Source organism: Lactococcus petauri (assembly GCF_002154895.1).
Classification (GTDB): domain Bacteria; phylum Bacillota; class Bacilli; order Lactobacillales; family Streptococcaceae; genus Lactococcus; species Lactococcus petauri.
The window spans coordinates 1-57,671 of the sequence record NZ_MUIZ01000003.1; the positions used below are offsets into that span (position 1 = coordinate 1).

Genomic DNA, 57,671 nt, shown 5'->3' on the forward strand with positions numbered 1-57,671 from the left:
AAGGTTGTCCTGAACTATCTTTAAATTGATCCACAAGTTGAGCGGTAACTCGCCAATTTCTCTTACTTAATCGTGTATCTTCGACAATGATTTTCCAATTTGGATCTTGTCTTGAGATGGTTTCTGTCTTGGAGGATATTTTAGTTTCATTGAAACTCAGTTCACTTGGAACATCATAGAATCTTAAGATAGCTGAAGTATAGATATAAATAACTGTTTGTTCTTCATTAGAAAACAAACCAGAAGCATTACTTGGTGTTTCCTTTAATTTCCAATTTTTAATATCTTTGGGCTTCGAGTTATAAGGTAAGCCTACTTTCCCATTTAATATCTCAGAAGGAGCCAAATCGTTGCCTTTGCTGTCTTGATACTTTACCGTAACTGGTGCAGCATCTGATTGAATAATTAAATCATTATTTTCTATATCAATTTTCTTAGGAGTGGTTTCAAATCCAAGATCATCATAACTCATGGTTGTTTTTATCGGAGATATACGTTGATTCCCACTATCCTTTACCCCCTTCAACGGAATCGTAATTTTTTGAGGGACATTAGGAGTTATTTCATCTTCTATCAATTCTCCTTTCAACACACCATTTTCAAAAGTAATATTGGTGAGGCCATCAATTACTGTACCCGGTACATACGTCACACTATCTGGTAGAGTTACAGTAACATCTTTAACTACAGCCTTCAACCCACCCGAGTTATTCATCGTGAAGCTATAATCAAAATTTTCATTTTCATTAATTATATTGTTTTCAACTGAATGATCTGTCGTAATAGCATTTTCTAATGTTAAAACTGATGGTGTACCAAATTGAATGTCATCCAGTAAATTACCTGCCGTTACTGTAGCATTACCTGCAGATATTGCTTTAAAGCCAAAACGTGTTACCGTTTGTCCTGCCGGAATTGTATACTCTCCACTATATATCTTCCATTCAGTATTAGGACTAGTCATTGTTGCTATTTTTACTAATCCTGCCTCCGGATTTGAGCTATTCGGTTTACCAAACCATACTTCTGCTGTATCTGTCCCCCATAAACCTCTGTGCGCAACTCTCCACTTGACAGTAACACCAGGTGTCGTATCAACATCTTGGTAAAGCATTGTTTTATCCTCTGCTACTAGTTCTGCATGTTGTTTACCGTTAAATGATTTAGGACCTTTCTTATCTTGTCCCCAACTATTATTCGCGTTATGATAATTATCCCCATGAAATTCGACATAAGGTGTTCTATTTCCAGAAACCGGAGCTGAGCGCCATGTATATTTCCCATTTACTTTTAGCTCATCATCAGTATAATATTTCCAGTCTTTATTTTTGTCCCCAGGAGAACTACTAGGTGTAGAGAACATAACTGGATCCTCAAAATCTCCGTTAATTAATTGGATTGGGCCAGAAGCTTTAGAGCTCCTGTTTTCAGTAGAACTTATATCATTACCTTGCTTATCTGTATTTGAATCTTTAGTTTCTTCTTCTGAAGTCTCTATTTCTTGAGTTGGATCTGATATTTCTTTTTTACCTGTATCCTCATTAGATAGCGTAGGAGGCGTACTGCTATCAGATGCTTCTAAAGAAGATTCTTTGGTTCCTTCATCAGAATCCGATCTAGTATCTTGACTCTGGATAGCAACCGAACATGGTGAAGAAGTAACCGGATTCCCTTCACGTACAGTACGTGCTGTGAAATCATAACTCCCCTCTTCCTTAGCTTCAAGTTGTAACGTGACTTGTTTCTCTTGTCCCTCTACCCAGTCAATAACCAACTGATTATTGACTGTATCCTGTGTCACACCAATACTCGGATTGGAATTCGACTGATAAGTGACACCTTCTGGAAGAGGAACAACTATTTTGGTATCCTCTTGATTGCTGTCTGTCACTGTTAAAGCGATTGACTCATCCTCTGCCTCTGCTTGAAGAACAAGATCAGAGACAACCGTATCCCCTGCCATAATTTTAGGAATAACAATACTCGATAATGTGATAAGAAGTCCTAAAATCGTGAGGACACTCAAAACAGTAAAGCTTCTTTTTCTCTTCCTAAGCCATCGTTTTAAATCCATTTTCATTTTATTAACACTCTTCCTTTCACTTCTTTTTGATCCACAAAGCCATAATTACGGCTATCTGTGGAGTGAGAACGATTATCACCCAACACAAATAGTTTCCCTTCAGGTACTGTTTCTCTTCCACTTATTTCTTTCAAGGTAAAGTCCTCCGTGACTGGTTCTGTATAATTCGTAGACGATAAACGATTATTCACATAAAGCTTCCCTTGCGTCGCATATACTGTATCACCTGGTAAGGCAATGATTCTTTTCACAAACTCTTTATTGGCCATCTGAGGGACATTAAATGCAATAATATCTTGGCGTTTTAATGTACTGGGATGTTTCTCTAAAACAATAATTGCCTTGTCATTTAATAGAGGTTTCATTGAATCCCCTTCTATCGTACGTATGCCATAAAATTGCAAAAGAACAAATAAAAGAAGAACAATAAAAGTGACTATCCCACCAGCTAAGCACATTATTTTTAACCGAGAGCTTCTCTTTTTTTCTTTTCTTTTTTCGTGTTTATTTTGATTCTTTTTATCCGAATGCTGTTCTTTATCTTGAACTGATGCTTGCTCACTACTCGTCTTTTTTACTTTTTCTTGTAGGCTCCTCAAGCGTTGTAAAATAATATCTGTATCTTTTTCTTTTATGTCAGATTCATGCAGTTCATCTTCTTCATTTTTTTTTACTTGTTTTTCAAAAGAAGGATAAAATTCATATGAACGGTTTCTCTCATGTTTAGTGAACACCTCTTCAACTTTCATACGAAAAGTTGGAATGAGATTGGAAGCATGATAGCCCATCTCTTCCAAACAATCTGCCAAAACCCCATCTTCCTCTCCTTGCCTACGGTTGTAAAAAGAAACGGGAATGAACTCAACTTTATAACGATGAAGCGGGTCCTGCATTATTTTCGTCCAAATAATTTGAGGAAAAATATGTTCAAGTTCTTCTAAAAAATTTAATACAGGGAAGGTAGAAAAGTTTGGGGTTAAGTCTGAGTTTTGAAGCGTGAAGTAATATTTTTTATTTAAAAGAGAAACATCAAAATCATCATACACTCTGCCTTGCTTTTTCATTAATTCTTGCAGGACTTGTGAGGGTCCAAAAGAATCTAACATAAACAGACATATTTCCTCTGCTTCTTTACGACTTTCTCCTCTATAAAGTTTAATCATTTCCTCTTACCTCATGAGCAAAAGATCGAATACAGTGAATATTATTGTTCAGAACTTCCAATAAGTACCTCTAAACTTTCAATCCATTGGTTAAGATCTTGATCAGCTTTCATTTTAAAATTCACAATATCTTCTCGTAAAAGTTGCCCTTCTTGTCTCATACTATTCAGTGCAGCCTGTTTTTGATGTTCGAAAGCCTTGACTTCTTCCTTCGCTTTTTGAACAATATCATTAGCTACACGTTTAGCATCAAGCATCACCTCTGCCAAATCTTTTTCAGAAAGCCCAATTGGAGTCTGTTTCTCTAATTCTTGAATTTTCAATGTATTTTGTTTTAAGGTATTGATATAGTTGATTTCATTTTTTTCTAAATTCGCGTTCTTTAAACGCAATTGTTCGTTTTCTTTTTCCAAAAATTCAAGCTTCTTTTTATTTTCTTCTACTTCTTGAATAATTCCACTCAATTCCGTTTCAAAATTACTCAGATCCCTTTGATTGATTTCGCTATAGTTTTCCATGATTTCTCCTACTTTATATGATGTGACGTTGTAACAATAAACTTTCCAAAAAATTGAAGTTTTTATAAAATAACTCCCTTTTTAAGGGTATTGATTATAAAAAATCAAGGATTAGATAACTAACTTTGTAATAATCAAACACATAGTTTCTTCATTTTATTTAAATATAAGGTTGAAAAAAATTTTTTTTTATTATATAATAAAAAAAAGCTTGTTTTTTATACAGTTTAAATCATATTGTTTAAAACATTAGTTAATATAACTTCAATTTTATTGACAAACGTTTGTTTTATTTAATTTAATTGAATTTTTATTTTTAATAACAAAAACACAGAAGAAATGTAGGTTTCTTCTGTGTTTTTGTTATTATTTTCACCAGATATTTCTTGATGAACTTGACCTATCAGAAGCTATCAAAAAAACTCCCAGTCATAAAACTAGGAGCTAAATACTTCAAATGTATTTTATAGGGTAATTTAATTATAACAAATTTATATGTCCTATCAACTCATCCAATCAATTAAAAAGCCACGTTGGCAAAGCATGACTTAGTGTAGCAGAAAAATATTTCTTCTATTTGTTTTTTATTGCCAACTCTATTATATCAGAATAAACGCCTACAAAAAGTAGACGCTTTAATAAATACTCATGGTATAAATATTATACACAAAATAAGTGCAAGCCTCCTCTTGTGATACAAAATATATACTAACTTAGAAGGTGCGAGGAGGACTCGGAATTGTGTACACTCATTGTAACAAAATGTAAGCGTATTATGCAATAAAAGAGCTAAAATAATTATCATGAATAAAATTTCACAAAGTAAAAAGCTACTTATCCTTGTATTATACAGTAGCCCTTTACTTTATAAATTTTAAAATACACACATTGTCATTGCTTGGTTAGTTTTTTGGTTAGTTCTTATTTTTAAAAAACTATGATCGCTTATTTATTAAGGCTAACCAACCTTTAAATTCATTTTACCATAATGCTTTATATTACCATATTTTGCTGTGAGAGCCGAAATTGTCATGGTATTTAGCAGGTGCAAGGGTTAACGTCTCGCGATCAACCACCCGTACATCATGATCTTCAAGCTCTACAATGATAATATTTTTAAATTTATCAGTATCTGCTGTAACTACTGTTGCTTTTTGTCCGTTTGATAATTTAATGATATCTCCTTTTTGCATCTTATTTATCCTTTCTGAAGTACTCTTTTTGAGTAAAAAATCCTTTAATGAAATAGTAAACCTACTTGCTACAAATTTTCCAATCAATACTTGAAATTAAAGTTATTCACAATAATTTAAATACTTATAGTAGCCGTACATATTCACATAGGTTTGCTTTTTATATCTAGAATCAAATATGTATTCTTTAAAATTTATGTTTTTCCTCATCGTTGCTAATTCATAATTTACTAAACTCAATGGTTTTTCAAATATTACTGATATCTGCTGTTTAGTTCTTGCTATTCCCAAATACCTCCTCCTTTCATTCCTCGTCTATTTTACATTTATGTATTTTATCAGCCATTCTGTATTCTTCGTAAGTTATATATTCTAAATATATAACAAATTATTATTTCATATCCAAACTAATATAAAAATCCCCGACGAAGCAGGGAAATCATCTTCATATTGCGGGAGCAGGATTTGAACCTACGACCTTCGGGTTATGAGCCCGACGAGCTACCTAGCTGCTCCATCCCGCGTTAATAAATAAAAGCTAACAAACTCCACAAAGTAACATTGATCTATATAAGTCCATTACCTTAATGGATGTTATTCAAATACTATCCTCATTGTAGCACACTTAACTAAATTAACCTAATTTCCCAATAAACGTATTACTTTAAATTCATAAACTTACTTCGAATGATATTATTCTCTACTTCCAATCGTTTCACTTTTTTGAGTAATTTATTATTAATCCCTCTCAGCTGTTTATTTTCAACTTTAACTTTTTCTTCACATCTCTTCAGTATAAAATTTCTTAACATTTTTCTCCTTTTATAATTCTATTCTCTATTGCCTTAATCATTATTTCTTCTCATGTCTAGTTTTCTATTAATACTTGGGATAAACTGACGTATTTCGCTTCCATTGAAACCTGCAAAGAGTTGATTTTTATCAACAATAATTGGAGTTTGTAGTATTTCCACGTGATCCACGAGGTAATCTATAGCTTCTTCAAATGACATTGCGTCTAATGTTTTTATGGTTGCTTTTGTTCTCCCCTTCATTGTACGCCTATTTTTCAAAATATCATCAAATCCACCATCCGTTAATAATAATAGTTTTATCAATTCATTATGAGTTATTTTTGTAATTTCGATACATTCTATTGCAATTCTATGAGTTTCAAACCATAAAAGTGCCTGCTTACTAGAAACACAATTTTTTCGCCAATATATTTTAAGACTAATAGTACTCTCCCTTGTGCTTTGGTTAAAAAAAGCACTCCAAAGAGTGCCTTACCATTAAGCTTTATTAATATTTGTAGCTTGTGGTCCACGTTGACCTTCGCCCATATCAAATGTAACTTTTTCGCCTTCTTCAAGTTTTTTGAAGCCGTTACTTTGAATTTCTGAGAAATGTGCAAACACATCTGCTCCATCTTCAGCTGTAATGAAGCCAAATCCCTTAGCATCATTAAACCATTTTACTGTTCCTTTTGTCATAGTATATATATTTCCTTTCAACTAGATTGTAAATCATTATGGTTAAAGAAAACATTTAAAATATATAACTTTGACTAAACTTACTTAATACATAGTATCATGCTTATTTGTTTTTGTCAAATTGACATAAAAAATCTTCGTTCATGAATGAAATGCCAATAATCAGAAACTCAACTGACTTTTGAAATATTTTTAATATATTTAAAGTGATATAAACCTTATAGATTAAAATATTTGTATAATGCCTAATCATACAGAAAAGAGACATCCGATATGTGAGAGATGCCTCTTTTCTGATAAATAATCTAGCTATAGATTACGCTCTATAGCTAGATATTTTATAAGTTGTAGGAAAGTACAAATTTTTGAAATAAGCACTGACCTACAACTAGCTTAGTATAACACTAATATCTCCGATAACATAATGATATAAAAAGTGAGACTTAATTTTATACTTTTATCAATTTTTATTCTGCCCACTTTTTGCCCACTAAATTATTTTTTTATTATTGCATCTTACTACTAAAGAGGTCGTCGTATATCACTACATATTTGAAGTAAATATAGCTCAATCTTCCAAAATGGTTTAGATTTATTCTATAAAATTGAGAGTATCAGTCACTCTATAAACTTTTAAATTAGTACTATATAGGATACTTAAAAATTTGCAAAGTAAAAAGCTACTGAAAAGTCTTAATCAGCAGCTCTTTATTTTTAAAATTTTATTACACACATTTTAATTGCTTGGTTAGTTTTTTGGTTAGTTTTTATTTAATAATACTCTAAACCCAATAATAATAATCAAAAAACAAATATTTTGCTATAATTACATTATACAATAGAAGTAACAATTTAATATATGGAAAAACACACATGCTAAAATATCCTCAAGGATTAAATAAACAAAGAAAAAATTTTTCAGGAAAACAAACAGAGAAAAAAGTGGTGCATAACGCTGCGAAAAGTACTCCGAATATGGTAAAATCTAAATCGGCAGTAAAATTTGGTAAACGTGGTATGAACTTTGAAGCAGAGATCAATGCGACTAATGATTATTATCTTGCACATGATATCGCTGTGATTCATAAAAAACCCACTCCTATCCAAATTGTAAAGGTTGACTATCCCCAACGTAGCCGTGCTAAAATTACCGAAGCCTACTTTAGACAGGCTTCAACTACAGATTATTCTGGCGTCTATCAGGGAAGATATATTGATTTTGAAGCTAAGGAAACCCATCAGAAGACAAGTTTTCCTCTGAAAAATTTTCATGAGCATCAAATCGTCCATATGTCCAAAGTCCTTGAACAAAAAGGCATTGCCTTTGTGCTCTTACACTTTGCCTCTTTGGACGAAACTTACTACTTGCCATCTGAGAATTTGATTCGTTTTTATCAAGAAAAAAAAGGCTTAAAGTCTATTCCTCTTGATTATATTAAGCAACATGCTTATCAAATCCCATCAAATCAGATTCCTAGAATCCCTTACTTGGATATCGTTAATCAACTTTGCGAGGTGAATTAAAATTCCTACTAACAAACGAAAAAAATCAAAAATGAATCGAAATAAAAACACTGCAGTTAAAAGATCTCTCATTTCAACATTGAAATGGGCTTTAATTCTGATTTTTTCAACAATTATTCTGACTTTTGTTGCTGCTGGTGCGCTCTTTATTTATTACGCAAAAGATGCACCAAAATTAGATATGAGCAAATTGGAGTCACCCCCATCAACGGTCGTTTATGACAAGGATGAGAAGGTAATTGCTACTCTTGGTGCGGAACAACGTGATTTAGTACAGACTGATAATATACCTGTCATGCTTGTTAATGCTGTAACCTCGATTGAGGACCGCCGCTTTTTCAATACACGTGGTGTTGACCCAATACGTATTGCTGGTTCTTTAGTCAATAACTTACGCGGTGGACATATGCAAGGTGGTTCTACCTTAGATATGCAGTTGATTAAACTGTCTTTCTTCTCTACTGACTCAGCTGACCAAAACATGAAAGTCAAAATTCAAGAAGCTTGGCTTGCCTTACAGCTGGACCAAAAATGGTCAAAAGAGCAAATCTTTACTGCTTATGTCAATAAAGTCAATATGGCGAATGGTTATTACGGTATGGGGACAGCTTCTCAAGCTTACTATAATAAACCGTTAACAGACTTGTCTATCGCACAGTTAGCCCTACTTGCGGGTATGCCACAAGCACCAAATACTTATAATCCTTATAAAAACCCAGAAGCTGCGAAATATCGTCGCGATTTGGTAATCAATGCGATGTACCGCAATGGTAAAATCACGGAGAAACAAAGAGATGAAGCCATCAATACACCAATCGATGACGGTCTTCAAGACTTGAAGAGCGGTGTGAGCATTCCTGAATATGCCAATGACTTCATCACCGAAGCCATCAAGCAAGCCAATCAAGAAACAGGAACAGATGCGCCAAATGCTGGCTTAAAGATTTATACTACGCTTGACAGTAAAGCGCAGCAAGATCTGTTCAATATTGTCAATACCAATGATTCTGTACCATTCACTGATGACGAACTTCAAGTTGCTTCAACTTTGATTGATACACAGACAGGTGGCGTTGCGGCCCAAATCGGCGGACGTAAGCAAGAAATCGCGGTGTTTGGTTCAAATCCTGCAACAGAATCTACTCGTGACTGGGGCTCAACGATGAAGCCACTCATCGACTACGCACCTGCCTTTGAAAATGGTATTTATACAAGCACTGCCCAAACCATTTCCGACTCAGGTCCTTACTTCTATCCCGATGCTCAAAATATTCAACTGAACAACTGGGACAATCAGTATCTAGGAAATATCTCCGTACGACAAGCTTTAGCCCTTTCACGTAATATCCCGGCTATTAAAACTTTGGATGCTGTCGGACTGGACAATGCGACTGCTTTTGCCAACAAACTCGGATTTAAGTATCCTGTAGAAACAGGAAAATATGATGACAAAGGTGACCCTATTTTTGAACCAGGAACTATGACTTTCGCTAATGGGATTTCAAGCAACTCAAGAAGCAGGGATTCTCAATATGGTGCAAGTTCTGAACGTATGGCTGCTGCCTATGCTGCTTTTTCGAACGATGGTATCTACACAAAACCTTACTATGTTTCGAAAATTGTAATGCCTGACGGCTCGACAAAAACTTATGAGCCAGAGCGTACGCGTGCGATGAAGTCTTCAACTGCTTATCTTATTACTGATATCCTCAAAGATGTTATCAAAGGAAATGACGGCACAATACCTGCTCTTTCTACAGGTCTTTATGCACAAACTCCTGGCCTTCCTGAAGCAGGGAAAACAGGAACTTCCAACTACGATGATGCTGAATATCCTAAAGCTCTTGAAACAGCTGGAATCACGCAAGCTCAGCTCCAAGGTGGTTCAATGGCACCAGACGAAAACTTTGTTGGTTACACACCACAGTATTCTATGGCTGTATGGACCGGTTATAAAAATAGACTACAACCTGTCTATGGCGAAAATATGTATATCGCTGCTAAAGTTTTCAAAGCAATGATGACAGATTTATATCCTGATCCAACATCTGTTGCAGACTGGCAAATGCCAAGCGATGTCGTAAAACAAGGTTCTGACCTTAGTGTAACAGGAAATTAATTTATGAAAATCGAGAAAATCGTTAGTGAAATTGCTCAGGAAAATGCTTATATCCTGAGCAATTCTGCTTTTAGTATACTTATTGATCCTGGCAGTCAACCAGAAAAAATTATTGCAAAACTTCAAGAGATTGACAAGCCTTTAACTGCTATTCTCTTGACTCATGCACATTTTGACCATATCATGGGGCTTGATACCCTCAAGCAAGCCTATCCTAATGCTCAAGTTTATCTACATGAAAATGAAAAAGAGTGGCTCAAAAACCCCGAGCTTAATGCTTCAGCTTTAATGCTCCCCTTTCCTGTCACTTGTAAGACTAATATAGATGAATATTATGTCTGTGATACACCTTATAATCTCTCTGGGCTAAAATTCCACGTACGCCACACACCCGGACATTCTATTGGAGGAATTAGTCTTGTTTTCGAAGAAGAGGAGCTTATTTTTTCCGGTGATGCACTTTTTGCTGGTGCGATTGGAAGAACAGATCTTCCAAGTGGGAATCACACACAATTACTACAGTCCATTGAGGCAGAACTTTTTAGCCTTCCCGACGATTATAAGGTTTATCCAGGGCACGGTCCAAGCACAACGATTGGAAAAGAAAAGCTTTATAATCCATTTTTCTAATATAAAAAGCCCCATGGGCTTTTTTATATTCAGCTTAGTAAGCTTTCAGAAATTTCCCTCAAAAAAACATCTCTATATTAATATAGAGATGTTTTTTATTATACAGATAATGTTTGGCCAGGATAGATATTTCCTGTAATACCGTTCATTGCGGCAAGTTCATCTGCTGTTCTTCCATAAACAGAGGCAATTGATGTTAAAGTATCACCTGATTGAACAGTATAAGAACTAGAAACGGTGCTTGTTGCCATCGTTGAAGCACTTGTAGTTGAAGTTGTCGTCGTTGCACTAGTCCCAGCTGTTGGTATCTGGAGAACTTGACCTTGCATGATGTGATCTGTAGCTGAGAGACCATTTTGGGAAAGAATTGCATCCATTGATACACCATAGTGTGCTGCAATATCATAGACTGTATCACCTTCTTGAACAGTATAAGTTTGTGTACCGTATGAACTTGTATCTGTAGAAGTTGTAGTTGTCACATAGCTTGTTGTTGAAGTTGTAGCGACTTCTCCGCCATCATAAGCTGTTAAACCATATTGCGCGATAACAGCATTTAATTTTGAGGCATAATTTGGATCTGTAGCATAGCGTCCTTGCAACCAAGCGGTTGCATCTTGATAAGAGCTTGTATTTTCACGCCAAACACCTGAATACAAGAAAGAGCCACGTAATAAACGTGCTTGTGCAGCACAAGCCTCTGCAACTGAAGCATAAGCTTGGAAAGGTTCCACGACATTATGCATTTGTCCGTCAAGAAATTCTTGTGTAGGCAAATAAACTGGATTTCCTGAAGTGTATTTCACACCGAAAATATTATTATAATTTACAGCTAGTGCACTTTGTCCAGCACTGCTTTCCAAAATACCTTGGGCAATCATAACAGAGGGGTAAAGACCATATTCGTTTGCGACTGGAGTTGCTGCTTCAGCCAACTCTTGTACTGACATTGCTTGTGCTTTCACAGCCCCAAGACTTGTAAGGGCTACAGCAGCTGCGCCAAATAAAAATTTGTGTTTTGTATTCATCTTATAAAAACTCCATAAATAAAATATTCATTATTTCTAAGTATATACTATTTATTATCTAATGTAAAACTATATAATCCTTGATATTATATTTTTATAGCGCTTATTCGCTTTTTTTATGTAAAACTGATAAAGTAGGTTTTATAATAAGAAGCAGGATCATCAAAGATAAAAGGAGAACTCTATGTCTAAAATTTATGAAAACATTACTGAACTCATTGGGCAAACACCCATTATCAAGCTTCGCAATCTTCCTGAAGACAGTGCTGAGGTTTACGTTAAACTTGAGGCATTTAATCCTGGAGGATCAGTAAAAGACCGTATTGCCCTCAATATGATTCGGCAAGCAGAGCGGGATGGACTACTAAAAGAAGGTGGGACTATTATTGAACCAACTTCTGGAAATACTGGAATCGGACTTGCTTTTGTCGGAGCTGCTTTAGGCTACAAAGTTGTGATTGTCATGCCTGAAACCTTCTCACTTGAACGCCGTAAATTAATTCAAGCTTACGGTGCTGAACTTATTTTAACTCCAGCTGCTGGAGGAATGAATGAAGCTATTGCTACAGCAGAGCATCTTGCAGAAGAAAAAGGATGGTTCCTTCCACTTCAATTTGACAACCCGGCTAACCCAGCTGCTCACGAAGCCACAACAGCTGTAGAAATACTGGACGTTTTTGGTGAAACAGGTTTGGATGCTTTTGTGGCTGGTGCGGGAACCGGTGGAACTATTTCTGGGGTTTCCCATGTACTGAAAAAAGCAAATCCTAAGCTCAAAAGTTATGCGGTAGAACCTGCAAGTTCTCCTGTCTTAACAGGCGGGCAACCACAGCCCCATAAACTTCAAGGGATTGGTGTTCCTTTTATCCCTAAAGCTTTGGACACTTCTTCTTATGATGAAGTAATTGATGTCCCTGTGGAAGAAGCTTTTACTACTGCTCGCGAAATTGGTTTTAGCCAGGGCTTCCTTGTAGGGATTTCAAGTGGTGCAGCAATTTGGGCTGCTCTTGAAGTTGCGAAAAAATTAGGTAAAGGAAAGAAAGTATTGACCTTGTCTGCCGACAATGGCGAGCGCTACCTCTCTACAGAACTCTATGATTTTTAATTCTTAAACTCTTAACTTAAGAGAAACATCAATAGTTGTAATTTAGCCACGTCTTTACTTAAACAACAGATAAAAAAGCTCCGACACTTAATCGGGGCTTTTATTCTTTTATCAATTCGCTACTTTAAGCATTTCTTGATAAATATTGCGGAAGATTGTAAGAAAGGCTTCAATCTCTAACATATTATTTGTATGGTCCAGACTAACACGTACAGCGCTGGTTGCAAGATCAGGTTTGACATGCATAGCCATAAGTGTGCCGGCAGCAGCATTTTTCTTCGAAGAACATGCAGATGTTGTTGAGATGAAAATCTCATGTTTTTCAAAAGCATGAACAACAACTTCTCCTCTAACTCCACGAATTCCAAAGGTCAATATATTGGGAGCAAAGTCATCCATTTCTGAAAAAAGGATAATTTTTTCTTGCTTAGAGAGTTCCTCAAAGATGATTGCTTTCATTTGACGAATTTTCTCAACTTTATGATCAAAATCAGATAGTGCAAGACGAAGAGCCTTAGCTGTAGCAGCGATACCAGCAACATTTTCAGTCGTCGAACGCTTGTTATTTTCCTGACCACCGCCATGTAAAAGAGGGGCTAAGCGTTTCCCTGATTTAATATAAAGAAAACCGACACCACGTGGCCCGTGGAATTTGTGCGCTGAAAATGTTGCAAAGTCCACACGTTCCAACATAAAGTCCTCAACAGCTATTTTACCAATGGCTTGGACAGCATCGATGTGGAAAGAAATGGTAGGACGATTTTCCAAGAGTTTAGCGATTTCTTTGATCGGTTGAATAGAGCCTATCTCGTTATTTACGGCCATGACAGATACCAAAATTGTATCTTCGCGGATTAATGCCTCAAGCTCTGAAACTTTAACAAATCCCCGTTCATCAACAGGTGCTTCATCAATTTCAAATCCTTGCGTAGCTAACCATGCTGCAGTATTTTTAACTGCAGGGTGTTCTATGGCTGAGATAATGATGTGCTTACCAAATCTTTCTTTTTCATATGCCACACCTTTTAAGACCCAGTTATCGCCTTCTGTTCCACCACTCGTGAAGAAAATTTCCTCTGCATTAACATGAAGTAGATCCGAGATTTGACGGCGTGAAGCCTCCAAAAGACGTGTTGCAGTTGTTCCTAAACTGTGCAAGCTCGAGGGATTTCCCATGATTTTATTGGCTACATCTGTATATGTGCGTAAAACTTCTGGATTTATAGCGGTAGTGGCTGAATTATCAAAGTAAATGATTTTAGTTTCCCCATTTCTGAATAACATTTAGCAGCTTCCTTAGCTTAAGCAGCGGAAGCATTTTTTCATCCTTACATTCTATCACTTTTTTCTCGCTTTTTACAGCTTGAAAATCATTATGTACTCAACTGTTATCTTCATTCTGTTTTACTGTAAGTAAACATGCAAGAGCTACAAATTTTTGTAATCAAAGACAATAAAAAATACCATGGTTAACCACGGTATCAGTATTTCTACGCTAGATTATTTAACAGCGTCTTTCAAAGCTTTACCAGCTTTAAATGCAGGAACTGTAGTTGCTGCGATTTGGATAGCTGCACCAGTTTGTGGGTTGCGTCCTTCGCGAGCTGCACGTTCACGAGTTTCGAAAGTACCGAAACCGATAAGTTGAACTTTTTCTCCTTTTGCGAGGAATTCAGTTACTGATTCACCGAAAGCGTTAACTGCTTTTTCAGCATCTTTTTTTGTCAATCCAGCTTTTGCTGCAACTTCAGCAATAAGATCTTGTTTGTTAGCCATTTTAAAAATGTCCTCCATATTTTGTTTTACCTGTTCTTATTAGGCACTTTTCATTTTATCAAATGTTGTGAACCTTTGCAAGCCTAAACAGCGTTTTTCTGCGGTTTTTAGCTGATTTTAAGGTTGAATCATCAAATTAAAAGTAAAGTTTCCACTGACTAAATCTAACTGATTTGCTTTTAAATATAAATTATCTGCTAAAGTAAGTTGTGGTAGATGTAATATGACTTGATCCTTCGTCGGTAAGACTTCTACAAAGGCTGGAAGCTTAATGCTTGACTTCACATAAGCAAGAACAGCACTTGTTGGTAAGTTCAATGATCCTGCCGAAACATTCTTCACCTGAAGTGCAACAGAACCATCATTTAAAGCCAAAGGCTCAAAGTAAATATAGAGTGGAATTTTTTGGCCAAAAAGTTGGTAAGAAGCTTCTAAAACAGCTTGACTATTTGATAGATAGAATTTATAACTCATGTCTGAAGTCTGAAAATCTTGCAGATAAGTATTGATAAGCTGGTTTAACTGGTCCCGATTAGTCGTTATTTTAGCGACTTCTGTCGTCTCTTTAGGCTTACTTACTTGCCCCAAAGATTGTTGGTCCCGCACATTAAATACACGGCTCGAAATAAAAGCAAAAGTTCCAAGATTAATTGCTAATAGAGCAAGAAAGAGCCATTTCCAGATTGTTTTTTTATTTTTCATTGATCACCTGATATTCTTTAAATACTGCATCAGCCATGATTTGATAGCCAATATTGTTGGGGTGGAAACTATCTGCTGTATAAAGGAGATCATTGATTTGAGACTGACTTTCAGAAATCCCTTTCTCCCCTCCGATTCCTTTGTAAAGCAAATCGTTGATGGCAATAAAACTCGTATTTTTTTCTTCTTTTACCGTTTCCTCTGTTGCGATATTCCAATTATTAATGATTGTTTGTAAGGCTGTTATATTAGGAAAATTCATATAGAAAGGATTATAAATCCCTAAAACATAGACATGAGCCTTAGGATTATTTAGCCGAATAGTCTCAAAGATTTTTTTCAGCTCATTTTGATAATTACGCGCAGGTTGTTCAAAGTCTTTTTCTTTAAGTTTTGAAAGATGAGCAACATTATCTCGGATAACTTTCATAACATCATTCCCACCAACAGTCAAAGTGATAAAATCTGCATTTTTTATAGCAGTTTGGATTTCTCTGTCCTGCATTTTTTCATAGATTTGGGTACTTGTATCACCTGCATGACCAAAGTTTTGTGACTCTACTTTTCCTGTGGTTTGGTTTTCTACCTCTTTTGCTAAAAGAGGGACGAAACCACCTTGGCCTGTTGCATCACCAACCCCTTCTGTTAATGAGTCTCCCAATGCCACGTAATTCACGATTTTATCTTGATCCTGTACTTCTTCTTTTAAACGGTTGCCAGCTGGAGTACTCATCAAAGAAAGCAAACAGAATACAAGTAAACTTGCTAGTAAAAAGCCAGCAAGTTCAAGAATAATTTTCAGTTTTTTATTCATAATCAATCATTACAGCCCAAGCACCCGGTCCTGTATGAGTAGCAATAGTAGAGTTAGTATCGAGGATAGAAATTGGTTTTTCAACAAATTTTTGCAAAGCTTCCTTCGCTTTATTAGAAAAATCAAGTCCTTCTACATGTGAAATGCCAATCTCACGAATTTTACGTCCAGAGTTTGCGATGTGTTCTACCGTTTCATCTAGCCATTTGGTAAATGTCTTATTCCCACGTCCACGTGTCATTACACCTAGCTCACGGTTTTTTAGTTCCATCACGATACGTACATGCAAGAGACTTCCCACGATTCCGGTTGTACGACTGATACGTCCGCCTTTAACCAGGTTTTCGAGCGTCGAAATCCCAATAAACAGTTCTGTATTTTCACGTACATGATTAATTCTCTTCAAGATTTCTTCTTTTCCAAGACCTTCTTTAGCCAATCGTGCGGCTTCCACTACTTGGAATTTCAAACCTTGGTCCGTAAAATCACTATCAAGAACTGTTACATCACGGCCAGATAGCATTGCCCCTTGACGCGCTGCTTGTACTGTACCGCTTAAACTTTCAGTGATGTGAATGGAAATAATCGCATCTTCTTCACTGGCAATTTCTTCATATTTTTCTGCAAAGACCCCTACAGGAGGTTGGCTTGTTTTAGGCAATGCCTTAGAAGCCTTCATTTTTTCCATAAATGAGTCCAAGGGTAAGTCTGAATCAAGGTAAGTTGTCCCGTCAATAGTTACCGACAATGGAACTACAGTAATATCAAGTTCTTCTACTAATTCTGGTTCAATAGTTATTGATGAATCTGTCACAATTTTAATTGTCATATTTTCTCCAAATCAAAATAAAAAGACTTCGATTTCTTTTCTAAACAATCTATGTTAATATATATTAATATTATACCAAATGAACTGCAATTTCGCTAATCCTCTTTTTCAAATTTATAAATATTTTGATTTTAGAAAGCGAAATTATTATGGAAAGAAGGAGATCAATGGAAAAGCCAGCTTCTCGCGCTTATCAAATTGTTGACCAGGTCTTTAATGCCATCACACACGGAGTCGGCACTGGTCTTGCTATTACAGGACTTGTTTTACTCATACTTAAAGGAGTAGCCAATCATTCACCGATACAGATTGTTGCTTTCTCAATTTATGGAGCCTCTCTTGTACTACTTTTTCTCTTTTCAACTTTGGCACACAGCCTACACTTTACACGCGCTCAAAAAGTTTTTCAAGTTTTTGATCATAGCGGTATCTTTTTACTCATCGCAGGAACTTATACCCCTTATTGCCTCGTTACATTAGGAAATTGGCTAGGCTGGGGAATGTTAGCACTTGTTTGGCTTTGTGCGATCTTGGGAATAGTCGTTACAGCTATCTACCTTCCACGATGGAATACCGTGCCTAGAGGTTCAACTGTCCTTTATATTGTTATGGGATGGGTCATCCTCTTTGCCATTTACCCTCTCTGGCAGCTTCTGCCTGCCTATGGCTTCTGGTTTCTCGTTGGAGGAGGTGTAATTTACTCTGTCGGTGCAATTATATACCGTTATAAATTCCCTTTCGCTCACGTGGTCTGGCATCTTTTTGTTCTTGGTGCTGCAATGCTGATGTGGTTCTCCATCTATGGTTATGTGGGATCATAAGAAAAAACGCTATTTATAAACAGCGTTTAAGACATAGGTTTTCAACTTGTTCAAAAGTAAATCATTTTCTTCCACATAGACTTGAGTCTGTGTGGTTTTTTTTGTGTCAGCAAAATGCAAAATGACTTGTATTCCTCCAGGAAACTCCCGTAAAATTCGAGAAATATGCGTATTATGACTTGCATCTTCAAGATTCAACCAAAGTTTACGGTCTGTCTCTTCTACTTCGATGACACGATCAGCTAGCATCTGTAAAGCATCATTCCTTTCAGAAACTTTGCCAGAAATTAAATAAAATTTTCCTTTTTCGAGATTTGCCATAAACCGCCGATAATTTTCTGGGAAAAGTGTAATATCAAAATTTTCTTTACTGTCAGTTGTGGATAGGAAAGCCATTGTCTCTCCTGTCTTTGTACGATGGGTACGCACAGCAAGTAGCTCGACTAAAACAGTCGCTCGCTTATTTTTTTGCAAATCAGTCAGTGCTGTAAAATTTGTTTTCAGTTTAAGTGCTAAAGTTTGCAAGGGGTGTGGCGTAATCCCTACACCTAAAAACTGCTTTTCATACTCGTATTTCTCGGATTGCAGATAATCTTCTGCATCTTGAAAAGAGAATTTTAAGGCAGATGCACCGAAGAGATCCAGTTGAATATTTTGACTATAATCAATGAGAGTTGATAAGTTTTGAGCCAGCTTCCGTCTGTTCATGTCTTGGTCATCAAAAGCTCCAATCTGTACAAGTGGTAGCAAATAATCTTCTTTCTGGAAATTTTGAGGTAAACTTTTCACCAAATCTGCTAAATCACTAAAGGGCCTATGTTCAACAATCCAAAATGCCATATCTCGTGGAATGCTCCGTACATTTGCTAAGCCCAAGGCGATTTTACCATTTTCTACTCTGTCATGATAAGGCATCCGATTGATGGAAGGTTGCTCCATTTGAAAATCATTATCCAAAGCATCTTGAATCATGCTCTCTCTTTTACGGTCTCGAAGCTGAACCTCATAAAATTCATCGGGATAATTCGCCTTGAAATAAGCGATTTGAAAAGCTAGAGCAGCATAAGCATAGGCATGAGAACGATTAAAACCATAATTAGCAAAACGTTCAATCAGACGATATATCTCCATCGCTTGTGCTTCAGTGTGCCCCAACTTTAAGCTTCCTGCTAAAAATTCGGCTTGGAGTTCTTCAAATTCTTTTCCTTTTTTCTTTGAGATTGCACGGCGGAGCAAGTCAGCCTTACCCAAAGAGAAACCGGCAAAGCGTTGTGCAACTTGCATGATCTGTTCCTGATAAATCATAATGCCATAGGTTGGCGCTAATATTTCTGTCAGTGTCTCGTCAATGACTTCTACTTTTTCCTGTCCATGTCGGCGGGCAACGAATTGGGGAATAAACTGTGAAGGGCCTGGACGGAAAATAGATGTCGCATCAACAATATCCTCAAACTTTGTTGGAGCTAAATTACGCAAAAAACGTCTCATCTGTGGATTCTCAAATTGAAAAATACCTAGAGTATTTCCAGCACGGAAAAGTGCTAACGTTTTGTCATCTTCTAAATCTATGTGCAAAGGATCGATGTGAACATTTTTTCGTTTTTGTACTAATTCACATAATCGCTCAATTATCGTTAAATTTCGTAAACCCAAAAAGTCGATTTTCAACAGACCAATTGCTTCAACATCCGGTGCCTCATATTGTGTCAAGGCCAAATCATCGGATGGTTTTAGAGGCACGTAATTGACCAAGGATTCTTGGCTTAACACCACGCCCGAAGCGTGTGTCGATGTTTGACGCGGTAAGCCTTCAATACGAGTAGCTATCTCATACACCTTCTGCAATCGACTGTCGCGTAAAATTTCAGCCTTAAGTTTAGGATTTTCCTCGTACTCATCACGAAGCGAACCAAACCGTTGTCTCAACATGCGTGTGAGAGAAGAAAGCTCAGCTTCGTTCATCCCAAAAGCCTTTCCGACATCACGTAAAGCTTGTCGTTTACCTAAGGTCGAGAAAGTCACGATCTGCGCCACATGGTCGCTACCATAACGCCGCTTCATATAAGCAAGCAACTCGGACCGTTTGGTATCAGGCATATCAATATCGATATCGGGCATTGCTACACGTTCCGGATTAAGGAAACGTTCAAAGAAGAGATTATTTGCCACCGGATCAACATGAGTGATACCTAAGGTATAAGCCACCAATGACCCAGCAGCAGAGCCACGCCCCATGCCGCAATAGATGTCGTTTTCACTTGCATAGCGTAATAAGTCGGCAACGATAAGGAAATAGTCATCGAAGCCCATTTGATGGATGACCGATAGTTCATGATTGAGACGTGCACGATAGTCTTCTCCTGCAGGCAGATTGACTTCTGCTCTTTCACGAAGAAGCTCCGCTGCAATTCTTTGTTTATCAAACTGAGGCAAGCCTAACTTCTCACTAAAGTCATACGCAATATTTGCAACTAAGTTTTCAAGATTATCTAAGGCTTGAGGATAATTCTTAGCATATAATTTTTCGTAAATTTCTGGTCTCTGCAAAAGTTGGTCATTTGACAAAGTCAACTCTTGATTGTAAGGTATTAAATCACGAATCGCATGTAGAACTTCAAGGCTTTCATTATCGACCTGTGACAAGTAGCGCACAGGCTGAAAAGGAAGGTACGGAAACTGAAGCGAAGTTCCTCCAGCACCTGTAGGCAAGATGCCAATATATACTTCTGCTTGAATCTGTGAAAGGGCTGAGAGATTCGCATAAGACTCTGGTACCACTAAAACGACATCATTTAAAAAACTCTCAATATCAGAAAAACGGTGACGACCGTAATTATGACTGGAAGAGATTTTTAAAAGATTTTTATACCCCTCAGTATTTTTAGCAATAAAACTAAAGGATACAGGTAAACTGTCCAGCTCAAAAACAAGCTCAACCCCAATAATGGGCTGTATGTTTCTCTTTTGTGCTTCAATCGCAAAGTGATAAGCACCATGTAAATTTCCGACATCACAAATGCCGAGCTGTTTATAGCCCATTTTTTCTGCCATATTCAGATAATCATCTACTCGGACAACACTATCTAAAAAACTGTACTCTGTTTTGGTGTTGAGTTGTGCAAACATTTGGCCCCTTTCTCCTTTGTTTTTATACTTTTTTCGCATAATTCTTGAATTTTAGCTCTAATAGTATTATACTTTATTTTGAAGAAAAATCGAAAGAAGAATTATTATGAAAGTACTTGTAACTCTTTTCTGGTCAGCCGTTATCGGCGAAGTTGTAGGTTACATCATGACCGCACTCGCTGGGGTAGCTGACAAGCCGTTTAGCACTTTGGTTGTCTCACTGGTATTCGGACTTTTTGTTTTACTCATTAGTAAAGTCGGAGTTGTGGAACCAAAGCATTAATCTCTCTTTCAAAGACCGATCAAAAAAAGCAGGTTTTTAATCTGCTTTTTTTGTGTCATAATAATCCTTTTCTTGTAGCTCCCAATACTCTTGATCTGTCTCACTAATTTCTCTTAAAATACGTGCCGGATTTCCCACAGCGATGACATGTGCGGGCAGATTTTTAGTAACTACTGCTCCTGCCCCTACAATCGTTCCTTCGCCAATACTAACACCTGGATTCACAATAACACCTGCACCGAGCCATACACGATCGCCAATAGTGATTGGTTTTGCATATTCAAGCCCTCGAACCCGAACAGCTGCATCGATAGGATGCAATGGTGTAATCAGGCTTACGCGAGGTCCAAACATTACATCGTCTCCAATAGTGATTGGTGCAACATCCAAAAAAATACAATCCACATTGGCATAAAAATTTTCACCAATGTGTGTGTTAAAACCATAATCGACTTGAAGTGGCGGATTCACATAAATAGATTTTCCTGTACTCCCAAACAATTGTTTCTCTAAAGCAATAATTTCTTTTTGATCCATTAGGCTGGTTTGATTTATCTTTTGCGCAAGTACTCTTCCTGGTTGTGGATCATACTCTTTTTCAATCTTAGATGCTCTATAAAGTTGTCCTGAAATCATACGTTGATACTCTGACATGGCTTCTCCTCTCAATATTGCATCCAGTATATCAAATTATGATAGGAAAAAATATTAAAAAGTAAGCACTAAAAAAATCCCCACCTTAAGTAGGGATTTTTATTTTCACATATTTTCCACTGCAGCTTTAACAAAGGCTTGATAAAGCTCTTCTGGACGGTTTGGACGTGATTGTAATTCTGGGTGATATTGACAAGCAACGAAGAATTTTTTATCGGTTAACTCAACGATTTCGACCAAACGGTTGTCTGGGGAAACACCAGAGAATGTAAAGCCTGCCGCTTCAAATTGTTCACGATATTTATTGTTAAATTCATAGCGGTGACGGTGACGACGTTGAACGACATCCGCATCATTGTAAGCCGCACGTGCTTTAGTGTTTGCTTTTAGTTTTGATGGGTAGAGTCCTAAGCGCAAGGTTCCTCCCATGTCTTCAACATCAACTTGGTCACGCATGATATCGATAATTGGATATGGTGTTTCTGGGTTTAATTCGTAAGAATGTGCCCCTTCCATGCCGAGAACATTGCGCGCAAACTCCACGCATGTCATTTGCATACCCAGACAGATCCCCAACATTGGAACGTCGTTTTCACGTGCATAACGGATAGCCGAAATTTTACCTTCTGATCCACGTTCACCAAACCCGCCAGGAACGATAATACCATGTGCATCTTTCAAACGTGCAGCAGCATTGCTATCGTCCAAGTCATTGGCATTTACCCAGTCCAATTCGATATCGCTGTCTGCTGGGTATCCGGCATGTTTCAATGCTTCTGTCACTGAGATATATGCATCTGGTAATTCTACGTATTTCCCAACCAAGGCAATCTTGACTTTTTTCTTGAGGTTCATCACATGGTCAACCATTGCTGCCCACTCTGTCATATCAGCTGCAGGTGCATCAAGTTTCAAGTGATCACAAACGATTTGATCCATGTTTTGCTCTTGCAAGTTTAACGGAATTTGGTAAAGATGTTCCACATCTAGAGACTGGATAACTGCTTCAGGATCAACGTCACAGTACATAGCTACTTTATCACGCATTTCACGTGTGATTGGAACTTCTGTACGAAGCACCAACATATTCGCTTGGATACCATACTCACGTAATGTTTTTGTTGCATTTTGTGCAATTTTTGTTTTCAACTCCCCAGCTGCACGCAAGTGGAGGATTGGCACAGTGTGAATGTACATCACATTATCTGAACCAACTTCGGCTTTCATTTGACGTAGAGCCTCAATAAATGGAAGGGATTCCATATCACCTACTGTACCACCCACCTCAGTGATGATAACATCCGCATCAGTCATAGTTGCTGCACGCTTAATTTTTTCTTTTAATGTATCCGTAACGTGAGGTACCATTTGAACTGTGGCTCCAAGGTACTCCCCTTTACGCTCTTTGCGTAAAATTTCAGAGTAAACTTTACCTGAAGTTACATTTGAGTATTTATTAAGATTGATATCAATAAAACGCTCGTAGTGTCCAAGGTCAAGGTCTGTTTCAGCACCATCGTCTGTAACAAAAACCTCACCGTGTTGATAAGGACTCATTGTCCCTGGGTCAATATTAAGATACGGATCAAATTTTTGTACAGTTACTTTAAGGCCACGGTTTTTGAGCAAACGTCCCAAAGACGCTGCAACAATACCCTTACCCATTGATGATGTACCACCACCTGTGACGAAAATATACTTAGTTGCCAATGCGAAATCTCCTCTGTTTTCTATATTAAGCCTGGGAAAATATAATGGAAAAATAGTTGTTTTTATTTTTCCTAATGAGGCGCTTAGGCAAAGCTCCGTAGAGCTTGCCATCCAGCATTTAGTGGCTTTAGCCACAAATGATGGTAGCGAAACAAAAAAATAAGCTCCCTCTTGTAAGGGAGCTTCTGACTTTACCGCAAAAAGCGGTGCCCGAATATTATTCTATATGATTTTGATTTTTTTGTCAAGGTCCTAGATTTTATCTGGAGTAAAAAAGAGGATAAGACCATCTATCCTCCTTTTAGAAATTAGTGAATATCAGTAGGACTCGCGAGCAACTGGTTTCCCTCTGAGGTCATCTACTTCGACTTTGAATGTCATCTGCACCTCCCTCTTTATTGTTAAATACATTTTCTCACACTTTGCCTTCATTACCAACTCATATGCAAAATTTCCAGTGAGGTACTTATCCAGACTTTTACTTACTCATAACTTGCACGTTCCCCACCAATAAGCTTAGGACGTGATTTGAGAGCTGTGACATGCGCTCCGCCAAGTTCTTTCAAGACAGGTCGCACAGGGATTTGGACATGCTTTACGTGCATTCCAATAGCTGTATCGCCAATATCGAGTCCAGCATATGCCGTGATATGCTCAACTTCTACTGGTGCCTTAAATAGCTTATAAGCTGCGACTTGTCCACTCCCTCCTGCATGAAGCTGTGGAACAACAGAAACGATTTCCAAATCTTTTTTGTCCGCCAATTCTTGCTCTACAAGTAAAGCACGGTTAAGGTGTTCACAAGCCTGGACAGCTAAATAAATATCCCGCGCCTTGAGTGCTTCGTAAATCGTTCCGACAATCACTTCGCCGATCTCAGCTGAGGAGTTCTTACCAATTGTACCGCCATTGACTTCGGAACTAGATAGGCCCAAGACAAAAATCTGTCCAGCTTTTATCTCTGTTTTTGCAATAACATCTTCAATAATTGTTTTTGTTTCTTCTTTAATTTGTTTTAAGTCCATGAAGAGCACCTGATTTCTTAAGAATTTCTGTAAGAAGCAAAGCAACGACAAAACCGACACTGGTTTGCACGGCATTGATTGCCATGTCTGGTAATGCCACGGCTAAACTTCCAACAATAAACATATCTGCTATAAAATAACCGCCGACCATAACCACAGTAGCCAACACGTAATTAAGTGCTTTATTTTTTGTTATAACACCTAAATAACCTTGGAGTCCATGAATGACTAAGGTAAAGAACATGTATGCCGCATATCCTGCAATAAAATCATTGAGAAATCCTGCTAGTGCACCAACAATTAGACCTTCACGTTTTCCAAGAAGCATTGCTGTCGTGAAAATACCCGCATCAAGCAAGGTAAAATAACCACCAGGAATAGGTATTTTTGTGAAATAGCCTAAGACAAATGTCAAGGCAGCTAACAAAGCCAACAGGGTTAATTTTTTAGTTGAATACTTCATTGCTCCTGCTTTCTTTTACTTTTCAAAGTTTGCTCGAATTCTACTCCATAACGTTTGTCAGCAGACTTTGGTGTATTTTTTATTGATTTAACTACAAAGTCAACAGCTTCTCGTGTTGCTGCGGCTAAAGTTTTACCATTAGTTAACTCTGCAGATAAAACAGAACCGAAGATATCTCCAGTGCCATGATAAGCTCCTGGCAATTTTTCTGCCAAAACATAGTCAATCTGTCCGGTACTTCTTGCAGCCGCGGCTCCAATATATTTTTCATCAAGCATAACACCCGTCAAAACAACATTTTTTGCTCCACGTGCTTGTAATTTTTCAATGAGCATTTCAATAAATGCTTCTGACTGCACACCTTCTTGGTAAGGTGTTCCTGTTAAAAGGCACGCTTCTGTGATATTAGGCAAAAGAACATCTGCATAAGGCAAAAGTTCACCCATTTTTTCTACAAAGTGTATATCGAAAACACTATATAGTTCCCCATGATCAGCCATGACTGGATCAATTATAGCCAGATTATTCGCATCTTTATATATGTCAATCAAGTCTTTGAGCACGTCAATTTGTTCCGCAGAAGCCATAAAGCCACTATAAATTCCATCCATATGGAGATTTAATTCTTGCCAGGCTTGAATAATGTTGCACATTTCATCTGTAAGGTCAAGATAAGTAAAGTTGGTAAAACCACCTGTATGTGTTGATAAAAGCGCTGTGGGCAATAGTCGACACTCTATGCCATAAGCACTAATAATCGGAAGCGCCACTGTTGAGGAACAACGACCTACGCAAGAAATGTCATGTACAGCAACAATATTTTTAGTCAAAATAAATTACCTCCTTGAGATAGAGCCCTTCTGGGGCAGCAGTCGGACCTGCTAGGTCGCGATTTTTACTTTCTAAAATCTTTTTAATTTGCGAGACAGGCATCCGCCCATTTCCTATTTTAATCACAGTTCCCATCATATTACGAACTTGTTTATAAAGAAACCCATTGCCCCGAAAAATAAATTTATAGTTTTCATCGTCTAGTTTTACAAGCTCAGCTTGAGTTATCGTTCGTATCTTATCTTCAACTGTAGCACCAGCTGCTGTAAAGCCAGTAAAGTCATGTGTACCAACCAAATCTGCTAGAGCTTGTCGCATCAAATCTTCATCAAGTTGATAGCGAAAATGTGCACGATACAAACGGTGAAAAGGACTCCGAACTTTACTGTTCTCCAGAAAATACTCATAAATCTTTTCATGCTTGTTAAAGCGAACATGAAAATCCTCTTCAACTTGTATGACTTCACGAAAGGCAATATCTGATGGGGTTTGCGTGTCCAAAGCGAAACGTAAACGTTCCTCATCTCGCTGCCCTTGTAAGTCAAAATGAATACGTTGAGCATGCGCATGCACTCCCGAATCTGTACGTCCTGAGCCATGCAATATCACAGTCTGGTGAGAATTTAATTTTGTCAAAACTTTTTCAATCTCTTCTTGTACAGTCCGCTGATTATTTTGGGTTTGAAAACCTGCAAAATTTGTGCCATCATAAGCAATCGTTGCCATATATCTAGTCATGTTTATATTATAGCAAAATCAAGTATAGATTTGTCTAACCTAATTTAGAGTTTCCCTTATTCTGCAAACTTTCTACTCTATTTTGAAAACCCTTTAATGCGACTAACCTTGCATTATTTAGGTTAGAAGCTCTTTTACACAACTATGTTATATGTCAATATAGAAGCCAGAAATGCCCACATACGTTTTGGAGTCACCCAAAGGAACCTTTTGCTAAGAAAGCCAGATGTTCTCATCATTACCATCATCAAAGCTATACCAATGCAAAGTATTGTCTGAAAAAGACTGGCCCCTACTTCTTGCTTTGCGTTCTTTACTAACTTTTGAATAGACATTTTCTAGATTAGTATCAAAACGCGCTGCAAGTTCACTGGCTGTTCCACAATCTAAAAATGCTTCTCCTCTATAAACCGCATATAACTTTTTCATCGTCTTTCTCCTTAATTATTTTGATGCAAGTTGGCAAGCATTTTTTCTCTTTGCATCTTACGCCGCATTCTACGTTTCTCCTTACTTTCATGCTTGCGTCGCTCTATTTCTAGCTTGAGCAGTTCCTCCTCAAAGACTAATTCTTCCTGCTTGCTTTTCCTTTGCGATATTTTAACTCTTTCTTTAGCCCTAGAAACTTTTGTCTGGATTATTGTCATATCTTCTTCCTTTCTATACCTTTTTTCAACTCACATCTTTTATAGAACTTTTGTCTATCTCAATTTGACTTTTGTATACTAATAAGCTACAATTAATGTAGAATGAAAAACCTATTGATTGGTGTGTATATTCTTATTCACACATACCTTATAGGACTTCTTTATAAAAGTTGCAAATCTTCTTTACAAGAAATATTATAGCATATTGGTATAAAATGTCAAGTGAAGAATATACTAATATGCTACAAACAGATAAAGCTATTCTGAAAGGTTAATAAATTTGGATTTATACGAAAAAATAAAAGAGTTAGCGGCCCAAAAGCATGTATCCATCAGACAAATTGAAGAACATCTGGGCTATGGTAATGGAACAATACGCCGCTGGAGTAAACAAACACCTGGTGTTGATAAAGTAACAGCAGTCGCCAAATACTTTAATGTCAGTGTTGATTATCTCCTTGGTCACCAAGAAAAAAGCAATCATCAAGAACCTATCGACCTTGCTCCTTTAGTAGACGAGAGTAAGGTTGACTGGGACGAATGGGTGTCTTTTGATGGCAAACCACTTACTGATGAAGTCAAAACGGCATTAAAACTTATTTTAGGTAAGCGTCTTGAAGACTAAGTGGGGGCTCTATGAACGAACAGGAACTAATAGAGCGTATAATCCTTGAGATAGAAAAATATGGAATTGAAGTTATCGGGGACAACTATTTTCCATTGGATGCTGTCACACATAACAGAAAAAAGATTACTATTTTTAATCCGAAAACGGTCAAGGCCTTTAAGTTGTGCCATGAGTTAATGCACATTAAGAATAATGATCGCTATCGTCTTGGAGAATGTGATACAACCAGCCCTCAGGAGAAACGAACAAATAAAGAAGCTATCCTCTTCCTCTGGGATATCTTTGTGTCCGAAGGCGGAAATTTTGAACTCTTCCAAAAATTTATCGAAATTTCTGGTTGTCCATGTGACACTTCTTTTGCGCTACTCTGTAAAGTGAACGAGGAAGTGATACACGCATTAAACAAATCAGACAGCCGAACGAAAGATTTTAGCACGATGTCGCTCAAAGAATGTGTGATTGACTACATCTCACACTTTGATGTTGTTGAGCAAATCAATACTTATCAATTTCTTGAAGCCTATAATTTGCCTTATGAGGATTATGATGCTGCCGTCGAAATTTTTAAAAAGATTTTAAAGTTGGATTACGCGTGCTAACTTTGAACTAATGCGGAGTACGCCTTTCGATATATAGTATAAAATAAAGCACTTCCCATGAAGTGCTTTATTTTTTTAATTTAAAAAGCCATCTTTTAAGCTTTACTTTTAGAACAAAAAATGCCCCGCCACGAAGGCGGAGCGAGGTTTGGCACCATGATCCGAGGGGGATTCGAACCCTCGACCGTTCGCTTAGAAGGCGAATGCTCTATCCAGCTGAGCTATCGGACCAAAATAGACAAGTAGATTTTTACACTACTTGTCTAGTCTATCATATTTTTCTAATTGAAGCAATTATTGTCCTGTATAAGGATCAACATAAGTGGTTGTACCATCTGCACTCGCACCTCCCATTCCTGGGTCAGTCGTTCCATATGCTGCGCCATCGTCTACAGAAGCCCCATAAGGATCTGGGGTAGTTGCATCAGCCTGACTTTCTTCAGAAGATTTTGTTTTATCCGATGAAGTTGGCTTATCACTTGTCGCTGCGCTACCATCTGTCGCAACATAGGTAGCAGAATTGCTGCTGTCAAGATTTACAAAAGAACCATTGACATCAATACCATAAACAGTTGACTTGCCATTTTCTGTTACTGTTGCTGAAGGCATGAAATAGGCATCAGGTATATTACCAGTTAATGTTTCGTATGTAATTAAATTATTACTTAAACTATTGCCTGTCTCTTTTTTCAGAGAGTTTCGTAAAGCGTTTTGAACGGCTAAAGTCGTATTTGTAGACAACAGCTGATAAGAACCACCATCTCCTGGATTCATATAATCAATCCCTTGATATTGAATCGAAACTACTTTATTAAAACAATCTCTATAACCTAATAAAGAAGTTAAAGTTGAGCCATTGATTGGAATATTTGTTTTGATGTCTTCACTAATATCGTCCAAGAATTTTTGATATTGAGTGATATTGTTCAATGCCAAGAGCTTCGTCACAACTGCTGAAATAACTTCACGCTGGTGTGCTGCACGACCATAGTCTCCATTAGGTAAGTGATGGCGATCACGCGAATAAACCAGCGCTTGGTCTCCATTAATGTGTTGTTTACCTGGTGGAACTTTCGCAGTGTACTCCGGCTCTGTGTCAGAGATATAAAGAGTCTGCCCAGTTGTATTGTCAATATCAATACCACCCACATCATTGACCAAGTTAACCAAGCCATCAAAGTTAATCATGAGGAAGTTATCAACATTAATACCAGCCTGTTCTCCGATTGTCTTCATGGCATATTGGACACCTGTTTCCAGCCCTCCTGCATTATACCCCATCGGATAAGCGGCATTCATCTTCTGTGTCGAAACAGTATTACCCTTATTATCCAAAATGTTTGACATGACATCTCGCTCAAGAGAAACCATCGTTGTTGTGTTCGTTTTGGGATTAAGGGTCATAACGATCTGTGAGTCAGAGTTACCATCCCAGCTGGTTGATCCTCCGCGGTCAGCTCCTCCAGTATCGACACCCATGAGTAAAATTGTTAATGGCTCAGTCGCTTTGATAATTTTTCCCGCATCTGTGCTTCCAACTTCCGCATAGGTTTTCGAAAATGCTTTTGTTGTGCTATCTAAAACTGTCGAAACATAGACAGTGGCTGCTCCAGCCGTTAAGGCGATGATCCCAACGATCATCAACAGCGATTTTTTCCAAAGTTTCATAGTAAAATTATATCAAATTTCTACAAATAAACAACAGGAAATGAAAAAAGCAACCAGATAGGCTTCTTTTTTCCTATCTGATCACTCTTATTTCACTTAGAAAAATTTGACCATTTGATACACATCTATCAATTGTCCATGTTCATCGCGTGCGCCATATTTTTGGACTGTTTCAAGCTCAAAACCAAACTTTTCATATAAATGGATAGCTGCTTTGTTGCGTTTTTGAACAGTTAATTCAAGTCGCTTTATCACGTCCATCTCCTCAATCCATTCAAGGGCATCCTCAAATAAAAAAGAAGCAATACCATAACCTTGAAATTTTGAACTTACAGCAATAAAAATATCCCCAATATGGCGTATGCGATAGTGAAAATCTGCCGTAATATGTAGAACGCCAGCAATTTCTTGACCAATAAAGGCTAGAAAATAAGCGTTATTGTCCTTCGTAAGAATCTGTGTCAAGTAATCTTGCATCTGCGTGGGCGACATAAGAATCCCCGCCTCATCTAAAGTCAGAAAATGACTTTCTTTTCCTACCTGATTAAGAAAAGCAATAAGCTTTATGCTATCTTCAGGAGTTGCTTCACAAATCAGTAACTCTGTGCTCATAATTCTCCTAGTAGTGCCTCATAGCGTTGTCCATGTGGAAGAAGTTCTAAGACACGTTCAGCATCCGTTGCAAAGCCGTCTGCGTATTTATCAAATTTCACTTCTAAGTAGGCTTCAGGTAGACTTTCTCCCAGTAGCTCGCCCCATTCAATAACAGAAACGCCTTCACCAAAAAGATAATCGTCAAGGTCAAAGCTGTCAGGATCATCTCCTGCACGATATACATCCATATGATATAAAGGGAGCTTTCCTTCTTCGTATTCTCGTACAATGGTGTAAGTTGGGCTCTTGATCATCTGCGAAATTCCTAAGCCCACAGCTAAACCCTTCACAAAGGTTGTTTTACCTGCACCAAGTTCTCCTGTCAAAACAACAATATCTTGTGCCTGAAGAAGGCCACCTAAACGCTCTGCAAATGTGAGCATCTTTTCTTCATTAACTTTTAATTTCATAGCCTTATTATAGCACAACTCAACACGTGAATTTTAGTAATTAAATCCCGGAAAACGGAAGTGATTGTTTTTCACTAAGGTCTTGTGTGACTCTAGCAAAGTCTAAAGGAGTCTTTTCTTTGGCCATTGACTACTTCCCTCTTTCATGCAGTATGTCTGGGAACAAAAAAAGATTCCTTACGAATCTTTTTCTTTTATAGTTTTACGCCAATTTCTTCTTTGACTACGTCAACTATTGTGTCAACAACTTCATTTACTTCTTCATCTGTTGGTGCTTCAGCCATAACACGGAGAAGGGGTTCTGTTCCACTTGGGCGGACAAGGATGCGGCCTTTGCCGTTCATTTTTTCTTCCATGGCCGTAATAACTTCACGTATAGCTGGAATATCCATTGCCCCTTCTTTAGCAGCGTTATTTGCTACACGAACATTTACAAGTTTTTGAGGATAAATTGTGACTTCAGCTGCTAGTTCTGATAATTTTTTACCTGTTTCACGCATGACTTTTACAAGTTGGATAGCTGAGAGTTGTCCATCACCGGTCGTATTGTAGTCCAAGAAGACCATATGACCTGACTGTTCACCACCAAAATTGTAATTATTTTTACGCATTTCTTCCACAACATAGCGGTCACCTACAGCCGTTACTACGGAATTCATACCTGCTTCTTCCAATGCTAAATGAAAACCAAGATTAGACATTACAGTTGTAACTACGGTATCTTTTGCTAATTTCCCTTGCTCAAGGAGATACTTCCCAACGATGAACATAATTTTGTCACCATCAACGATATTACCATTTTCATCTACTGCGATAAGACGATCCGCATCACCATCAAAAGCCAGACCAATGTCGCTTCCAGTTTCTACAACCGTATCTGCTGTTTTCTCTGGGTGTGTTGAACCAACACCGTCATTAATATTAAGTCCATTTGGATTTTCACCAATCACTGTGAGTTCGGCATTTAAATCAGCAAACACAGCACGCGCAGATGTATATGAAGCACCATTGGCTGTATCGAGTACAATTTTGTAACCTTCAAAATCGCCTTCAGCTGTTGTTTTCAAAAATGCTTGATATTTACGTACAGCTTCATTATAATCGTGTAAAATTCCCAAACCTTCAGCAGAAGGTCGTGGTAATTTATCTTCTTCAGCATCAATCAAAGCTTCGATTTCTAACTCTTTATCATCGTCAAGTTTAAAACCATCTGCTCCGAAGAACTTAATTCCGTTATCCAAGGCTGGATTATGGCTGGCAGAAATCATAACCCCTGCAGAGGCTTCTTCTTTACGGACCAAATAAGCCACTCCTGGTGTAGCAATAACACCCAAATCATAAACCTCAATCCCTACTGATAACAGACCTGAAATAAGGCTTGTTGAAAGCATCTGACCCGAAATACGTGGATCACGTGCTACATACACTTTTGGTGTTCCGATTTCATGTTGGCTAAGAACATAGCCACCAAAGCGCCCAAGTTTAAAGGCCATTTCTGGCGTTAACTCTACATTTGCCTCTCCACGAACGCCATCTGTTCCAAAATATTTACCCATTTTTTTCTTCTCTTTTCTTTTTTTACTTATTTATTTTTTTACTGGAGTCATTGTTACTTCTACTTGACTAGGTTTCACACTTGCTCCATCTGCCTGTATATCGACATTTACAGTCTCTTTTTCCGTAATATTAGATATATTTACCGTCGCATCAACACTATTAATCTTATCTAGAGCACTTTGTTCTCCTGAAATGGTGACTGTCTTCTGAGAGAGAGACGTCTTCATGTCTGAAAGACTTTGGTCAAGTGTTCCCGTTTTCTTCACATTAACTGGGACTGTTTTTGACGGCTTTTCCACGCTCACTTTCATTTGCACTGTCGCCGGACTGATTTGTGCGGGAAGTAATTTTCCGTCAGCATCAACTGCATGCAAGGTAACCGTACCAGAGTAATCATCATTTAAGTATGCATCACTTGGTAAGGCCGCTTGGATGGCATGGATTTGTTTGATGCTTGTTTCACCTGCTGTTACTTTGACTTTTTCTTGACTCAGCTTGATGTCATTAACTTTGAAACCATCTGGTAGCTGCGCTTGTTCAATCAAGGGTGTTACATTAAATTCAGCACTGGCTTTCTTTTCTAAGCGAACGGTCAAGGTTGTAGGTTCAATTTGTGCATTTATGCCATTAGGAAGTTGTTGGATACGTACGGGCATCGTCACTGTTCCTTCTTTTGCATTGGATAAATCCACCACAAGATAAAAGTTCCGAGAATCCGGGTTTTCTTCTGTATTAATCTGAACACGATTGTAACTTGTCAGGTAGACATTAGCAGTATTATTATAACCACTGGCAAAATATTCATCTGAATTATACTTAATTTCAATTGGTACATTGGAAATAGTTGTCGTATAAACTTCTCCAGTTGTTGAGTTACCTTGATTTCTCAACGCAGCAGAGCTTGCATTAAAGAATAAAATTACTGCAAAGAAAATGGAAGCTAAGATTGTAAAAAGTTTTGAAGCGAAAAAATTATTTCTCATTATTTTTTGCCTCCTGTTTCTTCTGGTCCCAAAATAGCGATAAGTTTTTCATGGAACACTTCTTTTGAAATATCCGCGTACAACTCACCATTATAAGCGATAGATATTCCTCCTGTTTCTTCCGAAACAACAAGAACTAAAGCATCTGAAGATTCTGATAAACCTATAGCTGCACGATGTCGTGTCCCAAACTCTTTGGATATTCCCGTTTTCTCAGTTAAAGGAAGGTAGGCACTGGTTACAGCAATTTTATCATCTTGAATAATCACTGCCCCATCATGTAAAGGCGTATTCGGGATAAAGATATTGATGATTAATTCACTGGAGATATCTGCATCTAACCTTATCCCTGTGGAAGCATACTCACTCAGAGTTTGTGTTCGCTCAATAGCAATGAGTGCTCCAATTTTACGCTCAGACATATAGGCAAAAGATTTTTCATATGCCTCAATATAGCTATTGATAGACCGGTTGCGTCCACCGGATAACCGATTGGTCGTCCGACCTAATCCTTCCAAAGCTCTACGTATTTCTGGTTGAAAGATAATAACACCGGCAATCGCACCATAGGTAATTACTTGATTGAGTAGCCACTCTAAAGTGGTCAAACCGATCAAACCAGCAACTATTCTTATGAGAACAAAAATAATAACACCACGTACTAAGCTGACCAGCTTTGTGCCTTGTACAAAACGCATAGCTAAATAAAGAAAAAAGCTTACAATAGCGATATCGATGATTGAAATGAACACACGCCAAGGCGATTGGTTTAACTCCAATATTTTTTGCCAGAAGTCAAGATTAAAAATTTGACTAAAATCACTCACATACTGCCCTCCTCACTGACTTATTCTTTACTATTATACCAAAAATACATTTCTTTATGTTATCTCCCACATAAAGAAAAAACGACTTACACTAAGTTGCCGCTTTTCTCTTTTTTATTTTGCTTGACGTGCAGCTTTTCGTGCAGCTCGTCTTGCCTCACGCTCAGGATCTACTGGGCGTTCTTTTCTTTCTCTTTTTTCACGAACTGGCTGCGCAGCTTTTTTATCCGAAGCTTTTGCTTCACGAGCAATAAATTTTTCGTAATCCCCTGACATTCGGGCATACCGTAAGAATTTTTTCTTCGCATCTGCCGCAGCTTTTGCATAAAGCAATTCTGCTTGCTCTGCATTGACCTTCATAAGATTGGCAAAGCGAGACTGTTTCACCAACAATTCTCTGACTTGTCCAAAATCTGGACGTTTAAAATCTAATGTCAGAGGATTTTTTCCAACTTCTTCAAGTGCTGGATTGTAGCGGTAAAGTTGCCAATAGCCACTGTTTACTGCAGCTTTTGCTTCATCAAGCACCTTGCTCATTCCCTCATAGTTTCCATGTGTAATACATGGTGTATAGGCAATAATTAGAGAAGGGCCCTTATGTTTTTCCGCTTCATCAAAGGCTTTGATTGTTTGCATCATGTTTGCACCACTTGCGATTTGAGCGACATAAACATTGCCGTAAGTCATAGCCATAAAGCCAAGATCTTTCTTCGCAGCAACCTTTCCGCCAGAAGCAAACTGCGCAATCGCACTTGCCGGTGTACCTTTGGAAACCTGTCCACCTGTATTGGCATAAACTTCGTTATCCATAACGAGGATATTTACATCTGCACCGCTGGCAATAACGTGATCCAATCCACCAAATCCAATATCATAGGCCCAGCCATCGCCACCAAAAATCCACTGTGTAGGTTTTACAAATTGGTCTTTTTCATTATATATTTCTTGTAGCAGAGCTGAATTTTCTTTTTCCTCTTTAAGCACGGCTTTGAACTTTTCAGCACGTGCTCTTGTACCTTCAGAATCTTCCAGGTGCTCCAGCCAATCCTCAGCTAACTGTGCTAAGGTATCCGACATTTCAGGTAGAGCTACCTTAACCTGTGCTGCAAGTTTTTGCCGTCTTGTTTGACTCGCAAACCACATACCATAACCGTATTCAGCATTATCTTCAAAGAGCGAATTTGACCATGCTGGACCTTGCCCAACATTATTTGTGGCATAAGGGGCAGCCTGTGTCCCCCCATAAATAGAAGAACATCCTGTGGCATTGGAGATCATCATACGATCACCAAACATCTGTGTAAGCAGTTTGATATAAGGCGTTTCCCCACAGCCAGAACACGCACCAGAAAACTCAAAGAGTGGTTGGTTAAACTGTGTAGCAGCGACTGTACCAGAGCGTGCTGGATTTTCTTTTTGCTTAAGTGTCATCCCAAAAGCCCAGTTGATGGCTTGAGTTTTTTGACTTTCATAAGGTACCATTTTTAGGGCTTGCCCTTTTTTCGGACAAGCTTCCACACAGAGTCCACAGCCTGTACAATCCTCTACGGAAACTTGAATCCGGTACTTCAGACCGTCTTTGCCACGGTAATCCATCACGCTGAAGCCTTCTGGCGCCACATTCCATTCATCTTCATCTGCGAGGAAAGGGCGAATAGCAGCATGTGGACAGACAAAAGAACATTCGTTACATTGCGTACAAGCAGCGCCATTCCATTCGGGAACTTCCAAAGCAATGCCTCGTTTTTCAAAGGCAGAAATCCCTAGCGGACTACTTCCTGCTGCTACATTGGTAGCCACATCCTGAACAGTTAATTGATCACCTTCAAAGGCATTGACCTTATCTAAAAAGTTGAAAACATAGCGTTTACGTGCTGTGTCTGCCGGAGCGGCTTTGGTAACTTTTTCTTCTGTGTCAGCCCATGAGGTAGGTACTTTTACTTCATGTAAATGATGCAGAGCTGCTTCCATAGCTTGTAAATTTTGCTCTACAATCTTTGGCGATTTACGGGCATACTTCTGTGCATCCTCTTTAAGAATCGCATAGACCTTATCAAAGGGCATAATGTTGGTCAACTTAAAGAAAGCAACTTGCATGATGGTATTAATGCGTCGTCCCAAACCAGTGGTTTGTGCAATTTTAGCAGCATCGATTGTGTAGAAACGAATCGCATTTTTCGCAATATACTTTTTAAGCTGGGCAGGTAAATTTCGATCAAGTTGTTCATCTGTCCAGCTTGTATTGAGGAGGAAAATCCCTCCAGGGCGCAAGCCTTTTGTTAAATCATATTGGCGCACATAAGTTGTATTATGGCAGGCTACAAAGTCAGGATGCGAAATCATATACTCCGACTGAATAGGACTATCACCAAAGCGCAAATGACTTACGGTCAGTCCACCTGATTTTTTCGAATCGTACTCAAAGGCACCTTGAACATATTTGTCCGTATGGTCACCAATGATTTTGATAGCAGCTTTATTTGCACCCACGGTCCCATCTGAACCAAAGCCCCAAAATTTTGCTTGATAAGTATCTGCTGAAGTGAGATCCAAGTTCCCTGCAAGCGGTAAGGAAAGATGAGTCTGATCATCATCTATACCGATAGTAAAGCTTTGCTTCACAGATTTATTTTTCAGCTGCTCGAAAACTGCCACGATGTGCTCTGGTCGCGTATCTTTACCACCTATACCGTAACGTCCACCAATAACAGAAATATTTTGCTCAAACAGCAAATCTTTAATATCGAGTAAAAGAGGCTCAGCATTACTTCCTGCTTCTTTTGTCCGGTCAAGTACGGCAAGTGAAGTCACCGTTTTAGGTAATTTTTCAAGAAAATTTTCTGAGGGAAATGGACGGTAAAGATGGATATTCAAAAAGCCTACTTTGCGCCCTTGATGATTCAGGTAATCAACAGTTTGTTTAACTGTTCCGGCAACAGATCCCATACTTACAATAACTTCTTCGGCATCTGGTGCTCCATAGTAATCTACCAGATCATAGTCCGTCCCACGCAAGTGATTTATTTCCCGCATGTATTTTTGCACGAGTTGAGGAAGTTCCTCATAATATGGATTGACCGTTTCACGCTGTTGGAAATAGATATCAGCATTCTGATTGGTTCCTGACACAGTTGGATGGTCTGGATTCATCGCACGTTGACGGAAAGCACTTAATTTCTCTTGATTAATCAATTTTGCTAGGTCTTCGTAATCCAGAACATCAATTTTTTGGATTTCATGTGAGGTGCGAAAACCATCAAAGAAGTTTAAAAAGGGCACCGATGCTTCAATTGTTGTCAGGTGGGATACAGCTGACAAGTCCATAACTTCTTGGACGCTAGATGCTGCTAACATGGCAAAACCTGTGGAACGCGCTGCCATAACATCCGAATGATCGCCTGAGATATTCAGTGCACCTGTTGCAATAGCACGTGCTGCCACGTGGATAACCCCAGGAAGAAGTTCGCCTGCCATCTTATACATATTGGGCAACATCAGTAAAAGCCCCTGAGATGAGGTAAATGTTGTTGCTAGAGCTCCAGCTTTTATGGCACCATGCAAAGCTCCAGCAGCACCTGCTTCTGATTGCATCTCGCTCAGTTTAACAGGTTGTCCCCAAATATTTTTGCGGCCCGAAATCGACCAAGCATCTGTATAATCAGCCATTGGTGAACTTGGCGTAATGGGGTAAATCATTGCAATTTCAGAGAAAGCATACGCAACATGTGCGGCTGCCATATTCCCATCCATAGTTTTTTTCATGATAAAGTCCTTATGTAAAAGCATTTATTTGGTTTTTCATCAGAAAAAACGGTGTCATTTGTTTTTTCTGTGGAAATATTCCTGAAAATCCAAGAGCTCTTACGCTTAAATTTTTGACTACTTCTATTTTAGCACTTTTAATTATAGGCTCCATGAGTGATGAGTGTCAAACACTTTTGACAAAAAGAGTGTTCACTGTAAGTAAACCACAACTTTCCTAGCCTCATTTTCATAGGTAAAAGCCAACACATAATAATAAAAAGGTACTTTTAATAAGCACCTTTATTTTTCTCCCAAATTTCTGTCAAATAATTTAAAGTTAGGCAGTCCGTCTGAGGCACTAAAGTAATGTCGGAGCCCAAGTCTTCCGCACACCCTACTCCAACAGGTAAACTTCCCGCAGCTTTAATAGCTGTAATTCCTGCCTGTGCATCTTCAATTCCAATGGCTTCTTCTGGAGAAATACCAACTCCTGCTGCTGCCGCTTGGAAAATATCTGGTGCTGGTTTTGAGGCTGCAACCTTTTCTGGATTTGCTATAAAATCAAAATAAGGGGTTAATGCCATACGCTCCAAAAGTATCGGACCATTTTTAGAAGCTGAAGCCAAAGCAATTTTAATATCACAGTCCTTTAATTCTTGCAGCAACTCTAAAATCCCTGGATAAACGTCTGCTGGACTGACTTTTTGAATCATCTGTAAATAATTGTCATTTTTCCGTTTTGTTAGTGTGGCAAATTCTTCCATAGAAAAATCATTTTCTCGGTTTCCTAAAGATAATATTTTCCTCAAAGAATCCTCTCGTGAAACGCCTTTGAGTTGCTCATTAAATGTACGATCGACTCCCTCAATTCCTAGTTCCTCTGCTAAAATTCGCCACGCCTGATAATGGTATTCTGCGGTATCTGCAATCACCCCGTCAAGATCAAATAAAACTGCTTTAAACATGCTCAATTTCTCCAATTTCAAATATTTTAGTTTGTCCTTTGAACTTAATCTTAAATCTAAGCCCTTTTATCTCCTTTGGGAGATTATTTTTGACAGCAAAGCCATCAGCTGTAAGATGTAAACCTGCAAAGCCGTAGATTAATCCTAGCCAAGAGCCTCCCATATTGGCCGCGTGAATGCCATGGCTGGCATTCCCTTGCAGGTCAGTCAGGTCCATTGTAGCCGCATCTTTAAAGAATTCATAAGCTAAATCATGACGTCCTAAATGACTCGCGACAACACCATAAACCGCACGTGACAAGCTACTGTCATGGGTGGTCATTGGTTCATAATAATCAAAGTCCCGCCCCATTTGTTCACGCTTTGTTTCACCGGCGAAAATCATATGCCCAAGTAAAGTATCCGCTTGCTTTAAAACCTGATGTTTATAAATTTTCATGGGATGATAATTAAGCAGTAAGGGATAATTTTCTGAAGGTGTATCTTCAAAATGCCAGACTTCTTTCGTCAAGAAAGATTCATCTTGCGGCGTAATACCAGCTTCATTGACAGGTACAAAGTACATTTTCTGAGCCGCTTCAGCCCATAATTTACTCTTCTCATCTTTATCACCAAATTGTTGAGCAAGTTCGGCAGCGTATTTCAAGTTTTGTTGGGCCATTTTATTCGTATAGTAATTATTATTAACCAAAGCTGTATACTCATCTGGTCCAGTGACTTCGTGAATCTCAAAACCTCGTTTTGAAAAGAAACCGTAAGATAACCAAAAATTGGCCGTTTCATAAATAACTGATTTGGCTCTTTCCATAAAGGTATCATCACCTGTGACTTTATGATAAAGTCTAAAAGCATGTGCAATGTCTGCATTGATATGAACTTGTCCTGTGCCTGCTGGAAAGTAGGCTGAGGTTTCTTGGCCTGAAATTGTCCGCCAAGGATATAAAGCACCTTTAAAATCAAGCTCTGCTGCTCGCGCTTGTGCGGCAGGTAAAATATGTATACGATAGGTTAGGAGTTGCTTAGCCAGTTCTGGCTGCGTGTGAATAAAGAAAGGTAATAAGTACATTTCAGTATCCCAGAAATAATGTCCTTCGTATCCCTCACCTGTCAGACCTTTCGCTCCAAAGTTCGTCTTTCCATCTCGACCAGCAGAGTTGAACAGATGAAAAAGATTTACTCGAATACCTTTTTGCAGCACATCATCCCCGTTGATTTCGATATTGGAACTCTCCCAGAAGGCCTTAAAAATATCAATTTGTTGCTTTTTCAATGCTTCATAAGAATGTGTCTCAAAATGATTGGCCTTCGATATTTGGTAAAGCTGTGTCAGGCTAACATCCTGACCTTCTCTCAAATCAATTGTCCCTTCAAAAGCATCGAACTTAACATAAATTTTCAACTGACTATTTAAAGTTTGGTAGCAATTTCCTTCTTGGTGCATTTGTGTGCTGGCTTCACGCACCCGTGGGTCAAATGCTTTCTCAGCTTGCGGCTGAATTAACCGTGCCTTTTTCGTAATCTTAGCTTGACCAGAGAAATTCAGTGCTGATATTGTCCAGTATTGGGCATACACTTGCCGATCTGCATGACTTGCAAAGGATTCTAAACTCAGCATAATTTGTTTCCCTGAAACTGTTTCATAAACAAACGTTTCATGAAGTAAACCTGTTTGCATATCTAGACAGCGCTCTTGATTTTTTAAGACTTCAAGCACTTCACCATCTATTTCGATATCGATTCGTCGTAAATCAAACAGTTTTATCATTGTTTCATGATGTTTAGCATAACCATAAGCATTTTCTCCATAAATAATTTCATGTTTTTCATAAAATCCATTTACAAATACACCCGGCGTAGCTTGTGCTGTGGCTATTGGCTCACTGGCACGTATCCCCATAAAACCATTAGCTTGGGCAAAGAGAGTTTCAATATTTCCTGAAGAATGGTTGCCTAAGTCCTCAAGTCGTAGTTCAAAATTTTTCATTATTTATTCATCCTCGTGTTTATTTCTCTCCATCCATACGTACACCTTGTAAGAAGTAACGGTTAAAGATGATGTAGAGAACGATGATAGGTAAGATCGTGAGGATTGAAGCTGCCATCACGCGGTTCCACATCTGTCCTCCTTGGTCAGCTGATTGCAACATTTGAAGACCTACAGTCAGCGTAAATTTACTCTGTGTTTTCAAATAAAGCATGGGCGAGAGGAAATTATTCCAAAAGCCCATGAAGACGAAAACACCCTGTGTTGCAATGGATGGTTTAGCCAAGGGCATCACAATACGAAAGAAGGTTCCTACCCGTGATAAGCCATCAATACGTGCGGCTTCCTCAACGTCCTTAGGGAAGTTTAAGAAAAATTGACGCATCATAAAAATATTTGAAATGTTGATTGCCATAGGTAAAATCAATGCAGCAAAGGAATCCATCATGCCCAAGTTTTGGATAATCAAATAGTTGGGGATGAGAAGAACCTGAGTGGGAACCATCATCATCGCTAAAATGCCATAATAAATGCGTTGACGTCCAGGAAACTGGAGACGAGCTAAGGCATAACCAGCCATTGTATTTAAGAAAATATTCACAGTTGTACCAATGACAGAAATAATAATAGAGTTCATCAACCACTGTGGGAAAAGAGAGCCTGAAACAGGATCAAAGAGATAGCGGTATTGTTCCAAGGTAAAGTTATCAGACCAGAGCGATAAATTTCCTGATGTAATTTCGGCTAAGGGTTTAAATGATGCTGCTACTGCCCACATGAAAGGATAGAAAGTGACGAAAGCATAGATGATCAGGATAGTATAAAGTAAGATTTTCAAGGCTTTTTGCTTTTTAGTTTTTCTCATGCCCATTTCCTCCATTCAATTTTTCAGCAATGCGTGAGACTACGAAGATGATTATCGCAAGCATAATCGCAATGACCGCTGCATACCCCATTTGATTTTGTTGACCAAAAGCATATTGGAAAATCAAGAGACTGACTGTCAAGGTTGAATTTTCAGGTCCTCCCGTTCCTCCAGAAAAGATATAGGCTTGGTCAAACATTTGGAATGTCCCAATAATACCTGTGAGCAAAACAAAGGTTGTAATCGGACGCAAATAAGGAATCGTGATATAACGCAATTTTTGGAAAGCATTCGCCCCATCGATTTCAGCTGCTTCATACATGGCATCTGGTAAATCAACCAACGAAGCAAGGTAGATGGTCATAAAGTAAGGTACAGTAGACCAAATATTCATCACCATAATTACTTTCAACGTCCAGTCTGTATCATTGATAAAGTTAATCGGTCCATCAATCAAATGGATGCTTTCAAGAAAGCCATTGATTGGGCCATTAAGGTTAAAGACAAACATGAAAATCAATGTCAAAGCGGCACTTGAAGTCAAAGTGGGTAAGAAATAAATGAGTCGAAACATTTTCTTAGCTTTAATCCCCTTGGAAGCTAAAATGTAAGCAATGACTAAGGCGATAATCGTTTGCACAGGCACAACAACAAGAGCAAAGAAACCCGTATTTTGCAAGGCACGAAGTAGCTGCTTGTCTTGAAATAAATTTTGATAATTTCTAAATCCATTCCACTCGTAAGTATGCATGATGAGATTAACATCATTGAAGGATAAATATACAGCGAAAAGAATCGCTAAAACAAAGAAGACTAAAATGATTAACAATGCAGGTGTGATGAATCCATAGCCTTGAATCATTTCTGAAATCTGGCTCTTGGTACGTTTTTGTTTTTCCATAGTTTTTCCTCCAGTCAGTAACTCTTATGAAAGTACCAGAACTCTGATACTCTCAAATTTTTTACTGACTGTCCAAATATTAATTAGTTTCCAATTTTACTGTTGGCTTCTTTATCTGCTTTTTCCATTGCTGCTTTTAAATCATCTGCAGTTGCACCTTGTTTAAAAGCTGTTGGTATAAAGTTTCCAAAAGCATTCTGAACGGTCGTTAAGTTAGTACCGGACTGCCATGATGTCGCAAATTTAATCGAATCTTGATGAACTTGCAAGCGTGGATTTTCTTTCAAGAATGCTGATCCTTCAGCTACATCTGGACGAGTTGCTAAGGTACCCACACCATTTGTCCATGTTGTCATTCCTTCCTTACCGGTTACAAACTTAATCCATTTATCTGCTAAGTCTTTTGATTTAGTATTCTTATACTCGCCCCACCCGACAGTAAATTGCATGGTCATCGGCTTCCCTTGATAGGTCAGGTTAGGGATGATATCAAAGTTCAAGTCTTTATATTCATCCAAATAAACCTTATAATTCCAGTTTCCGGTCAGAGTCATTGCAAATTTTCCTGTCGCAAAGCCTGCACCTTCATCGCCAGCACCAACCTGTTGTGGAGTTGCTGCTGCACCCGCATTAAACAAGTCAACAATCGTTTGAAGACCTGCTATCGAATCTGGATTAGCCAGATCAGACTTACCCTCCTCCGTAATTGGTGACGTTCCTCTTGCCATTTGGAACGGCCATGTACGTGCCAAATCAGCATTTTGGTTAATCAGATAAACCTTGCCTTTGCCATATGCTGCATCAATCTTAGCCTGAGCTTCAGGTGCCCATTTGACCAGATCTTCATAGGATTTTGGAATGCTGGCTTGATCAATCCCTGCTTTTTCAAAAATGTCTTTATTAATATAAATTGCCAGTGTAGAAACATCTTTTGCAGCAGCATAAGGCTTTCCATCTGCTTCAAAAGCACTTGAAATCGTTGGATAGAAATCCTCTTGATTAATAACGTCTGACAGATCATTCAACACACCTTGCTCCTGTAAGTAGGGAAAGAACGCCGAGTCAATATAGAAAGCATCCGGTGCTGTACCGCCCGACAGATCTGTTGGTAACTGTGTGGTGATATCTGTATAAACTTTAGGGACAACATCCACATCATTTTCTTCTTCAAATTGTTTAATCATTTTATCAAGAGTTGCATTTTCGGTATCAGACCCTTTCCAATAACCAATAGTTAGCTTTTTACCATCTTCTGCAGAGGACGTTCCCTGACCACAAGCCGCCAATGTTAAAGCAGCCAAGGCTGCTGTGCCGAAAATTGTTACTTTTTTCCAATTTTTCATTTGAAAAACTCCTTTATTTTAGAGGCAGAAATGCCCAATTTATAGCGTAATTGTTAATGTGTCTTCAAGATTCATGATTTGATCTTTATGGATAAATTGTAGAGCAGGACCTTCTGCTTTTGTCAGAGCCATTTTTCCTTTACCAATTTCAACAGAAATAGCTTGTCCTTGGTAGTCGAAACCATACGATAAATGAGACCAAGCTTGAGGTAGATTGGGTTCAATGCGGAGCTTACCTTCAATCATACGTACGCCACCATAACCAAATACCACCATTTGCCATATTCCTCCTAAAGATGCCGCATGAATGCCAGGATCGGAAGATTTCATGTATTCTCCCATATCAATATTCATAGCTTGCTTAAAAAAGTCATAGGATTGATCGAGCTTACCTAAGTCTGCAGATAAAATAGCGTGCGTCGAGAGCGACAGTGAGCTATCGTGTGTCGTTTTTGGCTCATAGTAATCAAAGTTTTTAAGTTTTAATTCCTTTTCAAACAATCCTTCAAACAACAGCATGAGTAACAATACGTCAGCTTGTTTCGTCACTTGGAAACCATTTACTTGGTGCAAATTATAGTCATGGAAGAGGCCATCAACGCCATCTGCTGATTTATACTTGGTCAAATCAAGTTCAGGCTTGCTTAAATAGCTATCATCTTGCGGAATAATGCCAGCATTTGTAGGTTGAGGCAAGAAAATTTTATCAACCTTCGCTTTAAGATCAGCCTGTAGCGCCTCTAAGTTAAATTTCTCATCTAATCTAGCGTACACTTCTGGTTTTTTAGCTTTCAAATGTTCAATCAAATCAATAACATAAGAAATGTTCCAGTGTGCCGTGTAGTTCGTATAAGCATTATTGTTAATTTCTTCTTTATATTCATCGGGTCCCATAACATTTGTAATGACATATTGAGCACTAGAGGTATCAAATTCTAATCTGGAAGCCCAGAATTTAGCAGTATCTACTAATATTTCATAAGCTTTTTCATTTGCGAAAGCTTGATTTCCTGTGACATCGAGATATTGTTTTACCCCAAAAGCTACATCCGAGGTGATATGTTGTTCAATAAAGCCAGACAAGATTTTCATGGCCTTTCCTGTTACGATATCCGCTGCTCCCCAGACCGGTGTCACCTCACCATCTGTAGGCCAAGCGGCTTCCCAAGGATACTGCGCACCTTCATAGCCATTGTCAATGGCCTTCTTGTGTGCACCAGCTAATCCTAAATAACGGTAAGTCAACAATTTCTCGGCAATTTCTGGATGCGTAAAAGTAAAATAAGGCAACATGAAAACTTCTGTATCCCAAAAGGTATGGCCTTTATAACCTTGGCCAGATAAGCCTTTAGCTCCGATATTCATTCTCTCATCGTGGGCAGGTACCATGCTATGTAAATGATATTTAGCAAAACGAATCGCCAGTTGGTCACGTAGATCTTCAGATTTTATCTTTATAGGATGCTTTTGCCAGATCTCCGCCCAAGCCTGAGTAGATTCAGCAAGCAGCTCTTCAAAACTTTGACTTTCCAAGTCCTGAAGTTCACTTACTGCCACATGGCGCATGTTTTGAATACTGGAATCGTTGATATCATTATCAATACTGGTATAAACAGAAGCACGCTTTTCTAAGGTGACCTGCTCATTTTCTGCAAGTTTAAAATCAAAGTTCATAGAGAAACTGCGCCGCCCAATTTCCGGACGGGATGTGGCTTGAACCTTTTTCAACTCATGGCAAACTGAAATAACAAAATCCAGTTTACGGTGTGTGGTTTGTGGACACATTTGTAAAATCTTACCATCAATGAGGCCCTTTTCACCTTCCGTAAAATGCTGACTTCCCTCATTTGATACTTGGCCATTGATACCTGTTTTAATGCCAATGGAAACAGGAGAACCAAGATTTTCGATATGAACTTGCGCAGCCATAATATGCCGCCGTTTTTTGGAGATAAAACGTTTAAAAGTCATTTTTAGGGACACATCGTCTTTAGACCACCTCACTTCTCGCGTGAGGAGACCACTTTTTAAGTTAAGCGTTTTTTTGTAAGTTTCAATTTTTCCTGTCAAAAGAGAAAATGGCTGACCATTAATTTGAAAATCCATGCCCCAAACATCGGGGACATTTGGCAACTCAGTGACTTCATTTATATCAAAATAGTTGAAGGTTCCTGAAACAAATGTATCCCTGCTTTGACCGATATAAGATTCTTCTTCTGCCGCGCGTGAGCCGATATACCCGTTCCCTAAGCTCATCACACTTTCTGTTTTTCCAAGATAACGGACATCAAAGCCTTCTTGACTAATTGTCCAATCTCCATAACTCATTCTTGCGCTCATTTATTTATTACTCCTTATCACTAAAACGTTTTAGTTTTAGTTAAAAAAATTATTTATCAAAATAGTGTTGGTTTCTGAAAATAAGTACGACTGCTCCTAAAAGGATGATACCTAAAATCAAGATAAGAGGAATATGCCATACCGGACTCGTTATTAAAAACGCAATCGTATAAAGTATATAAGCTCTTAAATAGTATTTCGGATCATAATTTTCACGATAATACCATGCAATAGCATAGCTTACCAATACTGTCATGACCAAGGGTGAAAGTAAAGACCAAGTGGATAAGTTATCTACCATCTATAATTACCTTTCCTTTCCCGAGCCAGTCGTGCAAAAATTGACCTCTTAAACCATAGGTGACAAGACTCACACCAATAAAGAACCAACCAGCGAGTGGTATTAAATATAAAATCTTAATTCCCTCCCTTTGTGCGACATCTGCTAAATTTTTTGAAAAAGCTTCTACACGTAGCTTGGCAAAATATTTACCAATGGTTTTGCCCTCAAAACTCGCCACTGCTAGAGCATTGTAAGCAATGAAGAGAAAAGCTGCTATAAGTTGATTAAAACTCCCCAGCCTTGGAAATAAGCTACTGCTTATCAGTAAGACTGGCAAATAAACAACGATGAGGTCAATCATACTGGCTAAAAGACGTTGAATCATTAGTAAGAATTTCATTTCAATCTCCTAAAACGTTTTAGCTAGTTATAGTATAATGTAATCGTTATCATTTGTCAAGTGCTTCTGATGTTTTTTTTACTTTTATTTTATATCACAAAAAAAGTGCACTCACTAAAATCGTGCACTTTCTCTCACAATAATTTCATATGGAATCAGTCGTTTTCGTACACGTCCTTCTTCTATCTGCTCAATCACATCCGAAACGGCATTTTTTGTAATTTCACTAATATTCTGTCTTACCGTACTTAAAGTTGGGGTAATGTATGAGGCCAAAGTGATGTCATCAAAACCCACAACAGCAATCTCATTTATCATCTGGCGTTGAATTAATGCTTTAATAATCCCGATTGCCATCAAATCACTGGCTGCATAAATAGCGTCAAATTGTGCCACATCAGGATATTCCCGAATTAAATCAAATGCTTTTTGTTCTTGATAATCAGCATAAAGAACATGTGGCTCACATTGCCCTAAGCCTTTTCGATATCCGGCTTCACGTGTTTGCGAAACGACGGCTTCTTTAGAGCCATTTACAAAAAGAATCTTCTTATAGCCCGCATGAATTAAGCGCTCTGTCACTTCAATCGAAGCCCCATAGTTATCGACAGCTACCGATCCGATATTCAAATCATCCAGGGCCAGATCGATTCCTACGATTGGCAAGGGCAAGCCCGACAATTCTTCATAATAAGGATCTGATGTCCGTAAGCCTTGGATGATGATTCCTGAAAGATCATATTCTCGAGCCAGCTGCAAGAGCGACTTTTTTTCCTGCTTTTTACGGTCTGTTGGAATAAACATAAATTCATAATCGGTTTGGTCAACACTATCAATGACTCCACCTAATATTTCGAGAGGCATCGCAACACCCCGTGTTACATTTATTTCATTCAAAACGAGGGCAATGATTTTCTTTTTTTTGGTGGATAAGTGTCGCGCTGCACTATTAGGGGTGTACTCTAGTTTCTCAGCCGCAGCAAAAACTTTTTTCTGAGTTTCTTCACTAATATCTTCGTAGCCATTAAAGACACGAGAAACAGCACTAATGGACACACCTGCAGCTTTTGCCACATCTTTAATAGTTATTTTTTTCATCTTTCTCCTCGTACAAACTGTTTTCATCATAGCATTTTTCATACGTACTATCAAGAACTAAAACGTTTTTTTATTTGACAAGAAAAATGCCTATCTCTAGGCATTCTAAGCTTTTACTTCTTGTAAATAAATTTGATTTAACCTTCCTTAATACGTACTTCGGTATTTTTATCAAAGAAATGTGCTTTATTAAGATTAAGTGTGACAGTGATTTTTTCGCCAGGCTGACGGAAGTCTCTTGCTTCTACACGTGACACGAGTTCTGCATCTCCTGCCTTCAGATAGAGCATCGTTTCAGCTCCCAAAAGTTCTGAGACAGTGACTTCAGCTTCAATTTGTGCTTCAGGATAAGCTTCTTCTGCAAGAATTGAGGCTGAGATATCTTCTGGACGTATCCCCATGATGACTTCTTTTGAAGAATAACCTTTTTCTTTAAGAAGCTTGTGTTGGCCTTCTGGAAGTGTTAAGCTGATGCCTTCACCGATGAGTTTGTTGCCTTCAATTTTGAGATTTAAGAAGTTCATCGCTGGGCTCCCGATGAAGCCCGCAACGAATTTTGTCGCTGGTTCATTATAAAGTTCTTGAGGTGTGCCGATCTGCTCAATGCGTCCAACAGTACCTGATTTGTCCGCGTTCGGTGTTGAACTCATAATGACAATACGATCTGCGAGGGTCATCGCTTCAGTTTGGTCGTGAGTGACATAAATGGTTGTAGCTCCAATGCGACGGTGAATTTTAGCGATTTCTGTACGCATAGAAACACGAAGCTTAGCATCCAAGTTTGACAAAGGCTCATCCATAAGGAAAACTTTAGCATCACGAACAATGGCACGTCCCATAGCTACACGTTGACGTTGTCCACCAGACATATCGGCAGGTTTACGATCAAGTAGATCAGTCAGTCCAAGAATCTTCGCTGCATTTTCTACACGTTGCTTGATATCATCTTTTTTATGCTTACGCAGTTTAAGTCCAAAAGCCATATTGTCAAAAACCGTCATATGAGGATATAGGGCATAGTTTTGGAAAACCATGGCTATATCACGATCTTTAGGTGCAACGTCATTCATCAGTTTACCATCGATAGTAAATTCGCCTTCTGTAATATCTTCTAGACCTGCAATCATGCGCAAAGTTGTTGATTTCCCACAACCTGATGGTCCAACAAAGACGATAAATTCTTTATCTTTGACATCTAAATTAAAATCTTCCACCGAGTATTGTGTGGCATTCGGATATTTTTTATAAACCTTGTCTAATTTAAGTGTTGTCATTGCTTCTCCTTTATCTTGCTGTATTTAAGCTATCTTTATTCTAATGCAAACGCTTCCTTTAGACAATATCTAAGATGCACAAAAAAACTGTACATGATGTACAGTTTTAATTTTTATTTCCTATATTTCCTAATAAACAGTGGCGTTATTCACAGTACTCACATCTCACTCAAACGATTGTTCTACCTTGGTCCTTCCATAGTACGTCCGCTAACGATAAGAGCTGGACGTACACCCCCATTCACCCCTCCTTGGTGTCGTGGACCGACCATAAAGGCACCTGGTGTACCACGCATATCATTATCTATACCCCAAGCTTGTCCTCCCGCTGCAGGTGTCCGTGTAAGCCACCATTCGTTATCACCAGCCATACGGCTTTGGAAAGTTGTGAAAGGCATGGGAATGCGAAACTCGCCAACTCCTATACCCTCTCCTGAAAAGTAAATCACATCCGCCATAGACAAGGCAAAGGCTTGTGGTGTACCCTGTGCACTCGGACGAGTCAGATCATTGGCTACGGCTGGCCAATCACTCTCTAGGTTAGTAGGAATCCAACCTTCATCATCGCCCCAGTCAAGTTCCTCTTCACTCACACCCGGTACAGCATCTCGTGCGGGTATAGCGACTGGTCGAACGCGCTCTTTAAAGTCATCATTGAGTCCCGCATACCAATTTGTTAATGCTGTAGGTTGGTCATTCCAGGAAACACCTTTGATTGTGCGCGTACGGATAATCATGTGAGCATGAATGGCTTGATTTTCTCCTACTATCTCTCCAATGTTTCTAAGATACATGAATTGTTCTCCAGCTGTTGTGAAGCGCTGACCGCTCCGAACTCCTCTATCGAGGAACACACCAACCATAAAGTCAGGCAAGTCTGTATTCATATTATCAAATGTGGTCATTCTGACCAGTTCAAGGAAGTCTCCTAATGCTCCATCAAACCCATCATGTCGTGGTTCATTCGAAAAACGTGAAATATCATGACTTTGCTCCAAATCTCTAGGTCTAGGATCTCCTCCCTCACTGTCGTGCAAATTTCCAGATGCATCAATCAACTCACTCTTGACATGAACCCCATAATAATACGACCCTTGGATATTATCAGCTGCTTCTGTCATGTGGGAAGCATCCAAAAGATAAGAGGTAGCTTCGCCTTCTTGGAGGGCAATGGCATAGTAAGCCCAGCCGTCCGCTTCATCCATAACCCAGAAATTGCCAATCAAATCTTGACCATCAGACAACCCATTCTGATAAGCTTCCCAACGTTGGTTCCACTGGTAGAGAGTTATTGGTGCTTGGTCTTGATAGAGGTTTTGCGCTGTGGTGCGTTCAATGGTCTGACCCGGCCATTGACCATTGTTGGTATAGCGTTGGCCTTGAGACCAGAAATTAGCCTCACCAGTTCCGGCATGTGTCGCTCTAGAATTTTCTAAGCCAAAGCTCAGGTCACGGGCATGTCCTGCGGCTGCAGCGATATCACTATCGTATTGGGTATTAAAGGTTGGCAAGTACCAAGGTGGACTGACGTTACCATGTTCATAGCCAAAGGTCAAGTTGGAGTAGGCATTAAAGGTAGCTGAGAGGTTATTGCCTAGATTTCTACGCTGTGAAACATTGCCTACCTCTGGGATATAAGTTGTCCATGTACTCAAGTCTCCACGCTCTCCCGGTGTCACTTGATCCCAATCGTTACTTCCGCGTTCTTGAATCTCCATGAACTCAGAAAGTTGAAGTCTGACAAGGATAGGTTTTCGGCCAAAGTTTTCGACAAAGACATCTTTATTTTCATCGCCATCGAAGTAATCGTGTACACGTCCGCCAACAACAGCACGGTTTTCGACTTCACGGTCATTGATGGCTTGTTGGTTAAAGGCTGTGAAGGCAAAGGTACCTCCGATTAAGCCTAAGAGTGCTAAAAGTGCGATATTGCGCAGTTTGCGTTTCTTTTCTGGGCTCATCTGTGGCTCACCCCCTTAAGACATGGGAAACTTAGAGCACAGAAGATACTGCTCTGCTCTGCTCTGCTCTGCTCTGCTCTGCTCTGCTAAAGGATTATAAAACATAAGCGCTCCTTCTTCAAGTTTTTTTGTTAACTTCAAGTAATTTATTTTACATTTATTTAACTCCATTGTAATATTTTTCTTATTCATTTCAAAGTAATATCCACATTATAAAAATACCTCTATTGGCTGTTATCCAATAGAGGTATTTTTATGATTTTAGAACTTTAGAGATGTTCTAGCATTTATTTTACTTCTTCTTTGAGTTGTTCCGCTTCCTCAGCAAATTTCTGAGCAACGGCTTCGAGATCTTCTTCTTCCTCATCTCCCAAATAATGGTCATTATTGATTTCATCAAGGTTGACAAAAATTTCGATGTGCCCATGGAGATTTCTGAAAGTTACTGGTGCATCGCCTCCATACTCGCCATCCACATTAATCATCATTTTTTTATCTGTGAGGGGCTCGACTTTGATTTGGCTTGATTTTAGGTATTCAATATTGACATCATCCACGTGACTGCCTTTAATCACCATGGAAATCAAAGCCAGTAACTCGAATAAATTATCTGTCTTCACCAAGATAAGAGTAAACAGACCGTCATCTAGTTTGGCATCTGGTGCGATTTTTTCAAATCCTCCAACAGAGTTGGTTAAGGCCGCAAAAAACATGGAAATCTCACCTTCAAACACGCCATCATCATGCGTAACCTTGACTTTGCGTTTACGAATTTGGGGCAGTAAATCAACACCTTTGGCAAGATAAGCCAAGTAGCCAAAAGCTGTTTTCAAACGGCTTGGTACACTATAAGTCAGCTCTGTTAAACTTCCGCCAGCAGCAATATTGATAAAATACTCAGCATCATTCACTTGACCCACATCAATATTCAAGGTCTGATTTTTACCAATCATTTCAACAGCTGCTAAGGGCTTATTGCGTGGGATTTTAAGTGCACGCGCAAAATCATTAGTTGTCCCTGTGGGGATAATGGCTAACTTCGGCCTTTTATCAAATGGAGACATTCCACTTACTATTTCGTTGATAGTGCCATCACCGCCAGCTGCTACAATCAGGTCAAAACCTGCTTCAGTAGCACGTGCAGCTTCTTTTTGGGCAGACTGTGGTTCTGGTGTTGTCTGAAAAGCAGAGGCTTCATAGCCGAAACTTTCTAACTTATCCAAAATATCCGCGACATTTTTTTTAATGATTTCTTGCCCACTACTTGGGTTGTAAATCAATCTTGCTTTCATAATTTCAGCAACTCCTCTTCTGACCAAACTTCAATGCCCAAATCCTGTGCTTTAGCCAGTTTTGACCCAGCATCTGCTCCAGCTATAACTAAATCTGTCTTTTTAGAAACTGAACCTGAGACATTTGCACCTAAAGCTTCTAATTTTTCTTTTGCCTCTGTTCGTGTCATAGCTGTTAATTTCCCTGTTAAAACAACGGTTTTCCCTGACAACACACTGTCTGTCTTGGGCTTAAGACCAAGATAGTCGAAGTTGACTCCCGCTTCTGCCAATTCTTGAAGCAAGACTTGCGCACCTTCTGTGGCAAAGTAGCTGGTTACAGCTTTGGCAATAACTGAACCTAAGCTTGGAATTTCAGCAATTTCTTCTAAGCTTGCTTGCGACAAGGTACGAAGATTACCAAAACGCTCCATTAATAATTTGGCAGCTTTCGATCCTACATGGCGAATACCCAAGCCAAAAAGGAGCTTTTCTGCGGAGTTTTCTTTTGAGGCTTCAATGGCATTTAATAACTTGGTTGCTGACTTTTCTTGAATTTTATCCAGTGCCACTAATTCGTCAAGCTGCAACTTATAGATATCTGCCACATCTTTGATTAAGTTATTTTTGAAAAGTTGCGTAACTATCGATTGCCCCAAACCAGAAATATTCATTGCACCACGACTGGCAAAGTGAATAAGTTTTTCACGATTTTGTGCTGGACAAAGCGGATTGATACAGCGTAAGGCTACTTCATCTTCGAAATGCAAAAGTTCAGATGAACATTCCGGACAATATTGAGGGATTGCCATTTCTACAGAATCCGCTGGACGTTTCTCAAACAAAACACGTTGAACTGCTGGAATGATATCCCCTGCCTTATAGATCATGACTTTGTCTTTAAGACGGATATCCTTCTCCTTAATGTAGTCAACATTATGCAGTGTGGCGCGTGATACTGTCGTCTGCGCTAAGGTCACAGGAACCATATTCGCTGTTGGTGTAACGACCCCTGTACGCCCTACTGTCCAATCCACAGACAGGATTTCCGTTTCTGCCAGCTCAGCTGGAAATTTATAAGCGATGGCCCACCGTGGAGCCTTGACTGTAAAGCCTAACTCTTCTTGTTCAGCTAGATTATTAACTTTGATGACAACACCATCAATATCATAGTCTAAGTCATCCCGAAGAGAAGCCACGCGCTCAATGAAGGCCCAGACTTCATCAATATTTCGCGCAAAAACACGTTCTTTGTTGACGACAAGTCCAAGCTTTTCTAAGTACTCCAAAACTTCTTCTTGAGTGTCATTTGTCGCAGGACTCGCTTCTTGATAAAGGAAGGTTGCCAAGCCACGCTTGGTCACCTCTTTCGTATCTAACTGTCGTAAAGTTCCGGCTGCTGCATTACGCGGGTTGGCAAAGGAAGGTTTACCTTCAAGTTCGCGTTCCTTATTGAGTTTGACGAAATTTTTGCGTGGCAAATAAGCTTCACCTCGCACCACAATGTCAATAGGTTCTTTTAATACCAGTGGGACGTCTTTGATGCGTTTAACATTTTCTGTAATGTTTTCCCCTACACTGCCATCTCCACGTGTCGCAGCTACGACAAGTTTACCTGCTGTATATTTAAGAGAAAGTGAGAGACCATCAATTTTTAACTCACAAATGTATTCAGGCTTTGGAATGACTTTACGTACACGTTCATCAAAGTCTTCCAGCTCTTCACGTGAAAAAGCATCTGCTAGGCTGTAGAGATTGTATTCATGAGTATATTTTTCAAATCCTGATAGCACAACATCGCCCGTACGATGGGTCGGTGAATCAGCGCGTATCAAATGTGGGTTATCGTGTTCTAGAGTTTCTAACTCACGATAAAGGCGATCATACTCCGCATCTTCAACCGAGGGCATATCCAAGGTATAGTATTCGTGAGCGTACTTATTTAATAACTCCGTTAAATCTTTGATCTTTGACTCGATATTCATACTAATAATTTTATCATATTTTTCGGTTTCCTCGGAGTAAGAAAGTTGTTATAATGGAGAAGTTCAATAGCTTATGTTAAGCTTAATTTTTATGAGGTTTTTAATGAAGAAAGAGATTTTTAATAAAATTGTGATGATACTGGCGGTCTTGCTCGGTATCATCATCATAACAGCTGGTATTATTGGTCGACAGATACTTTTTCGTGATTATCCTGTTTTCCAGTCAATGTCCCAAAAAGAGATTGTCGAAACAACGAATATCCTACCTGAGGATAACGACTATATTAAAAAATTAAAAAATAATGCGCTTGACGTTTACCTAAGTAATGCTTCCAGTGAACTCGCGGAAAAGTTAGAGGAGAACGAAAAACGCGTCAACAGTATTGTCAATGGCGAACTTCCCGAACAACAGTTTTCACAAAATCAGGACGAATTACAACAAGCGCTGGGCGCAAGTGATGAGCAAATGACGCAACTTGCTCAAACTTATGAGAATGCCCGCCTTAATCGTTCCATTGATCAGCTCCAAGCAGAAACAAAAACTTTAAAAGCTGAGCAGTTGCCTCAGTTTATTCAAGATGCAAACCAATTGGCACAACAGACTGAGAAGAGCATTCAATCTTATATTGAAGATAATAATGCTGTTTCTAAATCGACGATTTCTGCTTCGGTTCAAGCCCTCAATGATGCAAACTCTCTCCTTAGTAACTTTACACAGTTTGTAAACTATACCAATAATTACACAGCTATCACACAACTTCAATTTGATAAAATTTCTACCAATAATTCACTCATGGCAGACTTTCTCCCTGTATTTAACAAGGTAAATGCTTATCTCAGCCAGAAGGAAACCGTAGAAGCTCGTATCAAAGAATTAACAGATTTCCAACAAAAAGTCGAAAAATCAGAACAGTTAAAAAGTTCAAGCATAGAAATGCCTAATCTCAAAGGTCAAACACTTGCGGCCATAAGAAAACAAGCAGGCATCGATTATAAAATTGAAGTGGAGCCAAACTATGAGGACAAAGATACAGCGATTGTAACTCAACAAAAACCTGATTCTTCTCAGTATACTCGTATTCTAAAAGGTCAAACAATTACGGTTCAAACACAGAAAAAAGTTGAAGAAAAGAAAGCTTCTTCTGATTCTGCCAAAAAAGACAAAGAAAAAACAGAAGCCTCCAAAAAAGAGGACACTAAAGATAAAAAGAAAGGAGATGAATAATGGCTAAAAAAATAATTCTCCGCACCCTTGCCGTTCTTTTTCTACTCTTCTTGTTTGTAGGCGCTGTTGGTGCTGTTGGTGCTGTCTATCTCCTGGATAAAGAATCACACCAGGCACATACGATCGAGCTTAAGCCTTCCCCACAAGCCATCTCCCAATCCTTTACTATTACGGATATTAATGGGGAAGCACTTCAGGATTCCTCAAATATCTATAAGTACATTCCAGCACAGCTCTCAGGCAAAGATAAAAATATTCCTGAACTATACACAAAAGCTTTAGTCGCAGTTGAGGATAGTGACTTCTATTCCCGTAAAACTAAAGGTTATTCTATCAAAGGGGTAACTAATGCCGTCTTATCAGAAGTACTTACGAAATTACATCTCGCAAACGGTGCACGTGGTGGCTCAACCCTTGATCAACAATTAGCAAAAAATCTTGCGCATGGTGGTTTTACTGCCGATAAATCATTGTCCCGAAAAATCGTCGAATTGATTGATGCGCATAGCCTTGCTGAACGCTATTCTCGCGAAGAAATTCTCACCAGTTATCTCGACACCTTGCGTTTGACACCTGAAACCATTGGCCCTGGTGCTGCTTGGAACAACCTTTTCTCTACACCGATGATTACCTCAGAGAAAACACCACTCTATATTGCTCAAATTGCTTATTTAGCGGGGCTGGGTCAAGCACCTTCAACCTATGTTCAAGATTTTGAAGGCGCAGGGAAGCAACGCGCCTTGACTGTTCTTTCGGTGATGAAGTCCAACAAAATTATCTCTGACCAAGAATACAAAGACAGCGCTGAAGCTGTGAAAAAAGAACTCGCACTTAAGCCAAGTTATACACAAGGCATCCCCCATGCTTATCAAGCCTATATTGCACAAGTACAAAAAGAGCTTGGCCAGATTGCTTTACCAAGAAACGCTAAGGTTGTTGTCAAAACATATGCTACGAAAGCACACTTGGATTATCTAGAGAGCGTTGCAAATCATACCGCACCTGATGTCTCAAATATTCCACGTAATAATCTGCCAGAAGGTACTTTAACTGCAATATCTGTGGTTGATACCCAAACAGGTCATATCTTAGCTTTAAATACAAATTCGGACAATCCACAATTGCCAATTTCCTCTGGCCGTTCTTCAGGTTCAACGATTAAACCATTACTCGATTATGCGCCCGCACTTGAATATGGCTATATCAATGAAAACAGTACCTTGAATGGTAATGCTACAACTTACGCTGATGGCACACCGCTGATGAATTACGGTGGGAATAATTATGGCCCTGTTCCTGTCGGTTTTGCCCTTGGTAACTCTTTGAACTCTGCAGCCCTGCAAACCTTTAACATGACCAATAATGAGCAAAAAAACAGTATTATGCAGCCACTTGGTATTGCTTCTGTCAAATATGACCAAGAATCCATGT

Annotated in this window: 53 protein-coding genes and 2 tRNA genes (1 of these 55 running past the window's edge); 11 read left to right on the forward strand and 44 right to left on the reverse strand. The window is 38.8% G+C overall.

Features of this window, described 5'->3' with window-relative positions; all coding sequences use genetic code 11:
* The 7 genes from BZZ03_RS05030 to BZZ03_RS05065 all read right to left on the reverse strand — a co-directional run.
* Nucleotides 1–2,080 (reverse strand): MucBP domain-containing protein (locus BZZ03_RS05030; protein ID WP_233128958.1); only part of this gene is annotated, 2,080 nt, incomplete at its 3' end.
* Nucleotides 2,077–3,246 carry a signal peptidase I gene (lepB, locus tag BZZ03_RS05035; RefSeq protein WP_086582696.1) on the reverse strand — a complete coding sequence of 390 codons (1,170 nt, stop codon included), beginning with the start codon at nucleotides 3,244–3,246 and terminating at the stop codon, nucleotides 2,077–2,079. The genes BZZ03_RS05030 and lepB, both read right to left, overlap by 4 nt.
* A 41-nt stretch (nucleotides 3,247–3,287) precedes the next feature.
* Nucleotides 3,288–3,764 (reverse strand): hypothetical protein, encoded by a 477-nt coding sequence (locus BZZ03_RS05040; protein ID WP_086582697.1) that lies wholly within the window; start codon nucleotides 3,762–3,764, stop codon nucleotides 3,288–3,290.
* A gap of 998 nt (nucleotides 3,765–4,762) precedes the next feature.
* On the reverse strand, nucleotides 4,763–4,957 hold the full coding sequence (locus tag BZZ03_RS05045) for a bacteriocin (protein ID WP_086582698.1): 195 nt from the start codon (nucleotides 4,955–4,957) through the stop codon (nucleotides 4,763–4,765).
* 450 nt (nucleotides 4,958–5,407) lie between these two features.
* Nucleotides 5,408–5,481: transfer RNA gene (locus BZZ03_RS05055), tRNA-Met, on the reverse strand.
* 321 nt (nucleotides 5,482–5,802) lie between these two features.
* Nucleotides 5,803–6,195: an ArsC/Spx/MgsR family protein gene (locus BZZ03_RS05060; protein ID WP_308203557.1), complete on the reverse strand. Its 393-nt coding sequence runs from the start codon at nucleotides 6,193–6,195 to the stop codon at nucleotides 5,803–5,805.
* 54 nt (nucleotides 6,196–6,249) lie between these two features.
* Complete coding sequence (locus BZZ03_RS05065) at nucleotides 6,250–6,450, reverse strand: cold-shock protein (RefSeq protein WP_014025159.1); 201 nt, start codon at nucleotides 6,448–6,450, stop codon at nucleotides 6,250–6,252.
* Between the two features lie 873 nt (nucleotides 6,451–7,323).
* Between BZZ03_RS05065 and recU the strand changes: the two genes are divergently transcribed.
* Genes recU through BZZ03_RS05080 form a run of 3 tightly spaced genes read left to right on the forward strand, consistent with a single transcriptional unit; the run spans nucleotide 7,324 to nucleotide 10,723 of the window.
* Complete coding sequence (gene recU / locus BZZ03_RS05070) at nucleotides 7,324–7,974, forward strand: Holliday junction resolvase RecU (protein WP_019294163.1); 651 nt, start codon at nucleotides 7,324–7,326, stop codon at nucleotides 7,972–7,974.
* A 31-nt stretch (nucleotides 7,975–8,005) separates the two neighbouring features.
* Complete coding sequence (locus BZZ03_RS05075; RefSeq protein WP_086582700.1) at nucleotides 8,006–10,093, forward strand: transglycosylase domain-containing protein; 2,088 nt, start codon at nucleotides 8,006–8,008, stop codon at nucleotides 10,091–10,093.
* 3 nt (nucleotides 10,094–10,096) lie between these two features.
* A complete protein-coding gene (locus BZZ03_RS05080; protein WP_086582701.1) occupies nucleotides 10,097–10,723 on the forward strand; it encodes an MBL fold metallo-hydrolase in 627 nt (208 codons plus the stop codon).
* Between the two features lie 98 nt (nucleotides 10,724–10,821).
* On the opposite strand, the gene BZZ03_RS05085 is transcribed toward BZZ03_RS05080, so the two are convergent.
* Nucleotides 10,822–11,751 carry a glucosaminidase domain-containing protein gene (locus BZZ03_RS05085; RefSeq protein WP_019292636.1) on the reverse strand — a complete coding sequence of 310 codons (930 nt, stop codon included), beginning with the start codon at nucleotides 11,749–11,751 and terminating at the stop codon, nucleotides 10,822–10,824.
* A gap of 184 nt (nucleotides 11,752–11,935) precedes the next feature.
* Here BZZ03_RS05085 and cysK point away from each other — a divergent pair, with 184 nt between their 5' ends.
* Complete coding sequence (cysK, locus tag BZZ03_RS05090; RefSeq protein WP_086582702.1) at nucleotides 11,936–12,856, forward strand: cysteine synthase A; 921 nt, start codon at nucleotides 11,936–11,938, stop codon at nucleotides 12,854–12,856.
* A 111-nt stretch (nucleotides 12,857–12,967) separates the two neighbouring features.
* Here the strand turns inward: cysK and BZZ03_RS05095 are convergent, their stop codons facing one another.
* The 5 genes from BZZ03_RS05095 to BZZ03_RS05115 all read right to left on the reverse strand — a co-directional run bounded on the left by BZZ03_RS05095 (nucleotide 12,968) and on the right by BZZ03_RS05115 (nucleotide 16,977).
* A complete protein-coding gene (locus BZZ03_RS05095; RefSeq protein WP_198943947.1) occupies nucleotides 12,968–14,113 on the reverse strand; it encodes a cysteine desulfurase family protein in 1,146 nt (381 codons plus the stop codon).
* Nucleotides 14,114–14,356: 243 nt separating this feature from the next.
* Nucleotides 14,357–14,632, reverse strand: a complete 276-nt coding sequence (locus BZZ03_RS05100) for an HU family DNA-binding protein (protein ID WP_003133973.1) — start codon at nucleotides 14,630–14,632, stop codon at nucleotides 14,357–14,359.
* A 117-nt stretch (nucleotides 14,633–14,749) separates the two neighbouring features.
* Nucleotides 14,750–15,334 carry a YpmS family protein gene (locus BZZ03_RS05105; RefSeq protein WP_086582704.1) on the reverse strand — a complete coding sequence of 195 codons (585 nt, stop codon included), beginning with the start codon at nucleotides 15,332–15,334 and terminating at the stop codon, nucleotides 14,750–14,752.
* A complete protein-coding gene (locus BZZ03_RS05110; protein WP_191672896.1) occupies nucleotides 15,324–16,148 on the reverse strand; it encodes an SGNH/GDSL hydrolase family protein in 825 nt (274 codons plus the stop codon). Before BZZ03_RS05110 ends, BZZ03_RS05105 begins: the two co-directional genes overlap by 11 nt.
* Nucleotides 16,141–16,977 (reverse strand): DegV family protein, encoded by an 837-nt coding sequence (locus tag BZZ03_RS05115; protein WP_019292641.1) that lies wholly within the window; start codon nucleotides 16,975–16,977, stop codon nucleotides 16,141–16,143. Before BZZ03_RS05115 ends, BZZ03_RS05110 begins: the two co-directional genes overlap by 8 nt.
* 167 nt (nucleotides 16,978–17,144) lie before the next feature.
* Here BZZ03_RS05115 and trhA point away from each other — a divergent pair, with 167 nt between their 5' ends.
* Complete coding sequence (trhA, locus tag BZZ03_RS05120; RefSeq protein WP_019292642.1) at nucleotides 17,145–17,798, forward strand: PAQR family membrane homeostasis protein TrhA; 654 nt, start codon at nucleotides 17,145–17,147, stop codon at nucleotides 17,796–17,798.
* 9 nt (nucleotides 17,799–17,807) lie between these two features.
* On the opposite strand, the gene BZZ03_RS05125 is transcribed toward trhA, so the two are convergent.
* Nucleotides 17,808–20,924, reverse strand: a complete 3,117-nt coding sequence (locus BZZ03_RS05125) for a DNA polymerase III subunit alpha (RefSeq protein WP_086582706.1) — start codon at nucleotides 20,922–20,924, stop codon at nucleotides 17,808–17,810.
* 106 nt (nucleotides 20,925–21,030) lie between these two features.
* Between BZZ03_RS05125 and BZZ03_RS05130 the strand changes: the two genes are divergently transcribed.
* A complete protein-coding gene (locus BZZ03_RS05130) occupies nucleotides 21,031–21,207 on the forward strand; it encodes a DUF2929 family protein (protein WP_017369403.1) in 177 nt (58 codons plus the stop codon).
* 36 nt (nucleotides 21,208–21,243) lie between these two features.
* On the opposite strand, the gene BZZ03_RS05135 is transcribed toward BZZ03_RS05130, so the two are convergent.
* Together BZZ03_RS05135 and BZZ03_RS05140 are read right to left on the reverse strand one after the other, a co-directional pair.
* Nucleotides 21,244–21,861, reverse strand: coding sequence for a sugar O-acetyltransferase (locus tag BZZ03_RS05135; protein WP_086582707.1), 618 nt, complete (start codon nucleotides 21,859–21,861; stop codon nucleotides 21,244–21,246).
* A gap of 105 nt (nucleotides 21,862–21,966) precedes the next feature.
* Nucleotides 21,967–23,571 (reverse strand): CTP synthase, encoded by a 1,605-nt coding sequence (locus tag BZZ03_RS05140; RefSeq protein WP_061413691.1) that lies wholly within the window; start codon nucleotides 23,569–23,571, stop codon nucleotides 21,967–21,969.
* Between BZZ03_RS05140 and BZZ03_RS11905 the strand changes: the two genes are divergently transcribed.
* Nucleotides 23,546–23,734, forward strand: coding sequence for a hypothetical protein (locus BZZ03_RS11905; RefSeq protein WP_143466333.1), 189 nt, complete (start codon nucleotides 23,546–23,548; stop codon nucleotides 23,732–23,734). The genes BZZ03_RS05140 and BZZ03_RS11905 overlap by 26 nt on opposite strands.
* Before the next feature lie 319 nt (nucleotides 23,735–24,053).
* On the opposite strand, the gene BZZ03_RS05145 is transcribed toward BZZ03_RS11905, so the two are convergent.
* The 6 genes from BZZ03_RS05145 to BZZ03_RS05170 form a co-directional block, all read right to left on the reverse strand.
* Nucleotides 24,054–24,596, reverse strand: coding sequence for a TIGR01440 family protein (locus BZZ03_RS05145; RefSeq protein WP_086582708.1), 543 nt, complete (start codon nucleotides 24,594–24,596; stop codon nucleotides 24,054–24,056).
* A complete protein-coding gene (locus BZZ03_RS05150) occupies nucleotides 24,577–25,059 on the reverse strand; it encodes an ECF transporter S component (RefSeq protein ID WP_019294173.1) in 483 nt (160 codons plus the stop codon). The genes BZZ03_RS05145 and BZZ03_RS05150 overlap by 20 nt, the downstream gene beginning before the upstream one ends.
* On the reverse strand, nucleotides 25,056–25,889 hold the full coding sequence (locus tag BZZ03_RS05155; protein WP_086582709.1) for a pyridoxamine kinase: 834 nt from the start codon (nucleotides 25,887–25,889) through the stop codon (nucleotides 25,056–25,058). The genes BZZ03_RS05150 and BZZ03_RS05155 overlap by 4 nt, the downstream gene beginning before the upstream one ends.
* Nucleotides 25,882–26,628 carry a tRNA pseudouridine(38-40) synthase TruA gene (gene truA, locus BZZ03_RS05160; protein WP_061413699.1) on the reverse strand — a complete coding sequence of 249 codons (747 nt, stop codon included), beginning with the start codon at nucleotides 26,626–26,628 and terminating at the stop codon, nucleotides 25,882–25,884. The genes BZZ03_RS05155 and truA overlap by 8 nt, the downstream gene beginning before the upstream one ends.
* Nucleotides 26,629–26,841: 213 nt before the next feature.
* Nucleotides 26,842–27,057, reverse strand: coding sequence for a hypothetical protein (locus BZZ03_RS05165; protein ID WP_019292650.1), 216 nt, complete (start codon nucleotides 27,055–27,057; stop codon nucleotides 26,842–26,844).
* An 11-nt stretch (nucleotides 27,058–27,068) separates the two neighbouring features.
* Nucleotides 27,069–27,275, reverse strand: coding sequence for a hypothetical protein (locus BZZ03_RS05170; RefSeq protein WP_086582710.1), 207 nt, complete (start codon nucleotides 27,273–27,275; stop codon nucleotides 27,069–27,071).
* A 280-nt stretch (nucleotides 27,276–27,555) separates the two neighbouring features.
* On the opposite strand from BZZ03_RS05170, the gene BZZ03_RS05175 reads away from it, so the two are divergent.
* Both BZZ03_RS05175 and BZZ03_RS05180 read left to right on the forward strand, forming a co-directional pair.
* Nucleotides 27,556–27,900, forward strand: a complete 345-nt coding sequence (locus tag BZZ03_RS05175; RefSeq protein ID WP_019292652.1) for an XRE family transcriptional regulator — start codon at nucleotides 27,556–27,558, stop codon at nucleotides 27,898–27,900.
* 11 nt (nucleotides 27,901–27,911) lie between these two features.
* Complete coding sequence (locus BZZ03_RS05180) at nucleotides 27,912–28,502, forward strand: hypothetical protein (protein WP_019294176.1); 591 nt, start codon at nucleotides 27,912–27,914, stop codon at nucleotides 28,500–28,502.
* A gap of 157 nt (nucleotides 28,503–28,659) precedes the next feature.
* On the opposite strand, the gene BZZ03_RS05185 is transcribed toward BZZ03_RS05180, so the two are convergent.
* From BZZ03_RS05185 to ligA, 22 genes are all read right to left on the reverse strand, one after another.
* Nucleotides 28,660–28,733 (reverse strand) — tRNA-Arg (locus tag BZZ03_RS05185).
* Between the two features lie 63 nt (nucleotides 28,734–28,796).
* Entirely contained in the window at nucleotides 28,797–30,170 is a 1,374-nt protein-coding gene (locus BZZ03_RS05190; RefSeq protein WP_046401076.1) for an LCP family protein, read from the reverse strand.
* A 96-nt stretch (nucleotides 30,171–30,266) separates the two neighbouring features.
* Nucleotides 30,267–30,782, reverse strand: coding sequence for a GNAT family N-acetyltransferase (locus BZZ03_RS05195; RefSeq protein ID WP_086582711.1), 516 nt, complete (start codon nucleotides 30,780–30,782; stop codon nucleotides 30,267–30,269).
* A complete protein-coding gene (tsaE, locus tag BZZ03_RS05200; RefSeq protein WP_061413705.1) occupies nucleotides 30,779–31,234 on the reverse strand; it encodes a tRNA (adenosine(37)-N6)-threonylcarbamoyltransferase complex ATPase subunit type 1 TsaE in 456 nt (151 codons plus the stop codon). The genes BZZ03_RS05195 and tsaE overlap by 4 nt, the downstream gene beginning before the upstream one ends.
* Before the next feature lie 194 nt (nucleotides 31,235–31,428).
* Nucleotides 31,429–32,790, reverse strand: coding sequence for a phosphoglucosamine mutase (gene glmM, locus BZZ03_RS05205; RefSeq protein ID WP_019292887.1), 1,362 nt, complete (start codon nucleotides 32,788–32,790; stop codon nucleotides 31,429–31,431).
* A 30-nt stretch (nucleotides 32,791–32,820) separates the two neighbouring features.
* Entirely contained in the window at nucleotides 32,821–33,774 is a 954-nt protein-coding gene (locus BZZ03_RS05210; RefSeq protein ID WP_019293423.1) for a CdaR family protein, read from the reverse strand.
* On the reverse strand, nucleotides 33,774–34,601 hold the full coding sequence (cdaA, locus tag BZZ03_RS05215; RefSeq protein ID WP_019292889.1) for a diadenylate cyclase CdaA: 828 nt from the start codon (nucleotides 34,599–34,601) through the stop codon (nucleotides 33,774–33,776). The genes BZZ03_RS05210 and cdaA overlap by 1 nt, the downstream gene beginning before the upstream one ends.
* Before the next feature lie 114 nt (nucleotides 34,602–34,715).
* Nucleotides 34,716–38,363: a pyruvate:ferredoxin (flavodoxin) oxidoreductase gene (gene nifJ, locus BZZ03_RS05220; protein ID WP_086582824.1), complete on the reverse strand. Its 3,648-nt coding sequence runs from the start codon at nucleotides 38,361–38,363 to the stop codon at nucleotides 34,716–34,718.
* A gap of 269 nt (nucleotides 38,364–38,632) precedes the next feature.
* Nucleotides 38,633–39,310 carry a beta-phosphoglucomutase gene (gene pgmB / locus BZZ03_RS05225; protein ID WP_086582712.1) on the reverse strand — a complete coding sequence of 226 codons (678 nt, stop codon included), beginning with the start codon at nucleotides 39,308–39,310 and terminating at the stop codon, nucleotides 38,633–38,635.
* Entirely contained in the window at nucleotides 39,303–41,294 is a 1,992-nt protein-coding gene (locus tag BZZ03_RS05230) for a glycoside hydrolase family 65 protein (protein WP_086582713.1), read from the reverse strand. The genes pgmB and BZZ03_RS05230 overlap by 8 nt, the downstream gene beginning before the upstream one ends.
* A 19-nt stretch (nucleotides 41,295–41,313) precedes the next feature.
* On the reverse strand, nucleotides 41,314–42,159 hold the full coding sequence (locus tag BZZ03_RS05235; protein WP_019292894.1) for a carbohydrate ABC transporter permease: 846 nt from the start codon (nucleotides 42,157–42,159) through the stop codon (nucleotides 41,314–41,316).
* The gene (locus BZZ03_RS05240) at nucleotides 42,146–43,060 is read right to left on the reverse strand and encodes a carbohydrate ABC transporter permease (RefSeq protein WP_019292895.1); all 915 of its coding nucleotides are present in this window, start codon (nucleotides 43,058–43,060) and stop codon (nucleotides 42,146–42,148) included. Before BZZ03_RS05240 ends, BZZ03_RS05235 begins: the two co-directional genes overlap by 14 nt.
* 83 nt (nucleotides 43,061–43,143) lie before the next feature.
* A complete protein-coding gene (locus tag BZZ03_RS05245) occupies nucleotides 43,144–44,403 on the reverse strand; it encodes an ABC transporter substrate-binding protein (RefSeq protein WP_086582714.1) in 1,260 nt (419 codons plus the stop codon).
* Between the two features lie 39 nt (nucleotides 44,404–44,442).
* Complete coding sequence (locus tag BZZ03_RS05250; protein ID WP_086582715.1) at nucleotides 44,443–46,743, reverse strand: glycoside hydrolase family 65 protein; 2,301 nt, start codon at nucleotides 46,741–46,743, stop codon at nucleotides 44,443–44,445.
* A 49-nt stretch (nucleotides 46,744–46,792) separates the two neighbouring features.
* Nucleotides 46,793–47,044: a hypothetical protein gene (locus BZZ03_RS05255; RefSeq protein WP_086582716.1), complete on the reverse strand. Its 252-nt coding sequence runs from the start codon at nucleotides 47,042–47,044 to the stop codon at nucleotides 46,793–46,795.
* On the reverse strand, nucleotides 47,034–47,426 hold the full coding sequence (locus tag BZZ03_RS05260) for an RDD family protein (RefSeq protein WP_019292899.1): 393 nt from the start codon (nucleotides 47,424–47,426) through the stop codon (nucleotides 47,034–47,036). The genes BZZ03_RS05255 and BZZ03_RS05260 overlap by 11 nt, the downstream gene beginning before the upstream one ends.
* 114 nt (nucleotides 47,427–47,540) lie before the next feature.
* Nucleotides 47,541–48,524, reverse strand: coding sequence for a LacI family DNA-binding transcriptional regulator (locus BZZ03_RS05265; protein WP_061413721.1), 984 nt, complete (start codon nucleotides 48,522–48,524; stop codon nucleotides 47,541–47,543).
* Between the two features lie 137 nt (nucleotides 48,525–48,661).
* On the reverse strand, nucleotides 48,662–49,798 hold the full coding sequence (locus tag BZZ03_RS05270) for an ABC transporter ATP-binding protein (protein ID WP_086582717.1): 1,137 nt from the start codon (nucleotides 49,796–49,798) through the stop codon (nucleotides 48,662–48,664).
* 182 nt (nucleotides 49,799–49,980) lie between these two features.
* A complete protein-coding gene (locus BZZ03_RS05275; protein ID WP_086582718.1) occupies nucleotides 49,981–51,759 on the reverse strand; it encodes a hypothetical protein in 1,779 nt (592 codons plus the stop codon).
* 15 nt (nucleotides 51,760–51,774) lie between these two features.
* Nucleotides 51,775–51,951 (reverse strand): hypothetical protein, encoded by a 177-nt coding sequence (locus tag BZZ03_RS11985; protein WP_158092868.1) that lies wholly within the window; start codon nucleotides 51,949–51,951, stop codon nucleotides 51,775–51,777.
* A 95-nt stretch (nucleotides 51,952–52,046) separates the two neighbouring features.
* Nucleotides 52,047–53,051, reverse strand: coding sequence for a diacylglycerol kinase (locus BZZ03_RS05280; protein WP_019292903.1), 1,005 nt, complete (start codon nucleotides 53,049–53,051; stop codon nucleotides 52,047–52,049).
* On the reverse strand, nucleotides 53,048–55,015 hold the full coding sequence (gene ligA / locus BZZ03_RS05285) for an NAD-dependent DNA ligase LigA (RefSeq protein ID WP_086582719.1): 1,968 nt from the start codon (nucleotides 55,013–55,015) through the stop codon (nucleotides 53,048–53,050). Before ligA ends, BZZ03_RS05280 begins: the two co-directional genes overlap by 4 nt.
* 103 nt (nucleotides 55,016–55,118) lie before the next feature.
* On the opposite strand from ligA, the gene BZZ03_RS05290 reads away from it, so the two are divergent.
* Nucleotides 55,119–56,240 (forward strand): PASTA domain-containing protein, encoded by a 1,122-nt coding sequence (locus BZZ03_RS05290; RefSeq protein ID WP_086582720.1) that lies wholly within the window; start codon nucleotides 55,119–55,121, stop codon nucleotides 56,238–56,240.
* Nucleotides 56,240–57,671: the 5' portion of a transglycosylase domain-containing protein gene (locus tag BZZ03_RS05295; RefSeq protein WP_086582721.1), read on the forward strand. The gene runs 710 nt beyond the window's last position; 1,432 of the gene's 2,142 nt are visible here — the first part of the coding sequence; the start codon lies at nucleotides 56,240–56,242; the stop codon falls past the right edge of the window. The genes BZZ03_RS05290 and BZZ03_RS05295 overlap by 1 nt, the downstream gene beginning before the upstream one ends.

Coding starts and splice junctions, on each gene's coding strand:
- lepB (WP_086582696.1), bottom strand. CDS start 3,246: ATGATTAAACTTTATAGAGGAGAAAGTCGTAAAGAAGCAGAGGAAATA.
- BZZ03_RS05040 (WP_086582697.1), bottom strand. CDS start 3,764: ATGGAAAACTATAGCGAAATCAATCAAAGGGATCTGAGTAATTTTGAA.
- BZZ03_RS05045 (WP_086582698.1), bottom strand. CDS start 4,957: ATGCAAAAAGGAGATATCATTAAATTATCAAACGGACAAAAAGCAACA.
- BZZ03_RS05065 (WP_014025159.1), bottom strand. CDS start 6,450: ATGACAAAAGGAACAGTAAAATGGTTTAATGATGCTAAGGGATTTGGC.
- recU (WP_019294163.1), top strand. CDS start 7,324: ATGCTAAAATATCCTCAAGGATTAAATAAACAAAGAAAAAATTTTTCA.
- BZZ03_RS05075 (WP_086582700.1), top strand. CDS start 8,006: ATGAATCGAAATAAAAACACTGCAGTTAAAAGATCTCTCATTTCAACA.
- BZZ03_RS05080 (WP_086582701.1), top strand. CDS start 10,097: ATGAAAATCGAGAAAATCGTTAGTGAAATTGCTCAGGAAAATGCTTAT.
- BZZ03_RS05085 (WP_019292636.1), bottom strand. CDS start 11,751: ATGAATACAAAACACAAATTTTTATTTGGCGCAGCTGCTGTAGCCCTT.
- cysK (WP_086582702.1), top strand. CDS start 11,936: ATGTCTAAAATTTATGAAAACATTACTGAACTCATTGGGCAAACACCC.
- BZZ03_RS05100 (WP_003133973.1), bottom strand. CDS start 14,632: ATGGCTAACAAACAAGATCTTATTGCTGAAGTTGCAGCAAAAGCTGGA.
- BZZ03_RS05105 (WP_086582704.1), bottom strand. CDS start 15,334: ATGAAAAATAAAAAAACAATCTGGAAATGGCTCTTTCTTGCTCTATTA.
- BZZ03_RS05110 (WP_191672896.1), bottom strand. CDS start 16,148: ATGAATAAAAAACTGAAAATTATTCTTGAACTTGCTGGCTTTTTACTA.
- BZZ03_RS05115 (WP_019292641.1), bottom strand. CDS start 16,977: ATGACAATTAAAATTGTGACAGATTCATCAATAACTATTGAACCAGAA.
- trhA (WP_019292642.1), top strand. CDS start 17,145: ATGGAAAAGCCAGCTTCTCGCGCTTATCAAATTGTTGACCAGGTCTTT.
- BZZ03_RS05125 (WP_086582706.1), bottom strand. CDS start 20,924: ATGTTTGCACAACTCAACACCAAAACAGAGTACAGTTTTTTAGATAGT.
- BZZ03_RS05130 (WP_017369403.1), top strand. CDS start 21,031: ATGAAAGTACTTGTAACTCTTTTCTGGTCAGCCGTTATCGGCGAAGTT.
- BZZ03_RS05135 (WP_086582707.1), bottom strand. CDS start 21,861: ATGTCAGAGTATCAACGTATGATTTCAGGACAACTTTATAGAGCATCT.
- BZZ03_RS05145 (WP_086582708.1), bottom strand. CDS start 24,596: ATGGACTTAAAACAAATTAAAGAAGAAACAAAAACAATTATTGAAGAT.
- BZZ03_RS05150 (WP_019294173.1), bottom strand. CDS start 25,059: ATGAAGTATTCAACTAAAAAATTAACCCTGTTGGCTTTGTTAGCTGCC.
- truA (WP_061413699.1), bottom strand. CDS start 26,628: ATGACTAGATATATGGCAACGATTGCTTATGATGGCACAAATTTTGCA.
- BZZ03_RS05165 (WP_019292650.1), bottom strand. CDS start 27,057: ATGAAAAAGTTATATGCGGTTTATAGAGGAGAAGCATTTTTAGATTGT.
- BZZ03_RS05170 (WP_086582710.1), bottom strand. CDS start 27,275: ATGACAATAATCCAGACAAAAGTTTCTAGGGCTAAAGAAAGAGTTAAA.
- BZZ03_RS05180 (WP_019294176.1), top strand. CDS start 27,912: ATGAACGAACAGGAACTAATAGAGCGTATAATCCTTGAGATAGAAAAA.
- BZZ03_RS05190 (WP_046401076.1), bottom strand. CDS start 30,170: ATGAAACTTTGGAAAAAATCGCTGTTGATGATCGTTGGGATCATCGCC.
- BZZ03_RS05195 (WP_086582711.1), bottom strand. CDS start 30,782: ATGAGCACAGAGTTACTGATTTGTGAAGCAACTCCTGAAGATAGCATA.
- tsaE (WP_061413705.1), bottom strand. CDS start 31,234: ATGAAATTAAAAGTTAATGAAGAAAAGATGCTCACATTTGCAGAGCGT.
- glmM (WP_019292887.1), bottom strand. CDS start 32,790: ATGGGTAAATATTTTGGAACAGATGGCGTTCGTGGAGAGGCAAATGTA.
- BZZ03_RS05210 (WP_019293423.1), bottom strand. CDS start 33,774: ATGAGAAATAATTTTTTCGCTTCAAAACTTTTTACAATCTTAGCTTCC.
- nifJ (WP_086582824.1), bottom strand. CDS start 38,363: ATGAAAAAAACTATGGATGGGAATATGGCAGCCGCACATGTTGCGTAT.
- pgmB (WP_086582712.1), bottom strand. CDS start 39,310: ATGTTTAAAGCAGTTTTATTTGATCTTGACGGGGTGATTGCAGATACC.
- BZZ03_RS05230 (WP_086582713.1), bottom strand. CDS start 41,294: ATGAAAAATTTTGAACTACGACTTGAGGACTTAGGCAACCATTCTTCA.
- BZZ03_RS05235 (WP_019292894.1), bottom strand. CDS start 42,159: ATGAGAAAAACTAAAAAGCAAAAAGCCTTGAAAATCTTACTTTATACT.
- BZZ03_RS05240 (WP_019292895.1), bottom strand. CDS start 43,060: ATGGAAAAACAAAAACGTACCAAGAGCCAGATTTCAGAAATGATTCAA.
- BZZ03_RS05245 (WP_086582714.1), bottom strand. CDS start 44,403: ATGAAAAATTGGAAAAAAGTAACAATTTTCGGCACAGCAGCCTTGGCT.
- BZZ03_RS05250 (WP_086582715.1), bottom strand. CDS start 46,743: ATGAGCGCAAGAATGAGTTATGGAGATTGGACAATTAGTCAAGAAGGC.
- BZZ03_RS05255 (WP_086582716.1), bottom strand. CDS start 47,044: ATGGTAGATAACTTATCCACTTGGTCTTTACTTTCACCCTTGGTCATG.
- BZZ03_RS05260 (WP_019292899.1), bottom strand. CDS start 47,426: ATGAAATTCTTACTAATGATTCAACGTCTTTTAGCCAGTATGATTGAC.
- BZZ03_RS05265 (WP_061413721.1), bottom strand. CDS start 48,524: ATGAAAAAAATAACTATTAAAGATGTGGCAAAAGCTGCAGGTGTGTCC.
- BZZ03_RS05270 (WP_086582717.1), bottom strand. CDS start 49,798: ATGACAACACTTAAATTAGACAAGGTTTATAAAAAATATCCGAATGCC.
- BZZ03_RS05275 (WP_086582718.1), bottom strand. CDS start 51,759: ATGAGCCCAGAAAAGAAACGCAAACTGCGCAATATCGCACTTTTAGCA.
- BZZ03_RS11985 (WP_158092868.1), bottom strand. CDS start 51,951: ATGAATAAGAAAAATATTACAATGGAGTTAAATAAATGTAAAATAAAT.
- BZZ03_RS05280 (WP_019292903.1), bottom strand. CDS start 53,051: ATGAAAGCAAGATTGATTTACAACCCAAGTAGTGGGCAAGAAATCATT.
- ligA (WP_086582719.1), bottom strand. CDS start 55,015: ATGAATATCGAGTCAAAGATCAAAGATTTAACGGAGTTATTAAATAAG.
- BZZ03_RS05290 (WP_086582720.1), top strand. CDS start 55,119: ATGAAGAAAGAGATTTTTAATAAAATTGTGATGATACTGGCGGTCTTG.